Raw genomic sequence first — 57,671 nt, forward strand, 5'->3', positions numbered from 1 at the left:
GGTTTTTGGTGTTTACATCCGGGTAATGGGCGCGGCGGCCAAAGATGGTTTCGACGTAACCGTTTGCATGGACAAACTTTTTGGTTTCTTCCATGTACTCTTTGATGCCCGGGAAGCGCTCAAAATAGGTTTTGATGTAATCGCCTGCTTCACCACGACCAATGCCCAGTTGGTTTGCAAGGCCGAACGCGGAAATGCCGTAGATGATGCCGAAATTGATCGCTTTTGCACGGCGGCGAACGCTTGGGTCCATGCCCTCAATCGGCACACCAAACATCTCGCTTGCTGTCATGGCGTGAATGTCGAGCCCGTCCGCAAACGCCTGTTTGAGCTGCGGAATATCGGCCATATGGGCGAGCACACGCAGTTCAATCTGGCTGTAATCGGCAGAAATGAGCTTTTTGCCCTTCCCAGAGATAAACGCCTGACGGATTTTGCGGCCTTCAGAGGTTCTGATCGGGATGTTCTGGATGTTTGGCTCGGAGGAGGACAAACGGCCCGTGGAGGTGGACGCCAGCGAGAACGAGGTGTGGACGCGGCCCGTCTCCTGATTAATGAAGCTTGGCAGGGCGTCCGTGTAGGTGGATTTCAGCTTGCTGAGCTGGCGCCACTCTACAATTTTGCTTGGCAGCTCATGGCCTTGCGCAGCGAGATCATCCAACACGGAAGCTGAAGTGGACCAGGCGCCGGTTTTGGTTTTTTTGCCACCGGGCAGACCCATTTTGCCAAACAGGATTTCACCCAGCTGCTTTGGCGAGCCGACGTTGAAGATTTCGCCAGCCTTATCGTGGATTTCCGCTTCCAGCGCGGCTGCGCCCTGGGCAAACTCACCGGAGAGCAGGGAGAGCATCTGACGGTCGATGGAGATGCCGCGGCGCTCCATTTTGGCCAGCGTTGCCACCATCGGGCGTTCCAGACGCTCATAAACCACGGTCATTTCCTCAGCAGCGAGGCGTGGTTTGAGGATTTTCCAGAGGCGCAGGGTGACGTCTGCATCTTCCGCCGCATAGGAGGTGGCTTTGTCCAGCGGCACCTTGTCGAAGGAGATCTGCGATTTACCGGAGCCGCACACTTCCTTGAACGGAATTGGCGTGTGGTTGAGCCAGCGCTGGGACAGCTCATCCATGCCATTGCCGCCCATACCCGCGTCGAGCGCGTAGGAGAGCAGCATGGTGTCATCAAACGGTGCCATTTCCACGCCGTAACGCTTGAGCACGAGCCAGTCGTACTTCATGTTCTGCGCGATTTTGAGGACAGCTGGATCTTCCAGCATTGGCTTGAGCAGGGCAACAGCTTCTTTGAGCGGGATCTGACCTTCCAGCAGCGCACCACCGCTGAAGAGATCACCTTCGCCATCCACATGCGCCAGCGGGATGTAACAGGCTTTGCCCGGAGTGCAGGAGAGGGAAACGCCGACAAGGCCAGCTTCCATGGCGTTGAGGGCATCTGTCTCAGTGTCCACAGCCACGTAGCCCACTTCATAGGCCTGCGCTATCCACTCTTTGAGGCGCTCAGAGGTAGAAACTGTTTCGTATGCGGAATTATCTATAGGCAGCGCAGATATTTCAGCTGCAACTTTCTCTGCCAGAGGGGCGGCGGTCCATGCTTTACCCTCAAGTTCTCCCGCAGAATCCTCAGCTTGTTCTGCCGGTTTTGCAGTGCTTTCCCAGCCTTCAATCACAGGCTCAATTGGCTCGATGTTTTCCAGCACAGCGCCGGTTTTATCTGCCACTTTTTTGGTGAGGCTGGTGAAGCCCATGGCTTTGAGGAAGCCGACAGCCTGCGCGCCATCCACATCACACACCGTGAAATCTTCGACCGGAGTTTCCACCGGAACGGCCTCTTCCAGCTGCACGAGGCGCTTGGAAATGCGGGCCTGCTCAGCGAACTCGATGAGGTTCTCGCGGCGCTTCTTCTGCTTGATGGTGTCGGCTTGTGCCAGAAGGCTATCCAGATCGCCAAACTCGTTGATGAGCAGAGCGGCGGTTTTGAGGCCGATGCCAGGGACGCCGGGCACGTTATCAACGCTATCGCCAGCGAGCGACTGCACTTCGACGACCTTTTCCGGGCCAACGCCAAATTTTTCGAAGACCTCTGGCTTGCCGATCACCTTGTTCTTCATGGTGTCGACCATGCCGATCTTGTCGGTGACAAGTTGCATCAGGTCTTTATCACCGGAAACAATGGTGACGCGGGCGCCTTGTGCGGCTGCCTGACGGGCGTAGGTGGCGATCAGGTCATCCGCCTCATACCCCTGCTGCTCAATGGCAGGCACGCCAAACGCGCGCGTTGCCTGACGGATCAGGCCAAACTGTGGGCGCAGATCTTCTGGCGGCGGTGGGCGGTGAGCTTTGTATTCCGGGTAGAAATCGTTGCGGAACGTTTTGCCGGACTTATCGAAAATCACGGCGAAGTGGGTTGGCTCATCACCGGTTTCTTTGGTGGGGCCTTCCTGCATCATCTTCCAAAGCATGTTGCAGAAGCCGGAAACCGCGCCAACGGGCAGTCCGTCGGGCTTGCGAGTAAGCGGCGGCAGCGCATGATATGCGCGGAAAATGAAGGTAGAGCCATCGATCAGGATGAGGTGATCGTTCTCTGTGAGAGCTGGTGCAATGGATTGTGTCGACATGAGCGGGATCATGCCCGCCTTGGGCCGACAAAGAAAGAGGAATTAACCCTTTTTCAATGATGTTTTAGCGGAGGGTGAGTTTGGAACGGCCTCTGGCTACTTAGCTTTCAACTTCCACCTAACAAAAATGAAGTTACTCTGACTAATCCTGTTGTTCTAACAAATCTAATGCCTCCAGAATTGCTGATCTTGTATCCTTCGTGGATGTGCTTGGTAATCCACCTTCAATCGAGAGCATAGCCAGGCCGTGTACGGCCCCCCACGCAAGCAGGGACTTAGCTGGGATTTCAGTGTGTTTTTCATCTTCAACAGCATCGTTAAGCAATAGGCGCGTCATGCGTGCCTCTGCTTCGACTAAATCTACATCTGTCTCATCCAACAATGCCGTACGGAACATTGTTTTGAATTTGGCAGGCTCAGAAAGAGCAAAGTCCAGATAGGCCCGCCCCTTAGCGGAAAATGCCGAGAGCCCCGCACTGCGCGCTTCAGTGGCTGCCGTTTCCATATGCTCTGCCATTCCGCGATGTGCGCGGACAGCAACTGCTGTCATCACAGCCCGCTTGTCTTTAAAGTGCCTGAAAGCCGCAGCAGAAGAAACACCTGCATTTTTGGCAGCAGCCCGTAAGCTCACCCCCTCAGGCCCTTTTTCAGGCAACTGAGCTTCGACAGCATCCAGAAGCGCCTCACGCAATCGTCCATGATGATATTCTGATGTGCCCGGAGTTTGTTCTTCTTGTCTCGATGTTACCATTGATAACTTTCCATTTGACCAGATAGCCTCAACTAATGTTACCATCGATAACATATTTGAAATCTGGAGAATTACTCATGAATTCTGTTTTAATTTCCGGTGCCTCCAGAGGGCTGGGTGCCGCAATGTTAAAAGCTTTTACAACAAACGGATGGCAAGCGATTGGTACATCTCGCCAAGGAGGCACTTTAGAAGAACTTGATGTGTGCGACGAAGATTCTGTGATTGCACTTCGCAACCGCATTAACCTTGTCCCCGACTGTTTGATATTGAATGCGGGTTCTGGCATCGCTGGCCCTATTGAAATGACAGCTGCTTCCGAAGCCGTTCGACAGATCGATACCAACCTACTCGGCGTTGATAGAATGGTACGCGCCTTTCTTCCTGATATGCGAAAAAGGCGAGCAGGAACGATTGTAATTATTGGCTCTATTGCATCACGGCTCCCAATCCCTTTTCAAGCACTTTACAGTGCATCAAAAGCTGCGATTGCTAATTATGCAGCAGCCTTATCAATGGAGGTCGCCCCTTTTGGACTCCACGTTATACTGGTGGAACCGGGAGATCATCAAACTGACTTTGGTGCAGCGAGAAGGCGAAGTCCATCCGACAACGACCCTTACGAACCTTCCACAACACGTGCAATTAACAGTATGGCGAAAAGCGAAGAAAGCGGAAATGACCCGGAGCGATTTGCAAGTTTAGTTGTTCGGGCTTGCATGTCAGACAAGCCTCCACACCGCCTTACAGTTTCAACTTTTTCAGAGCGTATGCTTTTGATTTTATCAGCAATTTTGCCCCAACGAATGATGCTAAGGGCTACACGAAGAGCATTCTGTCGGGCGTAAAAGTCCAATGTAATTTAGGCGCTCCCAAAATGAACACCTGGCACGGAGTACACCGTGTGTTTACTAATGACCTTCCTACGGCTTCTCACCCTGCCTAATGGGTTCCACGGGCTCTAAATAAGGCATGAAACCGGATTGGTTGTTGCGGATGGTTGGTTTGTATTTGCCTTCCGGACAGATAAAAATCAGCTCATCCTGAATGCGTATTTGCTGGCATTCTTCGTTGAGCTCATAGACAAAGCCGTTGTTGTCACCGCTGAAGTAGTAATCGTTGGTAGCTGGCTCTTTTCCCGCCTTTGCTTTGTCAGCGCCATGTACGGATTTGTTGCAGAGATCGCGGATCTTATCGCGGTATTGAGAGCCGCCCAGATCAGCAATGCCCTCACGCTTCATGTGTTCTTCCTCGCACTCTGCAACTTCGGCGGATGTGGCCTGTTTGGGGGGAGGCAGGGTTTCCTGCGCCCGGGCTGTGAGTATGCCGGTGCCTGTGATGAAGGTCAGGATGGCCAGTGATCTGAGTGAGTTGCTGAGAAGCTGTGCTGTGGTGGAGTAACTCATCTTGAGCTCCCTCCGTTTTCTACTGCTGAAAGGGCGGGCAAGCTGAAGCGCTCAGCCCCCTCAGGAGGATTGAAGCGGAAGTCTTCTGAATTGAGCTGAGGTTCAAGGTTCCACCCTCGATAGGACAGGTGTGTTTGAGGCAAACCAACAAGGTCCTTATAAGTGATAATAAGATAACCGGGCAGGCCGCTGTCTTCGTAGACCCACAATTGCCAATCTACCTGATCGTTAAAAAAGGCAAGATGATGGGCAACCCCTTCTGGCAGAACCTCACGCCCGACGTAGACGGACTTCGTTATCAGGTCATCAAGCATTTGGCCCAGTTCCGGGTTGGCCAAATCAATGCCGGGCAATGTGAGCTGAAAATCACTGCGTAGCACCTCAATAAATTCCGAGGAAGTTCCAGTGAAATCCCCCTGAGTGTAGATGTTCCGCGTTTTGTCGAAGTAAGTGATGATGCCGTCATCCAGATAGATTTCACTCATCCCGTTGGGGCGTGGGAGATCAATTTTCAGATCACCATGTCCAAGAATGTTGACCGTGTATTCGAACACAAAGTTTAGCGGTACTCTGTCTTTAAAGATGCGCTCCTCGCTCGCATAGACGGTAAAGCTCATGGCTTTGATTTCGCTGAATTTCTCGATGGTCTTATTGAGGATTTGACGTGCTTTATCTTCTTTTTGCGCAACAGCGGGGTGGGGGCGTAGCTCCAGCCAGACGATGGCCACTAGAATGAAGAGAAGCGGCAGAACCCTGAGAGCCCCGAGTTTCATGGAGATACGTTCCTTGATCTTGTCACACCGTTTGCTTCCGCAAAGCCTAAGCAAAGACCGGAAAGACCTTCTGAACCCAACCACTAAAATTGGCACTTGCTGAACATACATGCAAAAAGCCCCCGAAAGCAGCAGCTTCGAGGGCTTAGGCCAATCAGCACTTCAGTACTGAAATCAGGTCGGAGACGGTTCCAGAGTTTTGGCGCGCGGCATCTCTGCGACGTAGGCCCAAGCTGGCCGCTTAAACAGGAACTGGCCGTAACCTATTTTGGTGATCAACCAGAACAGGATCATCGGCGCGATGGTTGCAGTACAGGTGACGATCAGCGAAATCACGCCGGCGTCCTGAATGATGCCCAGCTTGAGCAAGATTGTGCGGGATACTGCCATCGGGAAGAAGAAAGACAAGTAGATCACGATGGAGTTTTTGCCCATATAGCGCAACAGATCCAACGCCTTCACCTTGGAAAGCAGAGCAGAAACGGTGATCACCACCAATGCGCCCAAACCGCCCAGAGCAAGCGAGGCGAATGGCAGGTCGGCATAGCCGTAGCCAACGAAGAGGCCGTTGACGACGGCCCAGACAAACACAAAGGCCAAGCCTTTCAGCACATTCTCACGCACCCAGTCAGCAATGACGAAGATCTTTTGCGCAAAAATGTAGCCTGCGAAGAAGAACACAAAGCGAGCGGCTGTCTCGTCAATCAGCACAAAGCCGGTGTGCAACGCGCTGATTTGCAGGCCAGCAGCGACCAGCAAGGTCACTTGCCACGGCACTTTTAGCGAGTGCAGCAGTTTGGTGATGACGAAGAAAACGGGCAGGGCGTAGATGAACCAGAGGGTTCCGAATGGTTGTACGAAGGCGAGCGCGTAGTGCATCAACACGCCATCCCAGCCGAACTCTGCTGCGAAGGACGGTGCTTTCATTCCAAACTGGATCGTAAGCCAGAGAATGTAGAAGTAGAAGAAATGGACGACTTTACGATCCAGATACAGGCGCCAGTCCCGATCCAGCGTTAAGGCGAGGAACAAGCCGGAGATCATGAAAAAGTCCGGCATACGGAAGGGCTTTGCAAAGGCAACAATGTCGCCCATGAACCCCATTTCACCAATGGCGCTTCCAACCCCAAGGGTTGAATGCATCATCACCACGAGAAAGATGCAAAAGCCTTTCGCGTAGTCAACCCAATCCACACGACTGGAGGTTTGGTGCGCCGCCATGTAATACCGCCCATAAATTTACTAATTAATTCGTGCAATCATAAGTTTTAAGGGATGCGAATACTAGCGGCATCTCTTCAACTTTAATTGTTGGTTACCGCGCCTGATTGCCAAAGGGCTACCTGAGACTTTGCAACGCGGCCTGATGTTATGGCTTGTATCTTTATGACCTAAGGTAATGTTAGTTTTTATGCGCCTAGGATACATATAGTTCCACCGGATATTCTGGAGATGCAATTGCTTAGGTATTTTAAGGCGTTATGCGCTGTTGCAGTTTTAGTCATCGCTCCGCAGCCCTTAAGCGCTCAGGAGGCCACAAGCCCGCCAGAGTTGCTCAAGAAAATCTGGAATAGGCCGGACTTTGATGCCGATGACTTTGCGCCCGAAGTCTACAAGAAGATCCCGAAAGAACTTCTCGTCTCCATTCTTTCAGAACAACGTTCGATCTATGGTCCTGCGCTTCATGTTATCGCGACCAAGGAACCGCATAAGTTTCTTGTTGAGACGAAATCCTACAGGATTCCAACGTTTTTGAAGCAGAATAAGACTGGTCAGCTGACGGGACTGCTGTTTCGCTTTGCACTTGTGAAGGATGTGAAACACGAAGACCTGCTGGAACACATGAAGCAGCAGACCGCGACGCAGAGCTTTTTGCTGATGCAGAACGGGAAGGTGCATGCTGAAAATAACAGTAACGCTCAGCTGGCTGTCGGATCTGCCTTCAAGCTTTATGTGCTGGACCAGGTGGCGCAGCAGGTCAGGGACGGAGACCTGAGCTGGCAAGACAAAATCGCGCTGGAACAACGGCATATCTCGTATCCGGGTGGCACAATGCAAAATGAGCCGGTTGGCAAGAAGTTTGTTTTGCTGGATGTGGCGCGCAACATGATCGAGATCTCCGACAACACGGCCACGGACTTGCTGATGGATCTGGTGGGGCAGGAAAGTGTGATGCTGCCGGGAGAGAGTTCACCGGCTCTGACGACGCAGCAGCTGTTTCACCTGAAAGCGGATGAGCAAGCTGCAGAAGCTTATCGCCAAGCAGGGCCAGAGGAGCGGGCGCGGATTCTTACTGCCTTACCGGCTCAACTTCCACCGATTGACAAGGTTTCCGTGCCTTTGACGGAAGGTGTCGAGTGGTACATTTCGAACCGCGAACTGTGCAAGATTGTAACAAAAGTGAAGGACATCAAGGGAGTTTTCGTAAATCCGGGTGTGGCCGAACCGGATAACTGGGCGTCTTATGCTTATAAGGGCGGCAGTGAGATTGGTGTGCTCAACATGACCTATGCCTTGGAAGACCCTGACGGAAATGACTGGTGCTTCTCAACCACCTGGAATGCAGAGCAAGAGCTGGACGTCACTTATCTGATTGCTTTGGTCGCGACACTGTTGGAGAGTCCTGAGTCAGTTCAGGCAGCTCTCCGTTAAGCTTGGCGGGATTTAGCGACGCTCTCAATTAAGAAGCAATAATTTATTAATGGAAATTAATTTGGAAAATCAATATTTTACGCATATATACGAGCGAAAATTTTCAAAAAAGCTCTTGGAGTTTGGATTTACGCGATGCAAGGAATCTCAAACTCTACAGTTCATTGAAGAAGACCGTCACATCAGCTTAATTCGGCTGGGTGGACGATCCGCTCGCCCGGGTTGTATCCGTACAATTCTATGTTTTCGGCATACTTTTCTGAGGCCAGTTTCAAAGAGTATAACCCTAGAGGTGTTCGACTTCACAAGAAAACTGCATTTTTCAGATTTCCGAGCTTATCCGTTTTATTCTCCTGCATATACTCCCTTAAACTTGGACTTTTCAGGCAAGATAGATACTTGGAATTTCAAAGAAGCATCAGAAATTAAGATACTAAAAGATATAGATTATCGCCTCAGTATTTTACTGAAAAGAGTCGTCCCCTGGTCTCGTAAACGTACCCATCAAGCAGAATTAAAGTCTCTACAACGAAAAGGAGAAGGGGCTTGGTGTGAGGATAGATGGATCGAAGATTACAAAAATTCAATTGGCAATCAAAACCTGCCCGAAACCTCCGAGCAGGTGTGAGATCCCATATCATCTACGCTTGTCGTCGTCAGAGGACCATGGGCTGATCTGGTCCGGGTCATTGGAACGAGGATGGGAAGGGTCATCATCCTGCTCTGTATGACGGGAGGAGCTCCACTCATCTTCATTCAGGTCCACAGTGCCATCACGGCGACGGTAACCCGGATTGACGTTGAGGTTCTGCACCTTCACGTGGCGCGCCAGATAGTTGCCAATCACCTCACGCAGTGGCGGGATGAAGAGCAGAAGGCCAATTGCGTCTGTAAAGAAGCCTGGAATCAACAGCATGAGGCCTGCAAACACGATCATCGCGCCATGCATCATCTCATGACTTGGAACCCGTCCTGAGTCCATTTCAGAACGCATGCGCATGAGCAAAGACAGCCCCTGCTGGCGCAGCATATAGGTGCCGGCAGCTGCGGAAGCTACAGTCAACAGGATTGTTGGAATTGCCCCGATAACACTTCCAACCTCAATAAAGAGATAGATCTCAATGGTTGGTAGCAGAATGAAACAGGCAAGAATGATAAGTCCGAGTGGCATAGCGTCCGCGTAGGTTTAGGTTTATTTTGCTTTTTGATCACTTCTTTTTGAAGCGATCTTACTTATAGTGGGTGATCTTCACAGAATTGCAATGACTGATTTTAGCTTATACTTGCGTGGTAAGACTTTAAAAAGGCGTTGGGATGGACACGAAATAGCTGGATGTTGCTGATAGAAACCTTAAATTAGTGACAGAGCCTGTAAAAATGCGCTAGAGCACATTATCTAGATATCTAATGCATTTGATCATCGGCGCCTGGCAGCCCACGAGTAAAGGACCGGTCGGTACTCGGAATGAACGAAATATTCGACGTCTACAACATAATCTTCCTTATTGCGGCAGTTGTTATTTTCCTGCGGTTACGCTCCGTTTTGGGCAATCGCACCGGTAACGAGCGTCAACCATTTGACCCGTATTCTGCTCAGCAAAAACAAGACTCTCAAAAGACTCAGGCTCCTGAGAATGAGGACAATGTTATTCCTCTTCCAGGCAGTGAGCATGTTCAACATGACCCTGAGCGCGCAGAGCGTGAAGCTCGCGAACAGATTGAGGCCGAAATCGACAAGCTTGCCAAAAAAGGCAGTGAGTTGAATCACGGTCTGCGGGAAATCTGGAAAGCTGAGCCGTCTTTCAATCCAAAAGAGTTTGCGGAAGGTGCACGCGGCGCTTACGAAATCATTTTGATGTCGTTTGCGCAGGGTGATCGCCGCACGCTCAAAGAGCTTCTTTCTCCTGAAGTGTTCAGTGGTTTCTCTGCTGCGATTGATGACCGGGAAAGCCGCAATGAGCGTGTTGAGTCCACCTTTGTGGGCATCGACAAAGCTGACATTGTGGAAGCGGTCTTCAACGACAAAGACAAGCTCGCTGAAGTGACTGTTCGCTTCAAGGGTCAGCTGATCACCGCGACACGGGATTCTGAAAACCGCATTGTGGATGGTGACCCAACCGCAGTGAGTGACCTGACTGACATCTGGACCTTCGCTCGCGTAACTGGTGAGAACGATCCAAACTGGAAGCTGGTTGCAACTGAATCTGCATGACGTTTCCTTTCTTTCGCGGCGCTATGAGTTTCATTATGGCACTCAGCGTCGCGGCGGGGATAAGTTCTGCTGCTGTAGCTGGAAACACCCTTACAAAAGACCATAGGACCATGCGAAGCGCGAAGCTCTCCGGGCCACTTGATCCCAACGAAATCGACGGATGGGCTGCAGATGATCATTCTGCGGCCCTTTCCGCTTTTGTGGCTCACTGCGAGGCGAGCGAGGGCCGAACGCTGCCGACAAAGGCGTTTGGCATTAGCGACGCAAAATTACGCGCTATCTGCGCAAAATCGCGCAAAATCAACGTAAATAACGCAAGTGATGCAAAAACCTTTTTAGAACAGAACTTTACGCTTCAACGCGTGGAGGACGACGGGTTTGTGACCGGCTACTACATGCCAGAGCTGGAAGGCTCGCTTGTTCGCACTGACGAGTTTGTTGTTCCCCTTCATGCCTATCCCAAAGGCCTGAAGGTGATGCCGACACGCGGCGATGTGATGGACGGTGCACTGGATGGAATGGGCCTTGAAGTGCTGTGGGTGAAAGACCCGATAGATGCATTTTTTACAGCTGTTCAAGGGTCTGCCCGTGTTCGCCTACCCAATGGCGAGTTGCGGCGCCTGGCTTTTGCAGGCAAGTCTGGTCATGAGTACACCGCGATTGGCCGTGTGCTCATTGAGCAGGGCGAAATCTCCAGAGATAACATGGGCATGGATGCGCTTCGTGCCTGGTTATCCAAAAACCCATCCCAGCAAAAAGACGTGTTTCGGCACAATAAATCCTACATCTTCTTTGAGTTACAATCTGCGCAAGACACTGAGATTGCAGCCATTGGAGGGGCAGGAACAGCCCTGACGGACCTGAGATCACTGGCAATTGATGATGATCTGCACACTTATGGCAGTTTAATTTTTGTCTCTAGTGAGTTAAGGACCTACGACACATCAGGTGATCGCTTCGCCAAACTTATGGTTGCTCAGGATACCGGGTCAGCCATCAAAGGCCCCGCGCGTGGCGATGTCTATGTAGGAAGTGGTGCAGAGGCAGGTGCCGTTGCCGGGAATATCCGTCACCGTGCGGAATTCTATCTCCTTGTTCCAAAATAATAAATGATCGTGGACGGATCGGATAGATGACGAATGGTGATCGCGCAAAGCGAGCCAAGACAAAGCAGCTGAGCGAAGCAGACAAGCGCTTGTGGGACAGGGTGAAAGCCACTCTGACGCCTATTCATCAAGAGCGCCTTTCTGATATGCTGGAAGACACGACGCAGCTTTCCGAGCCGGATCAGTCCCTTATGCACGCTCAAAGCGCTGAGGCGTCTCAGCCTGAGCTTAAGCCGCAGCTGACCTCTCCACCGAAGCCTCAGGCCAAAAAGTCTCGTGGTTCCAAAGGGAAGACCGCACCAGATTACAGCCCACCCAAGCCTGTTGTTCCTGCGATGCCTCCGCTTTCGCCGCTCAATAAGAAAGAGCGCAAAAAAGTTGTCCGCGGGGGCAAGGGCTATATTGATGCGCGCATCGATCTTCATGGTTTGACGCAGTATCAAGCGCATCAACGCTTAACCTCGTTCATCTATCAAGCGCAGGCCATGGGCTACTCCCTCGTGCTTGTGATCACCGGCAAGGGGCTCGACTATTCAAGCAGCCCCTATGGCGATGATCGTGGTGTGTTGCGCAGAATGGTGCCGCAGTGGCTTTCTCTTCCTGATATGCGCAGCTGTGTGGTAGGCTTTGATCAAGCTCATGTTTCGCATGGGGGCAGCGGTGCGATTTACGTTCGCATTCGTAAGCGCAAAAAATAAGGCAGGAATTTCAGTAAGATGACGCCTTTTGGAGCCAAGGTTAGAGAGCTGCGGGCTAAGCAGAAGATTACTCTGAAGGAAATGGCGGAAGCGCTTTCGGTTTCCTCTGCCTACCTGAGTGCGCTCGAACATGGCAAGCGCGGTACTCCGACCTGGTACATGGTTCAGCGCATGATCACCTATTTCAATGTGATTTGGGATGAAGCTGAAGAACTTCAAAGACTTGCGGAACTTTCCAACCCGAAAATCACCATCGATACTGGTGGCCTGACACCCCGGGCGACTGAGCTGACGAACATGCTTGCCTCGAAGATCAATGGACTCTCAGAGGAATCCCTGGAGCACCTCATTCATCAACTAAGAGTGGTTAGCTCTCGCGACAATATCTAGTCTAAGCCGACAAAGCTCTGTAAAGTCAGTCTGCTGACTTTTGAAGTGGACTGCTGATATGACGCCTGAAGAACTCAAAGTAGATCAACTGGTTGATCCCCAATCCCTTCTCAACGAACTCAAAGAGATGGTTGAGAAGCATGATGGCGACGGCAACAGCTTTAAGCTGCGCAGCGATGTTTTGACAAAGCTGAAAGCCACGCACAAAGCAGCCTTTAAAGAGATTGAAAAGCTCCTGATGGAAGACGGGCAGGGCCGGCGATGTTCCGAGCGTTTGTCTTGCGTGCAGGATATGCTCATTCAGGTGATCTATGAGTTCGCGGTTACCTATGTTTATCCCGTTGAAAATCCAACAAAATCCGAGCGCATCAGCATCATAGCTGTTGGTGGTTATGGGCGCGGAACGATGGCGCCGCACTCTGACGTGGATTTGCTGTTTCTCTGGCCGTACAAGCAGACGCCCTGGGGTGATCAGGTTGTTGAGTTCATCCTCTACATGCTTTGGGACATGGGTCTGAAGGTCGGTCATTCCACGCGCAATCTTGATGAGACGATCAAGCAGTGCCGCGAAGATATGACCGTTCGCACAGCTGTTTTGGAAGCGCGTTATGTTTGGGGTGATCTTGATCTTTTCCAAGAGCTTGCTAAGCGCTTCGACAAGGAAATCGTTTCCGGCACTGGACCGGATTTCATTGCTGCTAAGCTCGCAGAACGAGATGATCGTCATGAACGCCACGGCGCGTCCCGCTACCTTGTTGAACCCAATGTCAAAGAAGGCAAAGGCGGCATGCGTGATCTGAACACACTGTTCTGGATCGCCAAGTATTTTTATCGCGTTCCCAGTGGCTTAGGGCTGGTTGAAAAGGGTGTCTTCTCGCGACGTGTATTGAATCGGTTCCGAAAGAGTCAGGATTTTCTCTGGGCAGTCCGCTGTCATCTGCATTTTTTGACGAACCGTCCTGAAGAACGCTTAAGCTTTGATGTTCAACGGGAAATTGCTGACCGTCTCGGATATATGGACCATCCCGGCATGCGGGCTGTTGAGCGGTTTATGAAGCACTACTTCCTTGTTGCGAAGGATGTTGGTGATCTGACACGCATTTTTGCGGCTGCGCTTGAAGAGCAGCATGTGAAGTCCGCCCCAAGCATTTCGCGGTTCCTTGGCAGTTTTGTTCCGGGAAGCAAGCATAAGCGGCGATCTATCAAAGGAACCAAGGACTTCCTTGTCGAGAACGGGCGCATTATTGCGGCGAAACCGGATGTCTTTGAGAAAGATCCGGTCAATGTGATCCGTGTGTTTTATCTGATCGACAAAACCAATTTGGATATGCATCCGGAATTGCTGAAACTGGTTCGTCGATCCAGGCGGCTGATCAATGCGGAATTCCGCAAGAATGAACAAGCGAATCGGCTGTTCCTGAAGGTCCTGACAAGCCGCAGTGATCCGGAAACCGTTTTGCGTGCGATGAACGAGTCGTCTATCCTTGGCCAGTTCCTGCCGGAATTCCGGAAGGTCGTCGCCATGATGCAGTTCAACATGTATCATCACTACACTGTCGACGAACATCTCATCCGATCTGTTGGCGTTCTTTCTGAAATTGAGCGCGGGATGGGTGGTGATAGCCATCCATTAGCAACGGATCTGATCAAATCGGTTCACAGCCGGAAAGTCCTTTATGTTGCAATGCTTTTGCATGATGTGGCGAAGGGACGGCCAGAGGATCATTCTATTGCAGGAGCCAAGATTGCGCGGAAGATTTGCCCACGTCTTGGCCTTTCTCCAGCAGAGACTGATACGGTCGCCTGGCTCATCGAGCAGCATCTGGAAATGAGTACGGTTGCACAGTCTCGCGACTTGAGTGATCCGAAAACCATCAAGGATTTCTGCCGTAAAGTGCAGAGTCTGGAGCGTTTGCAGCTCCTGTTGATTTTGACGGTTGCGGACATTCGGGCAGTGGGTCCCAATGTATTTAATGGCTGGAAAGGGCAATTGCTGCGCACGCTCTATTATGAGAGCGAGACGATCCTCAGTGGAGGTCATGGCCGTATGAGCCAGCAGCAGCGTGTTGACCATGCGAAGCAAGAGCTTGCCGAAGAGCTGGTAGGCTGGACTGATGAGGAGCTGGATAATTACCTCAATCGCCACTATCCGGCCTATTGGCTGCGCGTTGATCTGAAGAGCAAGATCAACCATGCGAACCTGATCCGCAAAACGGACAAGGAAGAAGAGCATCTGGCGACCTCTGTGGAGCCTCATGCTTTTGAGGGCGTTACAGAAATCACCGTTCTGGCACCGGATCATCCGCGGTTGCTTTCTACGATTGCGCGGGCTTGCTTTGCCGCAGGTGGGAACATTGTGGACGCACACATCGACACCACAAAAGACGGTCTCGCGCTGGATACGATTTACATCAGCCGTGAGCTGCCGGAGGACGATGATGAATATCGTCGCGGGGAGCGGATTTGCTGTTTGATTAAAGAAGCACTGCGCGGCACGGCACCTGTTCCTGAAGTGAAGGGTGCAGCGACAAAGCCGAATGCTCGTAACAAGGCGTTTACGCTGCAAACAACTGTTTTAGTTAGCAATTCATGGTCAGAAAACTATACGGTGCTTGAAGTGACCGGACTTGACCGACCGGGTTTGCTTTCTGATTTGACCACCGAGATCTCGGCTCTCAACCTGAATATTGCAAGTGCTCATGTTGGGACTTTTGGGGAGAAAGCGGTCGATGTATTTTACGTGACCGATCTGACTGGCCAGAAAGTTCACAATGTGGGGCGTCAGGAATCTATTCGCGATAGACTCAAAAATGCCTTTGACGGTAAAAAGCCACAAAAAGCGCCTACGAGCTCACGCCGTAAACCTCAAAAACATACAGGTAAGTAATTTTATATGAGCCTTTTCAAGAGCTTCGCCACGGTTGGTGGTGCAACAATGCTAAGCCGTCTCTGCGGGTTTGGGCGAGATGTGATGCTGGCTGCCTTTGTAGGCACTGGTCCTGTTGCAGATGCTTTTGTTGTGGCTTTCCGCTTACCAAACCTGTTCCGCAGATTGTTCGCAGAAGGTGCATTTAACTCAGCTTTCGTACCACTGTTTGCCCGCTCTGTTGAGGAAGACGGAGAGCAGGGCGCGCGGAAATTTGCTGGTGAGATTGCGGCAGCTTTGTTCTGGACGCTGGTGGTTATCCTCGCTTTGGCCGAGGTTTTCATGCCTTTGCTCGTGCATGTGCTGGCGCCGGGTTATTTCTCTGACCCAGCGAAATTCGACCTCACAGTCCTCATGTCACGCATAGCATTTCCGTATTTGCTGTTTATGTCTCTACTCGCGTTCTTGAGTGGAATTCTCAATACATTTCAAAGATTTCTAGCCGCGGCGATGGCTCCCGTCATGCTCAATGTAGTGATGATGGCCGTGCTCGCAGCCATTGGTTTTTATGGGATGGAGCCTGATCAGACGACCGGAGTGCTATTGGTTACTGGTGTTGCTGTAGCAGGTGTTGTTCAGCTCGCTGTCGTTGCCATTGGCATGAAGCGGCTCGGGTTTCGCGTCCCTATCATGCGCCCACGATGGACGCCGGGCGTAAAGCGCTTGCTGGTTTTGGGTGTTCCCGGTGTGATTGCCGGGGGGATTACGCAGATCAACATCACGGTTGGCACTATCATCGCATCTCTGGAAAGTAGTGCGAATTCATACCTTTACTATGCTGACAGGATATACCAGCTGCCACTGGGTGTGGTGGGAATTGCGATTGGTGTTGTGCTTTTGCCAAGCCTGACACGGCAGTTGCGCTCTGGTCAGGAAGAGCTGGTTCATCATACACAGAACCGTTCCATGGAGTTCGCTCTTGCACTTACTCTTCCTGCAGCAGTCGCGCTCGTTATCATTCCGGATACCGTGATTGCCGTGCTGTTCCAGCGCGGTCAGTTTACGGATGCTGCTGTTGAGCAGACTGCTTTGGCTTTGATGGCATTTGCCGTTGGTTTGCCTGCGTTTGTGTTGAATAAGGTGCTGTCCCCAGGCTTCTTTGCGCGGGAAGATACCAAGACCCCAATGTACTTTGCCGCTGTTGCTATGGTGGTGAACGTGGCGCTCTCAATCTTGTTGTTCCCTACCTTCAAGCACGTGGGCATCGCGATTGGGACAACTGCTGCGGGTTGGGTCAACTCGGCGCTGCTGGCCTTTGTGCTGTGGCGGCGTGGTCATTTTGTTGTCGACGCAGCATTACTGAAAAGAATTCCGCTATTGGGCTTTGCCAGTGCTTTGATGGGTGTTGTCGTCTATGGCGGGACGCTTGTTCTAGAGCCGCTTTCAACCTCCAATCTGTTTGTTGTGCGAGCCAGCGAGCTGGTCCTTCTTGTCACCATTGGCCTGATTTCCTTTGGGATTTTGGTTCAGCTTACCGGGACCGTGGATTTTCGCGCACAACTGCAGAAATTGCGGCGATAAAGGCTTTCTCACTCTGCAAATCACTTGCACATACGAAAAAGCGCAGTCATAACCACCGGGCTTAATCTGCGCGGGCTGTTCTAGTTTGTTTATCACCCATTCAAACTATGCTCGCGCAACCCACTGGCCCTTCCAACAGGCCCAAGCCTAGGGATACTTTACAATGACGGCGTTTCAGCCTCGCGTTTTCTCCGGTGTTCAACCAACCGGAAACCTCCACCTTGGTAACTACCTCGGTGCTATTGTCCGCTTTGTTCCGCTTCAGGACCAGATGCCGACCATCTTCTCCATCGTTGACATGCATGCGATCACAGTCTGGCAGGACCCTGCCGAGCTGACGCAGCAGACCCGTGAAGTAACAGCAGCTTACCTCGCAGCCGGTGTTGATCCGAAGAAGTCGATCATCTTCAACCAGAGCCAGGTGAAAGAACATGCTGAACTGGCATGGATTTTCAACTGTATCGCCCGCATGGGCTGGCTGAAGCGCATGACTCAGTTCAAGGACAAAGCAGGAAAGAACGCAGAAAACGCTTCTGTTGGTCTGTTTGCGTATCCGAACCTGATGGCAGCAGACATTCTGGCTTACCGCGCTACCCATGTTCCGGTTGGCGATGACCAGAAGCAGCACCTTGAGCTGACACGCGATATTGCGCAGAAGTTCAACAATGATTTTGCTGATCGCATCAAAGAGCTGTGTCTTGGTGTTCCAAACCCTGAGCCATCTCATGAAGCACCGGATGAGCTTTACTTCCCGGTCACCGAGCCAATGATCACTGGTCCTGCGACCCGTATCATGAGCCTGCGTGACGGCAACAAGAAGATGTCCAAGTCTGATCCTTCCGATCTTTCCCGCATTAACCTGACTGATGATCAGGACACGATTGCGAAGAAAATCAGAAAGGCAAAGACCGATCCTGAAGCGCTTCCAGGTGAAGTGGATGGACTGGAAGGTCGTGCGGAAGCTGACAACCTTGTTGGCATTTATGCTGCCCTTTCCGGACGGACCAAAGCGGAGGTTCTGGGCGAGTTTGGCGGACAGCAATTCTCTGCATTCAAACCGGCTCTTTCCGAGCTGGCTGTTGAGAAACTGGCACCAATGAACGGTGAAATGCGCCGGATCATGGATGATCCTGCAAGCGTTGATGCTGTTCTGCGTGATGGCGCTGAACGTGCTGCTGAGATTGCAGAACCAGTGCTGCATGATGTACGCCGCATTATTGGCTTTTTAGAAAGCCGTCGCGGCTAATTTGCTTTTAGTTTCAATATTAAAAAGCCGCGGTTCATCTGCGGTTTTTTCTATTTCTCAGCTTCCGCTACAGCTTCTTTCAGGCCGTTGACAAGATCAGAAAAGGCAATAGCTTGATTGACGTAATGGTTAATTGAGGGCTGTGCGAGTCTATATCGCTGGATATTCTCTGGAGCCCTTGTCTATTTCTCATAAAAATCGCCAGAAACGCATTCAATTTGCGCTGTGTTTATTGACAGAGGGCTAGTTGCACCCCTACATCCTTGCTGATTGATTGGTGGGGCTTGCCCCAATACATCAGATGGTCGGATGAATGATTGAAACTCGTATTGATCGACGCTTTGCTAAGCTAAAGGCTGAAGGACGTCCTGCGCTCGTAACTTTTATTACGGCCGGAGACCCAGACCTCGCCACTTCACAAGCTATTCTGGATGCACTTCCAGAAGCGGGTAGTGATGTTATTGAGCTTGGCATGCCGTTTTCTGACCCGATGGCTGAAGGTGTTCCAATCCAGCTGGCGACTCAGCGCTCTCTAGCGCATGGTCACACGATGGACAAAACGCTTCAGATGGTGCGTGAGTTCCGTAAAAAAGACAATGACACCCCAATCGTTCTGATGGGTTACTACAACCCAATCTTTGTTCGTGGCAGCGCTGCTTTTGTGAAAGAAGCACGTGAGGCTGGCGTTGATGGTCTGATTGTTGTTGATGTGCCTGCCGAAGCAGATGATGAACTCTGCATTCCGGCGATTGAGGGTGGTGTAAACTTTATCCGCCTGACCACACCAACAACTGATGACAAACGCCTTCCAACTGTTCTGGCGAATACATCAGGTTTTGTTTACTACGTATCCGTAACTGGTGTAACCGGATCTGCCGCTGCAGACACCACTGCTGTTGCTAAGGCAGTTACACGAATTAAATCCCACACTGACCTTCCTGTTGCTGTTGGCTTTGGCATTAAAACCGCTGAACAAGCAGAAGAAATTGGCAAGCATGCCGACGGTGTGGTGGTTGGCTCTATTCTTGTTGAGGCGATTAGAACAAGCCTTGACGACAATGGTAAAGCCACAAATCAGACACAAGCTGCTGTTACCGAAGTTGTGCGCTCACTACGTGTGGGTGTAGAAAAAGCTCGGAAATAAGTATTGCTTTACGTATGGCCCGTTTAATGGCCATTAAAAATTGAAAACGAAATTAAAGACAGGCGGCAGCCCGTGAACTGGATTAACAACGTCGTACGGCCGAAAATCCGCAGCTTTCTCGAAAAGCGCGAAATTCCGGAAAACCTTTGGATCAAGTGCCCTGAAACTGGCGAGATGGTCTTCCATCGCGATTTGGAGGCAAACCAGTGGGTTGTACCAAACTCCAACTTTCATATGCGCCTCTCCAGCAAGAAGCGTTTGGAGTATTTCTTTGACCAGGGTGAATACACCAGCATCGAGACTCCAGAAGTTGCTGTCGACCCACTGAAATTCCGCGACCAGCGCAAGTATGTTGATCGCCTGAAAGATGCCAAAGCCAAAACCGAGATGACCGACTCTGTCGTTGTTGCCAGCGGTAAGGTGAACGGTTACGACATGACCACTGCGGTTCAGGATTTCGCCTTCATGGGCGGTTCTCTTGGCATGGCAGCTGGCGAAGCGATCATTCGCGGTATGGAACATGCCGTTGAGCACAAAACACCTTTCGTCATGTTTGCTGCTTCCGGCGGTGCACGCATGCAGGAAGGCATCCTCTCGCTGATGCAGCTGCCACGGACTACTGTAACCGTGCAGATGCTGCGTGAAGCAGGCCTGCCTTACATTGTGGTGCTGACCAACCCGACGACCGGTGGTGTAACGGCCTCCTATGCGATGCTGGGCGATGTTCACATTGCTGAACCGAACGCTTTGATCGGTTTTGCTGGTCAGCGCGTGATTGAGCAGACTATTCGCGAGAAGCTTCCTGAAGGCTTCCAGCGTTCTGAGTATCTGCGTGATCACGGTATGGTCGACATGGTTGTGCATCGTCACGAGCTGAAAGAAACCATTTCCAACCTGTGTAACCTGCTGATGAAGCGTGAAGCTCAGCTGCCAGTGCTTGAAGAAAAGCCAGCAGAACCAGAGGCTAGCACTGAGGTTGTAGCAACCTCCTAAGTCTTTACGGCTCGCGGAGTTGCGATTTGCTTTTAAAAGTCCGGCATACCGTGCCGGGCTTTTTCTTTATTCAGATTTGAAGGTGGACCACCAATGAACAAGATCAAAGCCGCCCTTGATCGTTTGATGAAGCTTCATCCCGATGAGATTGATCTGTCTCTGGACCGTATGCATCGGGTAATGAAGGCGCTGGGAAGCCCTGAGACACGCATTCCACCTGTCTTCCATATCGCAGGAACCAATGGCAAAGGCTCTACTGGAGCCTCAGTCAGAGCCCTTCTGGAGGCACAGGGGAAAACCGTTCATGTGTATTCCTCACCGCATCTGGTTCGTTTCAACGAGCGCATTCGGCTGGGTGGTACAGGACGCTTTGTTGAAGATGATGCACTGCTTGAAGCGATTGAGCAGGTTGAGAGAGCCAATGGCGGTCAAGAGCTGACATTTTTTGAGGCAACAACTGCTGTTGCGTTCTACCTGTTTGCCGACAATCCTGCTGATTATCTTGTTCTGGAAGTCGGGCTTGGTGGTGTTCTGGATGCCACCAACGTTGTTGAGAAGCCGCTGGTGAGTGTGATTACGCCGATCTCAAAAGACCACGAGAATTTCCTGGGTGATAGCCTTGAAGGCATTGCGCTGGAGAAGGCTGGGATCATCAAGCCGGGTTGTCCTGTTGTTGTGGGTCCGCAAGCGGATGCTGTGTGGGATGTGATTGAGAACAAAGCCGGGCGGGAACGCGCGCCTATCTGGTTCCAGGGACAGGAGTTTTCTGCCTGGGAAGAGGGCGGTCGGCTTGTTTATCAGGATGAGTTTGGCTTGCTGGACCTTTCACCGCCAAAGCTTGCCGGGTTCCATCAGTTGTCCAACTCCGGCCTTGCGCTGGCTGCATTGCGGGCGGCCGGCTTGCTAGAGAGTGAAGAGGCTCGTGCTGCTTGCGATAAAGCACTGCGCTCCATCAACTGGCCTGCACGGATGCAGCCTCTTTATGAAGGCAAGCTGTTTGACGAGCTGCCAGAAAGCAGTGAGATCTGGGTGGATGGCGGACATAACCCCGGCGCAGCAAAGGTGATTTCCTCTTTCCTCGCAGATTTGACGGATAAGGCATCCCGTCCGACCTATCTGGTCATGGGCATGATGAGCACCAAAGATCCGGAAGGGTTCTTTGAGCAGTTTGAAGGGCTGGCGAAGCATGTCATCTGCGTGCCGTTGACCACCACAAGCGCAGGACGTTCTCCGATTGAACTTGCCGAGATTGCGCAGGCCGCAGGTCTTTCAACATCAGCTCATGGCACCATGGACAGAGCGATTGCGGAGATCAGACGGCGCGCGCAGGATGAAGACGAAGCACCACGAATTCTGTTTGGCGGCTCACTTTACTTAGCTGGCGAAATTCTTGACAGAAATGGCACACCGCCTGAGTAAACAAGGTTCGATTCAGACTCGAAATGATCGGTAGACACAAAAAAGGGAGGCAATTGCCTCCCTTAATTCGTTTCAGATCTCGCCGAGATCAGGCATCCAGACCTTCGAAAAGAGCTGTTGAGAGGTAACGCTCTGCGAAGCTTGGGATGATGATGACAATGTTTTTGCCTGCCATTTCATCACGCTTGCCAACTTCGATCGCAGCTTTCAGCGCCGCACCGGAAGAGATACCGACCGGAACGCCTTCTGTTTTCGCCACTTCACGAGACAGCGCAAACGAATCCTCATTGGAAACGGTGACCACTTCATCATAAACAGCGGTATCCAGAACGCCCGGTACGAAACCAGCGCCGATGCCCTGAATTTTGTGCGGACCCGGCTGACCGCCGGACAGAAGCGGGCTGTCAGCTGGCTCAACAGCGACCACGTGAAGGGCTGGATTGCGCTCTTTCAGCACCTGAGAAGTGCCCGTGATGGTGCCGCCGGTGCCGATGCCGGATACGAATACGTCAACGTTTCCGTCGGTGTCGTTCCAGATTTCTTCAGCAGTGGTTTTGCGGTGAATCTCAGGGTTGGCAGGGTTTTCGAACTGCTGCGGGATTACTGCGTCTGGAATCTCCGCCAGAAGTTCTTCCGCACGTGCAACAGCACCCTTCATGCCCTTTGGACCTTCAGTCAGGTCAATCTCAGCGCCCAGAAGCTTCAACATCTTACGGCGTTCGATGGACATGGTCTCTGGCATTACGAGGATCAGGCGGTAGCCTTTTGCAGCTGCGACGAAGGCCAGGGCGATGCCTGTGTTGCCGGAGGTAGGTTCGATCAGAGTGGTTTTGCCCGGAATGATCTTACCCGCTGCTTCCATTGCCTCAACCATTGCGACACCGATACGGTCTTTCACGCTGGAAAGCGGGTTGAAGAACTCGAGTTTGGCAAGCAGGTTGCCTTTTACGCCGTGAGCCTTTGCCAAACGGTCCAGACGTACGATTGGTGTGTTTCCGATAGTCTCAGTGATGGAAGAGTAAATTTTTCCACGACCCGGCTTGGAAGTGCTCATCAAAATCCCCTTTATGCAATTTGCTTGTGAGTTTGAGCCCTGTCTCGGCGGAAGAATCCCGAGCTGCAGCCTCATTAAATTTCTTAATGAAATGTAGGAAGTGTAACGAGGGTTTTCGAGGTTTCAAAAACCCCGAAAACTATAGGATATAGAAACGTGATGCAAAATACTGCAGAAACATAGAATTACATTCTAGCAGAACGATGATTTAGTATGGTCTTTTGCAAAAAAGACCATTTCCTCGAAAATAGATGAACTACGCGGTGGTTTGATCCAGCGCTTCAAGACCCAACAGGGCAGGCAGGTCTGACATGTGGCCGAAGGTGATAGCGCCCAGAGATTTGGCCTGCTCGATGTCTGCGTTTACATCGCCCGTGTAGTTGAAGACGGGCATTCCTGCGGCTTTTGCGGCTTTGATGCCTGCGATACTGTCTTCAATTACAACGCATTGCTCTGGCTTAAAGCCCATGCCTTTGGCTGCGTAGAGGAAGATATCTGGCGCTGGTTTACCCATTTTGCAATCCTGCGCAGAATAAAGCACGTCCTTGAAGGTTTCCCAAAGGCCGGAGGAGCCAAGTGTCATCTGCATCTTCTCATAGCGACCGGAGGAGCCAACGCAGAATGGAATGCCTTCTGCTTTCAGATGAGCAACAACATCCAAAATACCCGGAATTGGCTCAATACCTGCTTCAAACGCGACCAGATCAGCCTGGCGAACCTGTGCAGCCCAGTCATCAGGAAGCTTTTTGCCGCTGAGGCGCTCGGCTTCTTCCTTAATGGTGTCCATTGCGGTGCCGGTGAAGCGGTGGTGACATTCCAAAGGCGAGAAATCGAGGCCGATTTTCTTCATGAAGTCAGAAAGGACTTCATTCGCTATGGTTTCGGTGTCGACAAGAATGCCATCACAATCGAAAATCACCAATTCCGGCTTCATAGTTCTTCCTTGTATTCCTAGGTACTTCTCGCCTTCATGGGAGTTAACGCGAGACGCTCCAGTTTTCTTCCAGCGTATCCTTTGAAGATGCGCTTAAACGCCAGAGGAGCCAAACCCGCCTTCACCACGTTCGGTGGTTTCAAGCTCTTTGACTTCTTCGATCTGCACTTGCGTGACAGGGGCCACCACCATTTGAGCGATGCGCATTCCGCGTTCAATCACAAAGGAGTCTTCCCCCAGATTGATCAGGATGACTTTCACTTCGCCGCGATAATCAGCATCAACCGTACCTGGTGTGTTGAGGACCGTCACACCGTGTTTAGCGGCCAGACCTGAACGTGGACGAACCTGCCCCTCATGACCAGATGGCAGAGCAAGTGAAAGGCCCGTTGGCACCATCGCCCGCTGTCCGGGCTTCAACTCGATCGCATCTGTATTTGCTGCCTGCAAATCCAAACCAGCAGCCTCCGCACTTTGATAAGCAGGAAGCTCTAACCCTTCGCTGTGGGGAAGGCGCGTAATTTTTAGTTTCGGTGTCATGAAGAGGCCCATTGATAAGAGGCGTCTTTTCTAGCAGGAGTTTGCAATTTCTTCCAGTAGGCGCATGAAATTCGATCAAGGACCTTATCTCGGGATAAGGTCACTTTCAGTGAACAGTCCTATCAACTTTACTGAGATTGGTCGCAATTCACTAATGCAATACACTGTTGAGAATAAGAAATTCATCAACAAACCGAAACAAAAAAGCGTTTCACATGAAACAATCACCTCTCTTTTTGCCCCATGGAGCACCAGATCTCGCAATAAGACCTGAGCTGGAAGCTCATCAGCTCCTCAAAAACCTTTGTGTTTCAGAGGTTAAGCCCAATGCCATCGTGATCATTTCGCCTCACTGGCAAACAGAGCGGCTTGTCATCACGTCAGCAGGTCCGTTGAAGACCATCCATGATTTTCGCGGCTTCTCGCCGAAACTCTATGACATGCAATACGCTGCGGATGCCCCAAGCTGGCTGGTTACTCGCACACACGACGCCATTACGCGCTATGGTCTGACCGTTTGCGAAGATAATTCATGGGGTCTGGACCACGGTGCCTGGGTTCCTTTGTCACTGGCTTTTCCTGATGCGGATATTCCAGTGGTTCAGGTGTCTTTGCCCTATGCCTATGGAAGCGAAGAGAGCTTTAACCTAGGGCGTGCTTTAGCTCCGCTGGCGGAAGAGGGTATCCTTGTTATCGGCAGTGGTGCGTTGACGCATAATTTTTCTGAAGTCAGCGGCAATGGTGGCACGCCGGACTGGGCATTGGAGTTTGACCACTGGATTACCGAGCTTGTGGAACAAGGGGAGACCTGCGCACTGCTCTCTTCCGGCAATCACAAGTACTACAAAAAAGCACTACCAACTGATGAACACTTCCTTCCGCTTCTGGTCGCATATGGAGCTGCGGGTGAGCATGCCTATGGTGAAAAGCTGCATGAGAGCTTCACTTACCGCTCCATCAGCATGAGTGCATTTCGGTTTCGTAACAGGTAGTCACCGAGAGACTACATCAGTTAAACTCCCTTGGTGCCGTCCTAACTTTTGAGCTGGGATCCATAACCGATTGCTTTTTCACGAAGGCGTTCGGTCAATTTCTGACACTGGGGTTATAGATCCCGGCTCGGGGGCCGGGATGACACCGGTGGGTGGGGCAAAGGCTGTCTCAAAAAAAATTATTCCCCTTCTGAAATTCTCCCATATTCTGAACCTATGCCTACGTAGCGGGCTGCTGGCGGAGCGACCGTCAGTTTGTCGTAGGTTGGGCGGGGCTATTGGAAGACGTAACGCACCTTTCAGTGGTCCGGTGAACCGAACTTCAAACGTGACCGCATGGTTTGAGGGGAAGGGCCCAGGACTATAGGGTATCACGCGGCGACGGATACAAGAGCACCGGCAAGGAGACTTGCTTTTGCAAAGGTATCAGTCAAAGACGGAGGAACTGTTTGGGCATGGAAACGTGTCTGGATAAGCCATTGTCTTTTCAGGAAACTGACTATCGTGCCTTATAGGCAAAAGAGGCGACGTAGTTCATTATAAGAAAGCCCGGGCAAGGCGTGTAGCCAATGCCGAAGACTCATTACTAACAAGTAGCGCAGGTATTGCCTGCCGCCTTGCTCATCCCGACTATCGGGTTTCACATGAAAACACCGCCGGAAATCTCCAGCGGTGCTAAAACTGTTTGTGCTTCCAGTACTCAGCTCAGTTTGAGCTGAGCTCCTTATGCTTTTGCTTGAGAGCATAGAGCGCTTCCTGAGCCTGACGAGGCGTCATATCATCAGGATCAAGGGTCTCCAACAGTTCAACAAGCTCATTGGAAACAGAGGCTTCCTCTTGTTCTTCCGGCTCCGGAATGGTTTCCAGAGGCTGCGAGAAGGATGCAAAGAGCGGCAGATCATCCAAAAGTGTCTCAGCAGGCTTGTTGGTGTCTTGCTCTTCCAGCTGCGTCAGGATCTTTTGCGCGCGGCTGACAACAGTCTTCGGCAGACCAGCCAGTTTTGCGACCTGAATACCATAGGAACGATCAGCAGCGCCTTCGACGATTTCGTGAAGGAAGACAACATCGCCTTTCCACTCTTTCACACGCACGGTCGCGTTGTTGAGACGCTCCAAACGCTGCGAAAGCGCCGTGATTTCATGGTAGTGCGTCGCGAAGAGCGAACGAGAGCGGTTGGTTTCGTGCAGATGCTCAATGGCAGCCCATGCAATGGAAAGACCGTCAAAAGTCGCCGTTCCGCGTCCGATTTCATCCAGAATGACCAGTGAGCGGTCCGTGGCCTGATTGAGAATGGCAGCCGTTTCCACCATCTCAACCATGAAGGTTGAACGGCCTCTGGCGAGGTCATCAGCCGCGCCAACACGAGAGAACAAGCGATCTACAATGCCAATGTGGGCAGTCGTTGCAGGAACGAAACTACCCATTTGAGCCAGCACTGCGATCAATGCATTCTGGCGTAGGAAGGTTGATTTACCGGCCATGTTAGGACCAGTGATCAGCCAGACCTGGCCATTTTCATAACTTTCCTGCGGGCCGAGGTTGGCATTGTTTGCCACAAATGGTTCGCCAGATTTGCGAAGAGCTTGCTCCACCACCGGGTGGCGGCCACCTTCAATCGTGAAGGCAAGCGAGCCATCAACGATTGGGCGGATGTAGTTTTCCGCTTCCGCCAAAACCGCAAGAGAGGTTGATACGTCCAGTACTGCAAGAGCTTCAGCCGCAGCTTTAATCAGGCCGCCGGCCTCAACAACGGCCTTGGTCAGCTCGTTGAAGATTTCCAGCTCAATCGCAAGAGCACGTTCTCCTGCGCTTGCGATTTTGCTTTCCAGATCAGCAAGATCAGTGGTTGTGAAGCGCATGGCGCCAGCCATAGACTGACGGTGAATGAAGCGAGCAGGGTCATCCTTCATCGGATCACACTGCGCGGTCGGTGCTTCCATAAACCAGCCAAGCACGTTGTTGTGCTTGATCTTCAGTGAGCGGATGCCAAGCTCTTCAGCCAGATCCGCCTGCATCTGTGCGATGACTTTTCGGCTCTGATCGCGAAGAGCTTTGAGCTCATCAAGGTCTGGATGATAGTTATGCGCAATGAAACCGCCGTCTCGCTTGAGAAGTGGCGGTTCTTCCGCAATTGCGACGCTAAGCTTTTCACCCAACGCATGCGGTGCTTGCTCCAGCTTTTGCACGGCAAAGCCAACTTCCTGAGGGAAGGCGCCGCCAGAGGCCAGCAGGCCTGCGATTTCTCGCGCAGATTTCATTGCAGACGCGATGGACTGCAAATCACGCGGACCACCACGGTCCACTGCAAGACGGGACAGTGCACGAGACATATCCGGCGCGGACTTCAGCAGGCTACGGATATCCTCGCGCTGCATGGTGTCGGACGCAAAAAACGCAATGGTGTCCTGACGATGACGGATTTGTTCTGGATCCGTAAGGGGACCTGACAGACGACTGGCAAGCAGGCGAGAACCCGCTCCGGTCACGGTTTTATCGATTGCAGACAGCAAACTGCCTCGTCGCTCGCCGGACAGGGTTCGGGTCAGCTCAAGGTTGGCGCGGGTTGCCGGATCAATCAGCAACTGGCCTGCAGCGGCTTCTTTGACTGGTGGGTCGAGAGGAGGGCGCTCACCGAGCTGGGTTTTGTCGATGTAAGCCAGAATGCCACTGGCTGCGATCAGTTCAGCACGGGTGTAGTTGGCGAACCCGTCCAGCGTACCGACGGAGAAGTAAGTGGAGAGGCGATCCTGAGCGTTTGCGCCATCAAAGAACGTGCGAGGAACAGGAGAGAGGGCAGCGCCAAGTCCTTCGACTGTCGCTCGCAGCTCGGTTTCCTGAAGAAGTGCGTCAGCAAGCACTAATTCTGATGGATCAATGCGCGCCAGATCAGCAGCAAGGCGCACATCGTCACTTTCAGCCACGCGGAACATGCCCGTGGACATATCAATCCAGGCGAGACCATAGAGGTTTCCGTCAGCCGTGCTTCCGCCTTTGACCCGCGCTAACGAGGCAAGGAAGTTGTTTCGTCTGGCATCCAGAAGGCGATCTTCCGTGATCGTGCCCGGTGTCACCAAGCGCACCACATCGCGGCGAACAACAGATTTGGAGCCACGCTTTTTGGCTTCTGCCGGGTTTTCCGTCTGCTCACAGACAGAAACGCGGTGGCCAAGACCGATCAGTTTTTGCAGATAATCATCAGCGGCATGCACGGGAACGCCGCACATGGGAATATCATCACCATTATGCTTGCCGCGTTTGGTGAGCGTAATTCCTAGAGATTGGGATGCAACTTCTGCATCTTCAAAAAACAGCTCGTAGAAATCACCCATTCGGTAGAACAGGAGACTGTCCGGATTTGCCGTCTTAATCTCAATATATTGCGCCATCATGGGTGTGACGCGGCCTTTTGCTGGGGAAGGCTTTTCAATATCTGCTGTAGTCATGGCGCAGACACTAGCAAATGGTTCTATGTGTTTCACCCGTGTCAGTTTAGTTCACAGCTTGAGAACGAGATTTTACGGGGATAATGTCGTCCAGTGATATTTGAAAAGAACACTGCGCTTGAGGGTGAGGAATTTTTCGCATGCCAACCACTGATAAAACAGCAAGCTCGCAGGTCAGCTTTACTGACCAAGACGCGTTAGCCTTCCATAACGAAGGCAAACCGGGCAAGCTTGAAATCTCGCCAACCAAGCCAATGGCCACTCAGCGCGACCTGAGCCTGGCCTATTCTCCTGGCGTTGCTGTTCCTGTGCTGGCAATTGCAGAAGACGCAAGCAAGGCTTACGACTACACCACCAAAGGCAACATGGTTGCGGTTATCTCCAACGGTACCGCAATTCTTGGCCTCGGAAACCTTGGCGCATTGGCCTCCAAGCCGGTGATGGAAGGCAAATCAGTTCTCTTCAAGCGCTTTGCTGATGTGGATTCCATTGACCTTGAAGTGGACACCTCCGACGTTGAGGAGTTCATCGACTCTGTAAAGCACCTCGGCCCTTCCTTCGGTGGCATCAACCTTGAAGACATTAAAGCGCCGGATTGCTTTATCATCGAGCAGCGTCTTCGTGAGATCATGGACATTCCGGTGTTCCATGATGATCAGCACGGCACAGCTATTATCGCTGCTGCAGGCTTGATCAACGCGGTTCATATGACAGATCGCGACATCAAAGATGTGAAAGTGGTCTGTAATGGCGCGGGCGCGGCTGGCATTGCTTGTATCGAGCTTGTTAAAGCGATGGGTGTTCCGCATGAGAATGTGCTTCTCTGCGATACAAAAGGTGTGATTTATCAGGGCCGTGAAGCTGGAATGAACCAGTGGAAGAGTGCGCATGCTGTGAAGACTGACAAGCGCACCCTTGAAGACGCACTAGATGGTGCAGATGTGTTCTTCGGAGTTTCCGTGAAGGGCGCTTTGACACCTGACATGGTGAAGACCATGGCGCCGGACCCAATTATCTTTGCGATGGCGAATCCGGATCCTGAGATTACGCCGGAAGAAGCCAAGGAAGTTCGCCCAGATGCGATTGTTGCAACAGGTCGTTCTGACTACCCGAACCAGGTGAACAACGTTCTCGGGTTCCCGTATATCTTCCGCGGTGCGTTGGACGTTCATGCAACAACCATTAATGATGAGATGAAAGTTGCCTGCGCTCGAGCGCTTGCAGAACTGGCTCGTGAAGATGTTCCTGATGAAGTGGCAGCAGCTTATCGTGGCAGCCGTCCTCGTTTCGGTCCCGAATACATCATTCCGGTTCCGTTTGATCCTCGTCTGATTTCCCGTATTCCTCAAGCAGTTGCACAAGCTGCCATGGATAGCGGCGTGGCACGTCGCCCAATCGTGGACATGGATGCTTATGGTGCGCAGCTACAGGGTCGTCGTGACCCAATTGCCGGCACTTTGCAGCGGATCATCTCCAAAGTGCGTCAAAATCCGAAGCGCATTGTGTTTGCGGAAGGGGAAGAGCCAGCGGTTATTCGCGCAGCTTCTGCCTTTGTTGCACAAGGGTTGGGTGAGGCTATCCTTGTTGGCCGTGAAGATGAGATCCGCGCCAATGCGACATCTGCCGGTATTGATGTGAACCGCCCGGGCATTCGCCTTGAAAGTGCTCGATCCTCCACCCGCAACGCGGATTACGCAGAATATCTGTATTCTCGCCTACAACGTAAAGGCTATCTGCAACGTGATTGTCAGCGTCTCGTCAACAATGACCGTAACTACTGGGCGTCCATTATGGTTGCGCGTGGCGATGCTGATGGCGTTGTAACGGGAACAACACGAAACTATTCCGTTGCACTGGAAACCGTCAGCCGCTGTATCGATACCAAACCGGGGCACCGCGTGATTGGCGTTTCGCTTGTGGTGACACCGGGCAAAACCGTTCTTGTGGCTGATACGGCTGTTCATGACATGCCGACCTCAGAGGAACTGGCGGATATTGCGGAAGAAGCAGCGCATGTTGCCCGCCGTCTTGGGTCCGAGCCTCGCGTTGCTATGCTGGCATACTCCACATTTGGTCACCCAAAAGGTGAGCGAACAGAGCGTCTTCAGGAAGCCGTTAAGATCCTTGATCGTCGCCGTGTGGACTTTGAATATGATGGTGAGATGGGTGCAGATATTGCACTTAACATGGAGAAGATGGCGGCTTATCCGTTCTGCCGTCTGAATGGACCTGCAAACGTGCTCATTATGCCTGCGTTCCACTCCGCTTCCATCGCGACGAAATTGTTGGAAGAGCTTGGCGGATCAACACTTATTGGCCCACTGCTGGTTGGTATGGATAAGCCGGTTCAGATTGTACCGATGGGTGCCAAGGATAGCGAGATCTTCAATATGGCAGCGATTGCGGCCTACAACATCACTTAGGTCTGACGGAATTGTGAGATCAGGAAAAGCGTCGCTTCTGCGGCGCTTTTTTATTCCCTAAGCCTCTGATGGAACTACACTTCTATCTAAAAGAAATTATATTAATTACAGATCTCTCAAAAATGGCCAAACAGTCTCAAACCTCTCTTCACCTTGCTATCTAAATGCATGCGAATTGGGTCCGTGTTTATAGATATTGTTGGCCTCAACATTGATAGCCTTAAGGGCCTGGGAAAGTTGGGAGTCGATCTATGGTTAAGGGTACGCTCGAAGTTACTGAGTACCAATGGGCGCAGAAGGTTTACAAGCAAAACTCATGGCCGTTCGATGCATATGACGGCGACCCCACTCCTGCTTCGATCGAGGCTCACTGCAAAAGTCGTTCTGCTCAATACAAAGCAGAACTTAAGAGCTACAAGGCGCTAAAACCCACTCTCCAAACAGACGCTCAAATGCAAACGTTTGATAGTCTTTGCGAGCAAACTCAAAGTCGCATGAAGAATGTAGACTATCTATTGCAAACTGGCGATTTTCTTGATGCGGATAGCACACTGGATGACATCGCAGCACTCGTTGATGGTGTCGGAATTTTAGTAGGGAAGAGTCGGGCTTCCGAGCCGCAGAAAAATGGCATCGATGGCAAGCAAACCGCTGAAAGCGCAGCACCGCACGTTGATCCACTTAAAGCTCTGCAACAACGTGCAACAGAATTTTCAGCAAAGTTGAAAGGATACAAGGCGGAGCGGAAAATACTCGTTTCAAAAGATCAAAAAACCTTGTTCGATCAACTCTTCAAGCAAGCAGCTTCAACAATGACATACGTCACCAACCTAGTGAAAAGCGGAGATACGGCGGGCGCTGATCAGAGGCTTTTTGATGCGGAAGCGCAATTACAAGGCGCCCAGCAAGTACTTGAAATGCAGAAGCAGATTGTTCGCGAAACTGAAAATATTAAAACGGCTATTAAAGACACTAATACCCGTCTTTCGGAAGCCAAGGGGCTGCGCAAAACCATTAAATCACCACAGGAGCAAAAAGCGTTCTCGGATTCTTCAAAGCAAGCAAAAGAGCAGATTAAGCAGATTGAGGGCTTGCTTAAACGACATGAACTTCATTCCTGTCAGGCAGATTTGAAAGTCCTCAGTAATCTGGTTGAGAAAGCAGAGAGCTACGTTAAATTTGTTCCCGTTGATCCAAGCTTTAGCATTCAACTGAAGTCGATACGTTTTCAAATTCAAGCCTACTACCAGCAGGCAAATGAAGTTCCTGACAAAGCACTTAAACGGGATTTTGAAAAGAACTATCAAGTCGCGATCAACTTACTTGCAGAGACAGAGGATCTGATTGAAGGGCATGGACGTTCCTCTGAGGAAGATATTGCAGCCAACTTAGCTACACTTAAGACCTTAACTGATGCATTGATAGATTGCGTGGTCAGCACAAAAGAAGCTGCAAAAAAACAAGCAAACGACCAGACACAAGGTGGACGGTCTAGACCAAATTCTTCCACAAAAAATGCAGCTCAAAACGCACTGAATAAAGCCCTTTCCAATTGCATGGGCGCCCTGGATGATGCGCAGGCGAACCTGAATGAAATTCAGAAAGCAGGTGCTGATATCAATGATACCGCGCTGGCGACTACCTTTGCGCAGTATGCAAGTGCTGCACAAAGTTACATCACTGAGGGATTGCAATATGTGGCAAACAGAAAACTACAGGAGGCCAGAGGCAAGTTAACAACATGTGAAGATGCCATCAACTCGATGATCGGATTTTTAGAATCCGCACAATCTATGCCAGAAGAGGCGTCTGAGATGGCTGATACTGTTCAGGACGAACCCAAAACGCAGGTGTCAGAGCAAACAGTGCCTGCGGAGGACCAACAGAGCTCCGCCCTCGCTGACTGTAAACAGCATCTGGATCGACTTGCAGCCCGCCGCGCGAGTGCTGTCGCACAGAACCCAAATTTTCAGCAGGAATTTCAGCAGGATGAGTTTCTCACCTACAAGGTGATCTCCGATGAGTTTGAGAGTCAGATTGAATCTTTGATCTCTAACCGCAACGCAGGGGATGCAACGACAAGGCTTCAAGACTTTGAGAACGTAGTACGGAACCTTGAAGAGTGCGTTCAGAAGGCGTTGTCCTCTACATCTCAACCTGAAGGCGCACAAGCCGCGCTTGATCCCGACCTCACTCAGTCTTTGAACCATTGCCAAACTCAACTTCAGAAATTCATCAATCGCTTCAACAAAGCCATGTTAGGCAACCCGCAACTCCCTGATCAGTCGTTACAAAATGAATTTCTGACCTATCAGATGTTATGGGAGCAGCTGAGCAGCCAAACGGAGCACTTGATTCAGGAAAGCAAACTCAAGGATGCGCAAAGCAGACTGATCGAGCTTGAAAGCATTATTCAGAATATTGAATCCTGTGCCCAAAAATCAACGCCCTCAACTGGCCAACCGGGGCCAATCGAACCGCCGCATGCACCTAAAACACCCGAAGAATACATTCAGGAAATTGAAGCCCTCGATGCCAGCAAAAGCGCATTCTTAAAGCAGCAACTCTTGATCACGGACCCTGCCTTAAAAGAAGAGTTCGACACGATTAAACTGCTGTTTGAGTTGGCTGTTCCATACGCAAGAAAGTGCGTCACAGATAATCAGTTGGATGGATTGTCCGCGGTCATGGCCTCGCTTAGGGAGCACCGGGACCAAATGAATGCCATTCTTAATCGCGCCAGAGCGCAGAATGCTGAAGAACTTGCAAAGCGCAAACAGGAACAAGAAGCGGCAAAGCAGGCCCGACTTGATTCCGCTCCCGCAGTTTCTTTAGGAGACGCACAAAAGCTGGTTTCCAACCTAAAGGGAATGCGCAAGTATGTGAAAGATCCAACCAAACTGAAGATCTTTGATGAGCAAGCAAGTTTTGTACGCCTTGCCATTGCACAACTGAAAGAAATGGCTCAGATGGGCCAGAGCAGCCAAACCGGCGAGATTTTGAAAGCCTTGGGTCGCGCGAAAGCAGAACTGCAGATGCTGGCCGATGAAAACAGGCAGATACAGGTTCCTTACACCAAAAGCGCACCTGGCATTCGAAACAATGTTGATGCGCGCAAGAAGCCAAGTGGGGACAATCCGCAGTTCTTCTGCGAAGTGCAGCAGGGCCAGTTCTGCCTGAAGCACGCCATTAACGCTTGTCTTGGATTTGAAGCAACGAACAAAGATGACTTGCTGGATGCAAGCCTAGCCAACCACCTGAAAGCATATGACAGCAAATCAGAGGAAGAGTTCCTTCGGTATGCCTCTGGAATATTGAAGCGCGATGTGAAAAGCTTGCGTAAGGCACACCGGAAAGATCCGAAGAAGCTTGCTCGTGAGGTGGCAACGGAAGAGTATAAAAAGCTCTACAAAAAGGACCCACTTCAAGACATTAGCAACAATGGCAGTATAGCTGATGTAGGACTTGAGCTTCTGAAGGCGCAACAGCAAAAACTTGGTCTACCTGATCCCAAAATCACCTATTTGGAGCACACAAAAAATCCTGATGAGGAAAGCATCGCTCGAGAGCTCCTGAACCATGTTGTCAACTCTGGTGAAGATCGCTTCGTGATTAATATTGGGGGGCACTATGTCGCCTTCCGACAAGTGGAAGAAGGCGATTGGTATCTGGTGAACAGCACCAGCTCCGCAGCGACAAAGATGGACCCCGTTGAGTACTGCCTCAATCATATCAAATCTTCAGGAACAGGCCTGCCGGTGATCCACTTTGAAAAGCAAGTATCATCCTAAATCATATTCCATAAAAGGAGTGAACAGCTAAGTTCTATCGTTTCTGCTGTTCACTCAACAAGCAATTTAGACGCGCCGCATGTAGCCTTTGTAGACCCAGCCGATTTGTTCGGAGGTTTGGGCGTCGCGGATGCCGAGCCAGTTGCCTTTGCAGTCGGCGATGTTGATTGCTTGATTTGGGATGAGGCGGCCAATGACGTTGTAATTGGTTCCGGGGCCGGTACGAAGGTTAAGCACGCCTGACTTCAATGGCTTAACTGCATACGTGCCTGCACATGCCTGATCAAACCCGATGGGCACTTTTGGTTGGTGCTGGTAGACTGTCTGTGCTGGGGAGCTGCTTGCAAAAGCAACGAGTGCTCCACATATACCAAGGGTCATCAGATGACCGCGATAAACTCCAGATTTTCTCATTGGTCCCGTCCAGTTCAGGTTCCATAAATGACCAGAACAGGGTGACAAACCCCGATATTTTTGGTCTAACGGTCATTCTGGTATTGCTTGAACACGGTGCAAATATGGTCTCTTCCGCTATGATAAAAATCTGCGGCATCTCTACGAAGGAAACTGCGGACGCGGTTACGAAAGAACAAGTCGATATGATCGGATTTGTCTTTTTTCCGAAAAGTCCGCGCTATGTTTCCATGGCTAAAGCCAAAGAGCTGGCAGACCACGTGCGCGGTAAGACGCAAATTGTTGCACTTACTGTAAACATGGATGATGCAGGCCTGAAGGAAATTGTCGACACTATCTCACCAGATGTTTTGCAGCTGCACGGGAGTGAAACCCCTGAGCGCTGCTCTGAAATTCGCGAGAGTTTTGGCGTTCCTGTAATGAAAGCCTGCGGGATTTCCTCTGCAGAAGACGTGGAGGCACTTACGCCCTATATTCCGCACGTAGACAGATTTCTTCTAGATGCAAAACCACCAAAAAATTCCGATATTCCGGGAGGAAATGGTGTCAGCTTTGACTGGAAACTGCTACAAGGCCTAGAACTTGGAAAGCCTATCATGCTTTCTGGCGGCTTAAGCCCTGATAACGTCCGCGAAGCTTTGGCAATCTCCGGAGTGAGTGATGTCGATGTTTCATCCGGCGTCGAACGCGAGAAGGGCGTTAAAGACATCGAGTTGATTGAGGCTTTTGTGCGTGAAGCGCGCAGCGTTGCCGAGTGAATTTGGGAAGAATTAATGAACCAGCAAGCCAACACATTGCGTTCCGGTCCGGATGATCGCGGCCACTTTGGTGATTTTGGAGGTCGTTTCGTAGCTGAAACGCTCATGCCTTTGATCCTGGATCTGGAAAAGGCTTACAGTGACGCAAAGGCTGACCCAGCATATGCGGCAGAGCTGGAAAACCTGAACACCCACTATACTGGTCGCCCATCTGCGCTTTATTTCGCTGAACGCCTGACAGAAGAGCTGGGCGGCGCGAAGATTTACTTTAAGCGCGATGAGCTGAACCACACAGGATCCCACAAGATCAACAACTGTATTGGTCAGATCCTGCTGGCTAAACGTATGGGCAAAACCCGCATCATCGCAGAAACCGGCGCTGGTCAACACGGTGTTGCGACCGCAACAGTTTGTGCGCGCTTTGGTTTGCCATGCGTTGTTTACATGGGTGCTACCGACGTTGAGCGTCAGAAACCAAACGTGTTCCGCATGAAGCTTCTGGGGGCTGAAATTGTTCCCGTTACTGCGGGTGCTGGTACACTTAAGGACGCGATGAATGAAGCGCTACGTGACTGGGTAACCAACGTGGATGACACGTATTACCTGATCGGCACAGCTGCTGGCCCGCATCCTTATCCAGAGATGGTTCGTGATTTCCAGTCTGTGATTGGGGAAGAGACCAAAGAACAGCTGATGAAAGCAGAAGGCAAATTGCCAGATGCTCTCGTTGCTGCAGTTGGTGGTGGCTCTAATGCGATTGGTCTATTCCACCCGTTCCTTGACGATCCATCCGTTGAGATTTACGGCGTTGAAGCTGGTGGTAAAGGCCTTCAGGGTGAAGAACACTGTGCCTCGCTGAACGCAGGTAAGCCGGGTGTACTGCATGGTAACCGCACCTATTTGCTGCAGGATGATGACGGACAGATCCTTGAAGGACATTCCGTTTCTGCAGGTCTGGATTATCCTGGTATCGGCCCAGAGCACTCCTGGCTGAAAGATACAGGCCGTGTGAACTACGTGCCTGCGACCGATGAGGAAGCTCTGGATGCATTCCAGATGCTGACCCGCGTTGAAGGTATCATTCCAGCTCTGGAGCCAAGCCATGCGCTTGCTCAGGTGATCAAGATGGCGCCGAAGATGGACAAAGACAAAGTGATCGTCATGAACCTTTGTGGTCGTGGTGACAAGGATGTCTTCACTGTTGGCAAGATCCTTGGATTTGACCTGTAAGTCATTTGATTTTCAAATGAAAAAGGCGGGCCTTGTGCTCGCCTTTTTTGTTGCCTGAGATTGAATCGGACGTGAAACGATTAGCCCGTGGCAGCAATACCATCCAGAACGCCGGAAACGCCAGCTTCCCAGCCCAAAATGGCGCGCTTACGAGTGATACCCCAATGGTAACCACACATATTGCCCTTTGCCCCGAGGACGCGGTGACATGGAACGACGAAGGACAGCGGGTTCTTTCCAACGGCTGTTCCAACAGCACGAGAGGCTTTGGGATTGCCGAGGTTATTCGCGATCTCCGAATATGTGGTAGCCTTGCCTAAAGGAATTTTCAGAAGTGTTTGCCAAACACGGATTTCAAAGTCCGTTCCGATGAAGACAACACGAAGCGGCTGATCTTCCTTCCACTTATTTGGTTCGAAGATGCGGGAGACGTAAGGAGCGGTGAGTTGCTGGTTCTCTTCAAACTCAGCAGCTGGCCAGCGTTCGCTCATGTCAGTAAGTGCTTTTGCCCCTTCGCCGGCATCGGCAAAAGCAAGACCTGCCAGACCACGCTCTGTTACCATCAGCAGGACGATCCCAAACGGGCAGGGATGAAAGCCCCAACTGATTTTTACGCCTGCACCACGCCGTTTGTAGTCGCCAGGCGTCATCGCCTCATGGGTTACAAACAAGTCGTGCAAACGGGCAGGGCCTGAGAGGCCAACTTCGAGCGAGGCTTCCAGAATGCTAGCGGAATCTTGTAAAAGAGCGCGTGCGTGATCGATGGTGATGGCTTGCAGGAACTGTTTAGGAGTAATGCCTGCCCATCTTGAAAACACCCGTTGAAGCTGAATTGGCTGAAGGCCAACGCTGTAGGCAAGCTCTTCAAGGGAGGGTTGTTCCCTCCAATTCTCGGAGATGCCTTGAAGGGTTTTCTGGACGACACGATAGTCCTCAAGAGCAGAACTGTCTTCTACAAACGTGCCATTTGCGAGATTGGCTGCATTAAACATCTTGATTCACGGCTCTTAGATTTCGTTTCTCATTGAGTGGAATCTAAATGATCCTCAGCCTGAGAGCCACCCGAAACGCGAGTACATGGGAACAGAGTATTTCAGGCTCAGGCATGATCAAACCCACGATTGCGTGCGGAGTGGATTGCCTGAGAAAACGCAGAGGCGAAACTTGTCCGGTCATCCGGGTTCAAAAACGCACCAACAATGAGGAAAAGTTGATCAGAACGCACCAAAATGCGCGTAACTCCAACATCATCATCCCGTTCGATATGGAGTTTCATGTGAAACGGATTGAGCACATACTCCTGCACGTCGCCTTTGTACGTGACGTGTTTCAATCTAACCTCAAGCGGGGAAACGCTGATTTCCTCATAGGTTTCGGCCGTCGCAAAGTTGTGCCTGAACGCGAGCCAGAGAAAGAGAACAGGTAATGATAGCAGGATAGGCGCGGGCCATAATCCCATCAAAACAAGCACGAGCGAATAAAAGCCAGCAATCAAGCCAGCGCACCAAAGAACGATGTTCACGCCCCGGCGGGACAGTGAGCGGTGCGGGGTTAGAACAGCCTGAAAGAAAGGGGGATAAGGCTCCCGCTTTTGAAGATCATGGGGCATTGGTGCTATTTCGCACTCTGTTTCATTGCTACTCTTTATCGCTTAAGAGTATAGAGCTTTCAAAGCCTACGCAAAGTCACTTATTTCCTTCGAGAGTCCTATGGTTGACGCTACCAAAACAAAGAAGGTTGCATCTTCTTCCAGTACACGCAAAAAGCCGGTTTCCAGATCAAGGTATTCTAAAGCCGAGATCTACGAAATCTTTGCGGCATTTGAAAAAGACAATCCAGAACCGGAAGGGGAACTTAATCATTCCAACGAGTTCACACTGCTGGTTGCTGTTGTGCTTTCCGCTCAAGCAACAGATGCCGGGGTGAACAAAGCAACGAAACATCTCTTCCAGATTGCAGATACGCCAGAGAAGATGGTTGCTCTTGGAGAAGATAAGATCCGGGAAGAGATCCGCACAATCGGGCTCTACAAGAACAAAGCAAAAAACACGTTTTTGCTTTCACAAATGCTGATTGAGCATCATGGAGGGCAGGTTCCGCAAACCCGCGAGGAGCTGGAAGCTTTGCCGGGCGTTGGACGGAAAACCGCAAATGTTGTGCTAAATATTGCTTTTGGACAGCCAACGATTGCCGTTGATACGCATCTTTTCCGAATTGCGAACAGACTAGGTCTTGCTCCTGGCAAAACACCGCTGGATGTAGAGCTAAAGCTGGAAAAGATAATTCCGCAAGACTTCATGCAGCATGCGCACCACTGGCTTATCCTGCACGGCCGTTACATCTGTAAGGCGCGCAAGCCAGCATGCGATCGCTGCATTATCTATGATCTTTGCAAAAGCAAAGAGAAAATCTTGAAGGATGCTGCCTGAATAAAGCAGATGTTCTTAGTGCATCTGCTTTTTACGGAGACGAACAACCACTTCAACGCGGGAGATCTCCATTCCTTCAGGTGGGACTGGCAAGTTGTCCAATGTCAGGCCACTGTCTGGAATATCGATTACACGGTTCTCATCTTCCAAGAAGAAATGGTGATGCTCGGAGGTGTTGGTGTCGAAGTAAGTCTTTGTTCCTTCAACCGCAACTTCACGCAGCAAACCAACTTCAGTGAACTGATGAAGTGTGTTGTAAACTGTCGCCAGAGAGACGGGCACATTCGCAAGGATAGCTTCTTCGTGAAGGACTTCCGCCGAGATGTGGCGATTACCCTGAGAATAAAGAAGCTCAGCCAGTGCCACGCGCTGACGTGTAGGGCGCAGACCTGCGTCTCTTAGCATCCCTGTTACATCTTGATGTTCGTTAGCAATCTGCGAGCTCATTTTTTCCTACTTTAGTTCTTTAGGGTGCTGATGTTTTAACACCTACGCACCAATTCTACCAGCATTAGATTAAAAGCAACCTATTGACCTGCACCCAAGCACTCTCAATATAAGGGAGCATAACCCTTGATACATCAAGCTAAAACCAAGCAGGATTAACCGGACTGCTTATAACAATAATAAGAATAGTATAAGTTTAACACAACTGCGTACATTGAGCACACGCAAACTCACATACATCGCTCTTTCGATATTCGGGCTCGTGTGCTAGGAAGGCCCGAACAGTTAATACTTAGAACCATCGTTACGTTTAGGTAAGGTGAACCCTACGTTTTTCTGGCCTCAAACAAACGACAAATTATGCGGGAATAGAATGCACGAGAAGCGTTCAAGCTACGATAAAGAAGCTCTGCTGGCCTGTGGTCGCGGTGAGCTGTTTGGCCAAGGCAATGCACAGCTGCCACTTCCTCCTATGCTGATGTTTGATCGCGTCACCGAAATTTCTGAGGAAGGCGGCGAGTACGGCAAAGGCGTAATTCGTTCTGAATTCGACATTAATCCAGATCTCTGGTTCTTCGAATGTCACTTCCAGGGCGATCCTGTTATGCCTGGCTGTCTTGGTTTGGACGCTCTGTGGCAGATGACTGGCTTCTATCTTGGCTGGCTCGGCGAGCCTGGTCGTGGTCGTGCACTTTCTACCGGTGAAGTTAAATTCACAGGTCAGGTTACTCCTGACGTAAAAATGCTGGAATTCGGTGTTGATATGAAGCGCGTTATGCGCTCCCGCCTGAAACTGGCAATTGCTGATGGCTGGGTAAAAGCTGACGGCGAGACTATTTTTGTTGCGAAAGACCTGCGCGTTGGTCTGTTTCAAGACGAAGCAAAATAAGTAATCAAATTATGCGAGGGTTTGTCATGTGGAATGACGAACCCTTTTTTGGAATTGGGTCCGATTGGACCGCTTAACCCACGGGAGACCTTAGATGAGGCGTGTGGTTGTTACTGGTATGGGTATTGTTTCTCCTCTTGGCAACAATGCTGAAGAAGTGAAAGCAAGCCTTTACGAAGGTAAGTCCGGTATTGTTGCAGCTGAAGACTACGAGAAGCTCGGCTTCCGTTGTCAGGTTCATGGCGCACCTACCTTGGATCCATTGGAAAAACTTGGCCGTCGTACCTCTCGCTTTATGGGTGAAGGCGCTGCATGGAACTACATTGCCATGGAGCAGGCCATTGAAGATGCTGGTCTTTCCGAAGATCTGGTTACCAATGACCGCACTGGCCTGATCATGGGTTCTGGTGGACCATCCACTAAAGCGATCGTTGAAGCTGCGGATATCACCCGTGAAAAAGGCCCACGCCGTATCGGGCCGACCGCTGTTCCAAAAGCTATGAGCTCTACGAACTCTGCTACGCTTGCAACGCCATTTAAAATTCACGGCGTCAACTACTCCATTTCCGCAGCTTGTGCGACAACCAATATCTGTATTGGTAATGCCTATGAGCTGATCCAATGGGGTAAACAGGACGTGGTATTTGCGGGCGGTGGCGAAGAACTGAACTGGACACTCTCCAACCTGTTTGATGCTATGGGCGCAATGTCATCCAAGTACAACGACACTCCGTCTACGGCTTCTCGTCCATATGACAAGAACCGTGATGGCTTTGTTATTGCTGGTGGCGGCGGTGTGCTGGTTCTTGAAGAACTTGAGCATGCAAAAGCACGCGGTGCAAAAATCTACGCGGAAATCGTGGGTTACGGTCAGACTTCTGATGGTCACGACATGGTTGCACCAAGTGGTGAAGGCGCTGCTCGCTGCATGAAGATTGCGCTTAAAGACGTTGATTGTGACATTGACTACATCAATCCACATGCAACCTCTACACCTGTTGGTGACATCAAAGAGATTGAAGCGATCCGCGCTGTGTTCGGCGACAAGGTTCCGCCAATTTCTGCGACTAAAGCGCTTTCTGGTCACTCTTTGGGTGCTGCCGGCGTTCATGAAGCGATCTACTCTTTGCTTATGATGGAAGGCAACTTCATTGCGGCTTCTGCTCATATTGAAGAATTGGATCCGGATTTTGAGGATATGCCAATCGTAAGAGAACGCGTAGATAATGCAGAATTGAATTGCGTTCTTTCAAACGGCTTTGGATTTGGCGGCACCAACGCGACCGTCGTGTTTAAGCGATACAAAGACTGAGTTTGAGGTTCTGAGCTTGCTCAGCTCCTTTAACTTTTGATTAAAGGAGTTTTCTATGAGCAAGCTTATGCAAGGCAAGCGTGGTCTGATTATGGGCGTTGCCAATGACCACAGCATTGCCTGGAGCATAGCCAAAACTCTTGCAGAACAGGGTGCAGAAATGGCGTTTACCTATCAAGGTGACGCCTTCGCCCGACGCGTAAAACCACTGGCAGACAGTGTTGGATGCGATATGCTTCTTCCATGTGATGTGGAAGACATTGATAGCGTGGACAAGGTTTTCGCTCAGCTCCAAGAAAAATGGGGGAGCATTGATTTCCTCGTGCACGCGATCGCGTTTTCAGACAAGTCTGAACTGCGTGGCCGTTATGCAGACACTTCCCGTGATAATTTTGCCCGCACCATGCAGATCTCCTGTTTCTCCTTCACAGAGATTGCAAAGCGAGCGGCTGACTTGATGCCGAACGGCGGTTCCATTCTGACTCTGACGTATGGGGGCGCGACCAGCGTGATGCCAAACTATAACGTCATGGGCGTTGCCAAGGCTGCACTGGAAGCATCTGTGCGCTATCTGGCTATGGACTTTGGAGAGCAGGGCATTCGCGTGAATGCTATATCTGCAGGACCGGTTCGCACGCTGGCTGGCGCAGGTATCTCTGACGCTCGTTTGATGTTCAACTTCCAGCAGGCAAACTCTCCGCTGAAGCAGACTGTTACAACCGAACAGCTTGGTGGTTCTGGTCTTTATCTTCTCTCAGAGTTATCTGGCGGAGTGACTGGTGAGGTTCACTTTGTGGATTCTGGTTACAACATCGTTTCCATGCCACGCATGAAAGAGTTGAAGACCGCCGACAAGCTGATGCGAGAAAAGGAAACTGTCTAGATTCCTTTTGATTGTTCAGGTGAATTGTTCAGGTGAATAGCAAAAAGCCTCCAAGTTTCCTCAGAGGCTTTTCGTTAAACTGTTGTTGGAACTGAGATCAATTATTGATTGTCTCGTTTTTATAAACACCAAACAATCTGCTCTGATCAATCCAACCTTCAAAATCTTTGCCGGAAACGCGGCAGTAACCATCCGTGCATTCGACAACACCAGCAAGAACCAAAGGCTCAAGAAACGCGATGATTTCTTCATTCGGGCCAGGCCGCTTACGAAGAGGGGTGGTTTCAACGGTATTTTCCAGCCAAGGCGTCACCAGTGCAGAGCGGTAGCCAGTCAGCAAGGTTTTGAAAACCCAACCGTCTTTGCCTTCCCAATCGCGAATGCGGCGCCAGTCGTCATATTCCTGAATGACTTCAACCGGCAGCCTGCTGCGAACGAAAGTCCAACCAATGTCGTGGTTTCTGCTTGGACCTTTGCGAACGTTCACTCTATCAGATTTAAGACTGACAAAACGCGGAACTGGAAGACCAGATACACCAGAACCTGCAGACTGGGCCTGAGCGGTGATTACGAATGGGGAAACAAAAAGGAATAATAGAAAAGTAGCTGCAAGGGCACTAAGAGTACGAAAGCTTTTATTTCTCATAGTGATACCAAAACTTCCCGTAGGCTAATCCGTAATTTTCACTAAAATCGAGACACAAGTATCATACCTTAGATCTCGCGATTTCCGATAGTGGCTGCTATTAGATGTAGACGTGTTTGACAAGTCTTGTTTTCACCGGAACATTTGGTAATGAAACTTTGACAGCCTGTAAGACCTTTGAGTCATTGACTCATATGGTGATTAGGGCAGGGTTAAAAAACTTCGAATTTTTGACAGAAGGCGGGGACGATGCCAAAAAAGAAGCCTATTGTGGTTGTGACGCGGAAACTGCCGGATGTTGTTGAAACACGCATGCGCGAGCTTTTCGACACACGGCTGAATGAGCAAGATAAGCCGTTCACACAGGCAGAGCTTGTGGAAGCCGTCAAAATTGCTGATGTTCTTGTCCCCACTGTTACAGACCGCATTGACGCTTCGGTTTTAGCTCAGGCTGGCCCTAATCTGAAAATGATTGCCAACTTTGGTAACGGCGTCGACAATATCGACGTTATCTCTGCCAACAATCGCGGTATTGCAGTTACCAATACTGCTGGTGTGATGACCGAAGACACCGCAGACATGACCATGGCGCTTATTCTTGCCGTTCCGCGTCGTCTTTCTGAAGGCATGAAGAAGATTGAGAACAAGGAATGGGACGGCTGGTCTCCAACCTGGATGCTTGGTCGCCGTATCTGGGGCAAACGTCTCGGTATCATCGGCATGGGCAGGATCGGTCAGGCGGTCGCCAGACGCGCAAAAGCGTTTGGTATGTCTATCCATTACCACAATCGAATTCGCGAGCCTCTGGAGCTTGAAGAGCAGCTGGAGGCTACTTTCTGGGAGAGCCTGGATCAGATGCTTGCGCGCATGGATGTCGTCTCCATCCATTGTCCGCATACACCGGGTACCTACCACTTGCTTTCCGCACGCCGTTTGAAGTTGATGAAGCCTGATGCGTACATCGTGAACACCGCTCGCGGTGAGATCGTGGATGAAAACGCGCTGATCCGTCAGATTGAGTCAGGTGAACTTGCAGGGGCGGCGCTGGACGTGTTTGAGCACGAGCCTGCGATCAACCCGAAGCTGGTGGCATCCGACAAGGTGGTTGTGTTGCCTCACATGGGCTCGGCAACAATCGAAGGGCGTATTGATATGGGTGAGAAGGTCATCATCAATATCAAAGCCTTTATGGACGGACATCGTCCACCGGATCGCGTTTTGCCATCTATGCTCTGATAACAGTTTGAAGCGCTTCAGAAATCTGGAGCGCTTTTTATTTGGAACCTACTTCAGATACTTGTTCCAGGCAGGGTCAGATTTCATTCCAGCAAGGAACTTGGCGTGTGCCTCAATTTCTTCCTCTGACAGGGAAGGGGAGAGAGGGTTTGGGCGTTGTTTGGCTGCGACGCGCTTTTTGGGCTCATCATTGAGTTTATCCAGATCGATCGCTTCATCGTCTGGCATCAGACCAAGATTTTTCTGCTTACCGCCGTTCATCTCCAGATAAACTTCAGCCAGCAGTTCCGCATCGAGCAACGCGCCGTGGTATACGCGCTTTGTGTTATCCACGCCGTAGCGCGAACACAAAGCATCCAGAGACACCGATCCGGTCGGGAACTTTCTGCGGGCGAGCTTTAGAGTATCCAGCACCTGCGTATTTGGGATTTTCGGTTTATTACAACGTCCAAGCTCCATATTGATGAAGCCCATATCGAATGGAGCGTTGTGAATAACCAGGCGTGAATCTCCAACAAAATCAAGAAATTCGTCAGCTACATCGACAAACAGCGGTTTATCGGAGAGGAACTCAGCAGAGAGGCCGTGAATGCGGAACGCTTCTTCTGGCATATCTCGTTGCGGGTTGACGTAAAGATGGCAGGTGCGGCCCGTTGGAATGAAATTTATGAGTTCCACTCCGCCGATTTCAACCAGCCTATCCCCATCAAGCGGATTCAGGCCTGTGGTTTCAGTATCGAAGGAGATTTCGCGCATAATTACACCGTTCTAGAAGCGATAGAAGACACAGCGCGCATAATGGCACCCACTGCACGACGGGCCGGCTCTACGCCTCGGCCAGTGTCGACAATAAAATGCGCTTTTTTGCGTTTTTCTGCGTCGTTTAACTGTTTTGCGTAGATAGCCTCAAATTTCTCTTCTGTCATGCCTGGTCTTTCAAGAACACGCTGACGCTGCACATCATATGGTGCAGAAACCACGACGACTGCATCAACGGCCTTGTGTTTGCCGACCTCGAAGAGGAGAGGGACGTCGAGAACAACGACCTTACGACGATCTAGTTTTGCTTGATGTAGAAACTCAGTTTCAACTTCCTGAACGAGCGGGTGGATGAGGCTTTCCAGAAGCATCATCTTTGCTTTGTCGTGGAGGACGATTTTACCGAGGGCTTCGCGGTCAATCCGACCATCTTTAGCAGTGCCGGGAAAGGCGCTGCCAACAGGTTCAACAGCTTTGCCAGTGTAAAGTGCATGGACCGCAGCATCTGCATCATAAACAGCGGCTCCAGCCTCTGCAAAGAGCTTTGAGGTGGTTGATTTCCCCATTCCAATCGAGCCAGTCAGACCGAGAATAACCATTCAGGTAAGTCCCATTTCTCTCAGGATCATCTCACGAAGCTCGTCGGTGACTTCCGGACGAACTCCAAACCATTTTTCAAAACCCGGTACAGCTTGGTGAAGTAGCATTCCCAGACCATCAATCGTCGAATTGCCACGCTGAGCAGCATCACGAAGCAGTTTGGTTTGTAACGGAGAGTAAACTATATCCGTCACAACTGCTGATTTCGACAGGTTATCAAGATCAATGTTTAATTCTGGTTGTCCAGACATACCAAGAGAGGTCGTGTTGACCAGAAAATCCGCTTCTCCAAGCTTTTCCCCCAGACTATCCCATTCAATTGCGATGGTATTTGGGCCAAAATGATCTGCAAGTTTCTGCGCTTTTTCTAGTGTTCTGTTGGCGATATACACTTCTGTGTATCCTCTGGACAGCAACGCCCAAATAATCGCCCGGGAGGCGCCGCCAGCCCCCAGAACAACGGCTTTATTCCCGTTGTTATCCCAGTTTGACAGCATCTGGTCGAGATTTCCCAGAAAGCCAAGGCCGTCGGTGTTTGAGCCATTCAAGACACCTTCATCATCCAACCAAAGCGTATTCACAGCTCCAATCAATTTGGCTGCATCATCCAACTTCTCAGCAGATTTATACGCGTGCTCTTTGTTGGGTATTGTCACGTTACAACCAACAAATCCATGCAAGGCCAGTGTGCTGTAAAAGCTTTCGGCAGTCTCAGGAGGCACATCCTGTGCAATGTAGCTGCCTTCTATGCCGTGCTGTTTGAGCCAATAGCCATGTATCAGAGGGGATTTTGAATGGCCAATCGGATGTCCTGTGACAGCTGCGTTCCTCATTTTTTCAAAACCTCAATCTCGCGCAAGAAAGAGAGGAGGCTCAGGAGAGGCAGGCCCAACACTGTAAAGTAATCACCCTCAATCTTATCAAAGAGCTGCACGCCTTCAGCTTCCAGTTGATATGCACCGACGCTGGAGAGAATTTCGGATCCGGTTCGCTCAATGTACCAATCCAGAAAATCCTCTGATAGTTCACGTACATTCAGAATTGCCGTCGAAATACCTTCCCAGACAACTTCACCGTCTTTAACAACACATGCCGCAGAATGAAGCGCGTGGCTTTTGCCGGAAAAGCTCATGAGTTGCTTGCGGGCTGCGTTCAGATCTTCTGGCTTAACGAGACGCTTTCCTTCGAATGCCAGGATCTGATCAGCGCCAACGACGTAAGCACCATGATTTCGGGCGGAAACTTCTTTCGCTTTCGCAACGGATAATTTAGCTGCAATCACTTCTGGGTCCACACCAGTGGAAAGCAATGGCTCTTCTATCTGTCGTTCATCAACGTTTGCTGGAATACGATCAAAAATTAAGCCTGCGTTTTCTAAGAGAGTCGCGCGAATTTTACTTCCGCTCGCTAAAATCAGTCGAGTCATACTCTGCTTTCTCAATCTGAGGATTTCTTGTGCTGTTTATTGGGATAAAGCGCGATGCTTCTCAATATTCTTCTGTCTCTTTTTGCTCATTTTTATGTTTTCGGAGCAAATCCATGATCTCAGCTGCCGTTTCTTCGATTGAACGGCGCGTTACATCGATGAGCGGCCAGCCATTTTCAGCACACAACCGTTTCGACATCGCAATCTCCTGAGCAATTGATTTGCGATCAACGTAGGTGTCGTTGTCTGTTTTGGCATCCAGCGACAATATGCGGTTCTGGCGGATATCCCGAATACGTTCGGCCGTGGCCATCAGACCAACCACGAGAGGTCTTTTGGCTTTCAGGAGCTGACGGGGAGGGCGCATATTGGGAATGAGTGGGATGTTAGCCGCCTTAATACCTCTATTTGCCAGATAGATAGAGGTTGGTGTCTTAGAGGTTCGGCTAATGCCGACGAGAATAACGTCTGCTTCGTCCAAAGCCCCTGCGATTTGGCCGTCATCATGCAACATGGTGTAGTTCATCGCTTCCATGCGCTGGAAGTATTCCTCATCCATCACGTGCTGTCCGCCCACACGCCACGTTTCTGTGACGTTCAGATAGCTATGGAAGACCTGATAGACGGGCTTGAGAACATTAACGCATGGCAGCCCTAAATCCTGACATTTACGCTCCAGACGGCGGGCATAGGATTGTTCCACAAGGGTGTAGAGAACAATTCCTGGTGCAGATTCAATCTCTTCCAGGACTCTACTCAACTGCTTGTCATGCCGGATCAGCGGGTAAACATGCTCGATGGGCTGAATATTCTCATATTGCGCGGTCGCAGCACGCACAATTGTCATCAAAGTTTCGCCCGTTGAGTCCGAAACCATGTGTAAATGGAAGTAGTTAGAGTGGTTACCCAAGGTATCATCCTCAACATTCCTAAGAGACTTGGAAAAACTAGCCAAATCTCACTGTGCTTTCAAATTAATGCCCGCTGACCCTAATCCGTCAACAATTCCATATTTTGAGAATACTGATTTCGAAACGACTTGGATAAACGGGATTGCACATTGCCCACGCAAAAGATTCACAGCACAGCATACGGGATAAACTGTGATCTGTGGTTATTTTCCAGATTGTAACCTATTGAATCTTTAGAAAAAACAATTTGTTTTCGACTCCTGTTGAGAGTCTTGCTTGTTTTTGATCTGTGACTTTTCCTATTAGGGTTTTCTCAGTTAGGAATTGTGGAATTAAATTGATCCCTGCTATTCACTCACTAATAGAAATAGAAACTTCCAAATAAGAAGATTCTTTTTAAGCAGGCTTGGGAAAAAGAGGCGATTTATGGAATCTCATGAAAGAGCGGTAATGCGCGTTTTGGCAGGCGAGAAACTAGAGCGCCCACCAATCTGGATGATGCGCCAGGCAGGACGGTATTTGCCTGAGTACAGAGCTGTACGAGCTCAAGCACCGAATTTTCTCGACTTCTGCTACAATACCGATCTTGCAACAGAAGTTACTCTCCAACCCATTCGCCGGTATGGCTTTGATGCTGCCATCCTATTTTCTGACATCTTCGTTGTTCCAGATGCGCTTGGCTACCCTGTAAATTTTGAGGAGGGTCGAGGACCAGTTCTCGAACCACTTTCGACAGAACTCGTTGATAAGCTTGATCAAGCTAGGACGATGGAGCATTTGGCTCCTGTTATTGCCACAGTCGAGCGTTTGAGAGCGGAGTTGCCGACTGAAACCACCCTTCTGGGCTTCTGCGGAGCCCCGTGGACGGTTGCTTGCTATTCTGTGGCTGGTCATACCACCCAGGACCAGTTTGCCGCTCGTATCGGCTCCTATCAGGATCCTGAGCTTCTGACTGCTTTCATTGACCAGTTGGTTGAAGCTTCCATCACGTACCTTGTGGCTCAGTTTGATGGTGGCGCAGATGCGCTGCAGATCTTTGACACATGGGCAGGTGTTCTGGATGACATCGGTTTTGAGCAGTGGTCCGTTGGCCCAACACGTAAGATCGTTGATGGCGTCAAAGCACAGCGACCTAATGCAAAGATCATTGGCTTCCCGAAAGCATCAGCTGCTCGCTTGAAGCGCTATGTTGAAGCCACTGGTGTCGATGCAGTCGGGTTGGATTGGACCGTTCCGGCAGAAGTTGCGCAGGAAATTCAGAAAATTGTTCCTGTACAGGGCAATATGGATCCAATGCGCCTTGTTGCTGGTGGACGTGCGCTGGAAACTGGAATAGATCACGCTCTCGAAGTTTTGGGTAATGGTCCGCACATCTTTAACCTTGGTCATGGCGTTGTTCCGCAAACTCCGCCAGAACATGTTGCTGAGATGGTGAAGCGGGTTAAAGGCCTGTAAGCAGACACTGCGAATTAGATAAGGCGCGGATCATGGATGATGCATATTCCTGGGCGAAGTCCCTCCACATAATCTCTGTGATTGCCTGGATGGCGGGATTGTTCTACTTGCCGCGCCTTTTCGTTTATCACACGAACGCTGAAATCGGTTCTGATAAGAGCGAGACCTTCAAGATCATGGAGCGCCGATTGCTTAAGGCGATTATGGCTCCATCCATGATGGCCACCTGGATTTTTGGCTTGTGGTTGGTTTATCTGCTTGATGCTTATTTTGATCTTTGGTTTATGCTGAAGTTTTCACTGGTTATACTGATGACGATATATCACGTGATGCTTTCACGTCATGTCACCAAGTTTGCGCAGGATCAAAATAAGAATAGTGAGCGCTACTTTAGAATTATTAATGAACTACCGACACTATTAATGGTTGCAATTGTGTTCCTGGTGATCTTTAAACCCTAGGTGATCCGAACATTCGAATTTTAATATTGGAAAATTAGGAGAATTAGTGGGCAATAAGCACTTGCCGAATTCAATTCGATTAGTTATTGTCCCCGCAACTTCACGATGTAGCTTATGTGATCGCTGATCTCCTAGCGATTTTCGAAGGTCGATAAATATCGTATCTAGATGAGCTGCTATTCCCCCCTAACGTTTTGTGTTCGAAAGTTCTTGATCCTTCTAAAGCTAAATCAAGTCCAGAACCCATAGTAAAGACGATCCCTATTGATGCGGGAAATGAAACTCAGAGACCTGAAAACTAAGAGCGCAACTGAACTCCTTGCTTTTGCTGAGGAACATGACGTTGAAAATGCAAGCACCATGCGCAAACAGGAACTTATGTTTGCGATTTTGAAGAGACTTGCAGAGCAAGATATTGAGATCATCGGCGAAGGTGTCGTAGAGGTCCTCCAAGATGGATTTGGATTCCTCCGCTCTCCTGATGCGAACTACTTGCCAGGCCCAGACGATATTTACGTTTCACCTTCACAGATCCGTCGCTTTTCTCTGCGCACCGGTGATACTGTTGAAGGCCAGATCCGTAGTCCTAAAGAAGGTGAGCGCTATTTCGCCCTTCTAAAAGTCAACAAAATCAACTTTGAAGACCCTGAAAAAGCGAGACATAAGGTTCACTTTGATAACCTGACACCGCTTTATCCAGATGAGCGCTTCAATCTTGAAATCGAGAATTCAACCTCCAAGGATATTTCTTCTCGCATTATTGATCTTGTAGCTCCGCTCGGCAAAGGCCAGCGTGCTTTGATCACTGCGCCTCCTCGGACAGGTAAAACAGTATTCCTTCAGAATATTGCGAAATCTATTACCACCAATCATCCTGAATGTTACCTCATCGTTCTGTTGATCGATGAACGTCCGGAAGAAGTAACGGACATGCAACGTACAGTTGATGGTGAAGTTGTATCTTCAACCTTTGATGAGCCAGCTACTCGTCACGTTCAGGTTGCTGAGATGGTTATTGAGAAGGCAAAGCGTTTGACCGAACATGGTCGTGACGTTGTTATCCTTCTGGATTCCATTACTCGCCTTGGCCGTGCTTACAACACCGTTGTTCCTTCCTCCGGTAAGGTTCTGACCGGTGGTGTTGATGCGAACGCCCTGCAGCGCCCTAAGCGCTTCTTCGGTGCTGCGCGTAACATTGAAGAGGGTGGTTCTTTGACCATCATCGCAACGGCGCTGATTGATACTGGCAGCCGTATGGATGAAGTTATCTTCGAAGAATTCAAGGGTACTGGTAACTCCGAAATCATCCTTGATCGTAAGATCTCTGATAAGCGCGTCTTCCCAGCAGTTGATATTCAACGCTCTGGTACTCGTAAGGAAGAACTTCTTGTTCCTGCTGATAAGCTCAAGAAGACTTTCGTTCTGCGCCGTATTCTCAGCCAGATGGGTACTGTTGATGCTGTTGAGTTCCTGCTCGACAAGCTGCGTCAGACCAAGTCCAATGATGACTTCTTCGACTCTATGAATACCTAGGTTTACTGCCTACCGAATTTTTCGGCCCCGCTCGCCAATTCGGTGAGCGGGGCTTTTTTATTTTTTAAGCCAATTTTTGACGCTTTTGATAGTTGGATTCGATTACGAAATGAGGGGAGGGGAATATGGAAGAGGTGCTGCTGGATAAATGCCCGCGTGTTGAAACCGAAAGGCTTGTTCTTCGTCGGTGGGAAGAGCGTGATCTGGATGGTGTCATTCGCATGAATGGTGACCCGAGAGTGATGGAGTTTTTCCGATCTCTGAATACGCCAGATGAAGCGCGGCAGTTTCTTGATATTATGATGAGGCAGGAAGAAAAGCATGGTTTCTGTTTTCCTGTGGTGGAAGACAAAGAGACTGGTGCCTTTCTCGGTTTTTGTGGGCTCAACGTTCCTGCGTACAGTGGGCCTTTGCCATGTGAGCCCTGTATTGAGATTGGTTGGCGGCTTACCCCTGAGACATGGGGAAAGGGCATTGCTGTTGAAGCGGCCAGGTTCTGGCTTGGATTCGGATTCAAAACGCTTCAGCTTGATGAAATTGTTGCCATCACAGTTGTCCAAAATCACAAGTCCCGGAGGGTGATGGAGAAGCTTGGCATGACACATGATCCTGCTGAGGACTTTGATTTTCCGAATGTTTTGGTTGACCATCCTTTGTGCCGGCATGTTTTGTACAGGCTCTCTGCAGCTCAGTTCGTTGAGCAAGCTAATGGTTGATATCGCGATTGATCGGTGTTCGCGTATTGAGACTGAGCGATTGGTGCTGCGGAAGTGGGAGCTTGCTGATCTGGATGGTCTTGCGGAAATGAATGCTGATCCGCGGGTGATGGAGTTCTATCCATCGGTCCTGTCTCGTGCTGAGAGTGAGAAGATGTTGGTGCGTTACATGGAGGCGCAGCAGCGGGAAGGTTTTTGCTATTCGGTTATCGCTAAAAAACGGAGTGGGCGGTTTCTTGGATATTGTGGGCTGAAGGTTCCGGGATATCAGGATCATCTTTCATTTGGTCCCTGCGTTGAGATAGGCTGGCGGCTCTTACACAGTGAGTGGGGAAAGGGCTTTGCTACTGAATCCGCACAAATGTGGCTTGGATTCGGACTCGAAACTCTTAAGCTCAATGAGATTGTCAGCTTTACACCCGTGCAAAACTCTCGCTCCGAGAAGGTAATGCAGCGTCTTGGTATGGTTCGTGTTGAAGAGTTTGCGCATCCCATGCTTGAGGATGGGCACAGGCTTAAACGCCAAGTGCTCTATAAAATGACGCGACAACGGTAATTGGGGCAGGGCTATGATTGAAGACGTCATCGACAAATGTCCGCGTATTGAGACTGAGCGGCTCGTGTTGCGGAGATGGGAAGAGCGGGATTTGGAGGGGCTTGTTCAGATGAATGCAGACCCACAGGTGATGGAATTCTTTCCGGCGGTGATGTCCCGGCAGGACAGTGAGCGGATGTTTGAGCGGCTCATGGCGAAGCAGGTAAAGTATGGGTTTGGTACTCCAGTTGTTGAGGAACGGGCGTCAGGGAGGTTCTTAGGGTTTTGTGGGCTCGGTGTACCGACCTACCCAGAACCGCTGCCCTTCGACCCGTGTGTGGAGATCGGATGGCGTTTTATACCCGGTGCATGGGGGAGGGGGATTGCTCAGGAAGCCTCGCGGATCTGGCTTAGATTCGGATTCGAAACTCTTCGTTTGGACGAGATTGTAAGTTTCACTTCTGCTATCAATCAGCGTTCTGAGAAAGTTATGCAGAGGCTGGGAATGGTGAGGGATGCTTCGGCAGACTTTGATCACCCTTTGATTGAAGAGGGGCATCCATTGAGGCGGCATGTTTTGTACCGCCTTTCTAAAGAGAAATATTTGGAACGGAAAAATGGTTGAGACATTAATTGATAAGTGCCCACGTATTGAGACCGAGCGTCTCGTGTTGCGGAAGTGGGAAGAGCGGGATCTGGACGGTATGGATGAGATGAACTCAGATCCGCGCGTCATGGAGTTTTTCCCAGATGTGATGTCTCGCGATGAGAGTGCCCATATGCTTGAGCGTATGATGGCTAAGCAGGCTGATCTGGGTTTTGCGTGTCCGGTTGTTGAGGATCGGGCTTCTGGAAGGTTTCTTGGTTTTTGTGGTTTGAACATTCCGACCTATCCAAAACCACTTCCGTTTGATCCGTGTGTGGAGATTGGCTGGCGGCTTATCCCAGATGCATGGGGGAAGGGGATAGCGCAGGAAGCAGCTCGTATCTGGCTTGGATTCGGTTTCGAAACTCTTGAGGTTGATGAGATCGTCAGCTTCACGACGGAGACAAACTTGCGTTCACAAAAGCTGATGCAACGGCTGGGTATGACGAGGAACCCAGCTGATGATTTTAATCATCAAATGTTGGAGGATGACCACCCGTTGGTGCGTCATGTGCTTTACCGATTGACGAAGGATCGTTTTGAAAGCGTATCTAAGAGCTGAACGTAATTGAATGCTCGTGTATGGGTGATCTGTGAATTCTGTGATGTTTCACGTGAATCACCCATGTTTTCAAAAGTATATTTATGAGCGCTGACTCACGTGAAACTGTGAGTCAGCGTTTAATTTATTTGCGGATCAGATCTGCTCTTTCACCTGTTCAAGTGTTGTCGCTGGCAGAGAGCATCCTTTTTCGGAGCAGATGAAGACAGTGGTTTCGTCCGTGTTCCAGGATGAGTTTTCCAACTCCATCGGCTTAGCTTCACCAGCAGGAATAACATCAACATAGAGGGTAGGATCAGCTTGAGAATGTAGAGCCTGCATTATTGGATTCGCGTCCGAACCAGTTCCCAGAACCACAAGCGCTTTCTTGAATCGGGTACGTGCATCAAGTGCTGTAAGCAGTGATGCTGTGCCGAAGATGTTGTTTGGAACATCCGCTGCAAATGCATTCAAGGTTCCATCGGCGACATCACGAGAAGATGCGTCACCTGTCAGGATCCAATGTTCTGAGAAGGCAAAAGCTGCCACGGCGTTGTAGTTTGGTGTTGCTTCATCATAGGCGTGGTAGGGGCGGAGGATGAGATCGTCGGCGTCCTTATCTGTCATGTAGAACGCACCGTTGGAATGGGTAAAGCGCTCTTTCAGAATATTCAGGAACTCTTCTGCCTGTTGCAGGTAGCTCTGCTTTTCGGATGGATTCGGTTCCGATCTGTACAAGGCAAGAGCTGCTCTAGCGGCCCATGCATAGTCAGCGGCAAAACCAACTTCCAGTCGTTGGCCCTGACGCCAGGAGTGGCTGAGCTTTCCATCAATAAACATATGCTCTGTGATGAAGGCGAAAGCGGCCTTAGCGGAAATGCGCATAGTTTCATGTGAGGTAAGAGCACTTGCTTTCACCAGCGCACAGATGAGCATGCTGTTCCAGTCGGCCAGCACTTTGTCGTCTTTGTGAGGCGGAATGCGTTTGCTTCTGTGATCCAGCAGGATTGCTTTGCAGGTTGCCAGAGCTTCTTCTTCAGCAGCTTCCAGAAGAGCAGGGGAGTGACGTCGGTTGAGGATGATGTTGCCTTCCCAGTTTCCATCCGGGGTGACGTCGTAGACATTAGAGAACAGCTCGAAGTGTTTTGCTGGGATGAGGCTCTTCAACTCATCATAGGTCCAGACATAAAACTTGCCTTCGACACCTTCACTGTCTGCATCCATGGAAGATGCAAAGCCACCTTCAGGAAGTTTCATGTCGCGCTCAACCCAATCGACGACTTCCTGGATTCGGATGTGAAACAGTTCATCACCCGTTTCCTGATAAGCCCAGCACAGGTGTTCGATAAACTGCGCGTTGTCGTAGAGCATCTTTTCGAAATGAGGGACTAGCCAAATAGAGTCGACTGCGTAACGAGCCAGGCCACCTCCCACATGATCGTAGATACCACCTTGTGAAATTGCTCGTGTGGTTTTCAAAAACTGCTCACGCATGAAGGTGTTTTTTTGCGCCTTGGCAGTTCTGAAAATGAGCTCCTGAACGGAGGCCTGAGGGAATTTTGGTGCACCCTTCATGCCGCCTTCCTCTTCATCTTGCATGTTGAAGAGTTGCTTGCCGGCAGCAGTGATCAGGAAGCCAGAAAGAGGGGAGGCCTCTGATGGCGGCTTGTTGAGAGCCTGGCTGATGGCTTGTCGGTTCTCTTCGATAGTGTCGCGGTCAGCAATGAAACTTTGTGAAATTGCGGTCAGAATATCCTTGAAGGCAGGAGAGCCGTGTCGTGCTTCATTCGGGAAATAAGTACCACCCCAGAATGGATCACCCTCTGGCGTGAGGAACATGGTCAGCGGCCAGCCACCCTGTTGACCAAGCATATGGAGTGCCTGCATATAGATCTGGTCAATGTCAGGACGCTCTTCGCGGTCTACCTTGATGTTGACGAAATGCTCATTCATGAGAGCGGCTGTTGCTTCATCCTCAAAACTTTCATGGGCCATGACGTGGCACCAATGGCAGGCGGAGTAGCCAACAGACAGCAGAATTGGCTTGTTTGTTTTTTGCGCTTCTTCCAGTGCTTCCTTGCTCCATTCCCACCAGTGGACAGGGTTATTTTGGTGTTGAAGAAGGTAAGGGCTTGAAGCGTTCGTTAAGCGATTTCTGCTCATAAAGAGATGATCCTGAGTTCAAGGTATTGCTTGGCGTAAAGGCTAGGTTTAACGCAGTTCATACGAGATCATACAGTTAAAGAACCGGACGTGGAATGAATACACAACAGGAAACCATCTACGCAGTTTCTAGCGGCGCACTTCCTTCAGGCGTTGCTGTTATCCGTTTATCAGGTCCACAGTCCGGGCCAATCCTGAGAAAGCTGATTAAGGGTAAATTCCCCGTTTCACGTGAATCATGCCTTAAGAAATTATGGGACCCTGTAGATGGTTCTGTTTTGGATCATGCGCTGATTTTGTGGTTCGAAGGCCCGGGAAGCTTTACTGGCGAGGACACTGTTGAGCTGCATTGTCATGGTGGCCGTGCTGTTGTTGCAGCGGTGCTGCGTGCGCTTTCCACCTTTGAAAAGACACGACCGGCTGAGCAGGGTGAGTTCACACGTCGGGCATTTCACAACAACAAACTCGACCTGACTGAGGTTGAGGGTCTTGCTGATCTCATTGATGCAGAGACCGATGCGCAGCGTCGGCAGGCTCAGCGTCAGATGGATGGGGCGCTTGGTGACCTCTATTCGCAGTGGCGCGAAACACTGATCCGCAGCCGTGCGATGATTGAGGCTGAGCTCGACTTCTCCGA

At 50.5% G+C, this 57,671-nt stretch carries 52 protein-coding genes (1 of these 52 only partly in view); 31 read left to right on the forward strand and 21 right to left on the reverse strand.

The annotated features are described in order from the left end of the window. Both polA and PPL9_RS13555 read right to left on the reverse strand, forming a co-directional pair. A partial coding sequence (gene polA, locus PPL9_RS13550; protein ID WP_057463173.1) for a DNA polymerase I occupies window positions 1–2,641 on the reverse strand: 2,641 nt, incomplete at its 3' end. A 130-nt stretch (window positions 2,642–2,771) separates the two neighbouring features. Then, window positions 2,772–3,380, reverse strand: a complete 609-nt coding sequence (locus PPL9_RS13555) for a TetR/AcrR family transcriptional regulator (RefSeq protein WP_208989356.1) — start codon at window positions 3,378–3,380, stop codon at window positions 2,772–2,774. A 77-nt stretch (window positions 3,381–3,457) separates the two neighbouring features. On the opposite strand from PPL9_RS13555, the gene PPL9_RS13560 reads away from it, so the two are divergent. Continuing rightward, on the forward strand, window positions 3,458–4,228 hold the full coding sequence (locus PPL9_RS13560) for an SDR family NAD(P)-dependent oxidoreductase (RefSeq protein ID WP_208989357.1): 771 nt from the start codon (window positions 3,458–3,460) through the stop codon (window positions 4,226–4,228). Between the two features lie 75 nt (window positions 4,229–4,303). On the opposite strand, the gene PPL9_RS13565 is transcribed toward PPL9_RS13560, so the two are convergent. The 3 genes from PPL9_RS13565 to PPL9_RS13575 all read right to left on the reverse strand — a co-directional run bounded on the left by PPL9_RS13565 (window position 4,304) and on the right by PPL9_RS13575 (window position 6,780). Continuing rightward, window positions 4,304–4,786 carry a hypothetical protein gene (locus PPL9_RS13565; protein ID WP_057463175.1) on the reverse strand — a complete coding sequence of 161 codons (483 nt, stop codon included), beginning with the start codon at window positions 4,784–4,786 and terminating at the stop codon, window positions 4,304–4,306. After that, entirely contained in the window at window positions 4,783–5,559 is a 777-nt protein-coding gene (locus PPL9_RS13570) for a DUF2092 domain-containing protein (protein ID WP_057463176.1), read from the reverse strand. The genes PPL9_RS13565 and PPL9_RS13570 overlap by 4 nt, the downstream gene beginning before the upstream one ends. A gap of 174 nt (window positions 5,560–5,733) precedes the next feature. Beyond that, a complete protein-coding gene (locus PPL9_RS13575; RefSeq protein ID WP_057463177.1) occupies window positions 5,734–6,780 on the reverse strand; it encodes an acyltransferase family protein in 1,047 nt (348 codons plus the stop codon). Between the two features lie 237 nt (window positions 6,781–7,017). Between PPL9_RS13575 and PPL9_RS13580 the strand changes: the two genes are divergently transcribed. Together PPL9_RS13580 and PPL9_RS13585 are read left to right on the forward strand one after the other, a co-directional pair. Next, window positions 7,018–8,211, forward strand: coding sequence for a serine hydrolase (locus tag PPL9_RS13580; protein WP_208989358.1), 1,194 nt, complete (start codon window positions 7,018–7,020; stop codon window positions 8,209–8,211). Between the two features lie 61 nt (window positions 8,212–8,272). Beyond that, window positions 8,273–8,839: a hypothetical protein gene (locus PPL9_RS13585; RefSeq protein WP_152986686.1), complete on the forward strand. Its 567-nt coding sequence runs from the start codon at window positions 8,273–8,275 to the stop codon at window positions 8,837–8,839. A 9-nt stretch (window positions 8,840–8,848) separates the two neighbouring features. Here PPL9_RS13585 and PPL9_RS13590 read toward each other — a convergent pair whose 3' ends face one another. Next, entirely contained in the window at window positions 8,849–9,382 is a 534-nt protein-coding gene (locus PPL9_RS13590; RefSeq protein WP_057463179.1) for an FxsA family protein, read from the reverse strand. Window positions 9,383–9,676: 294 nt separating this feature from the next. Between PPL9_RS13590 and PPL9_RS13595 the strand changes: the two genes are divergently transcribed. The 10 genes from PPL9_RS13595 to PPL9_RS13640 all read left to right on the forward strand — a co-directional run bounded on the left by PPL9_RS13595 (window position 9,677) and on the right by PPL9_RS13640 (window position 21,866). Continuing rightward, complete coding sequence (locus tag PPL9_RS13595; protein WP_057463180.1) at window positions 9,677–10,423, forward strand: Tim44/TimA family putative adaptor protein; 747 nt, start codon at window positions 9,677–9,679, stop codon at window positions 10,421–10,423. 35 nt (window positions 10,424–10,458) lie between these two features. Continuing rightward, window positions 10,459–11,529, forward strand: a complete 1,071-nt coding sequence (locus PPL9_RS13600; protein WP_208989359.1) for an MltA domain-containing protein — start codon at window positions 10,459–10,461, stop codon at window positions 11,527–11,529. Between the two features lie 26 nt (window positions 11,530–11,555). Next, the gene (locus PPL9_RS13605; RefSeq protein WP_057463181.1) at window positions 11,556–12,227 is read left to right on the forward strand and encodes a Smr/MutS family protein; all 672 of its coding nucleotides are present in this window, start codon (window positions 11,556–11,558) and stop codon (window positions 12,225–12,227) included. Between the two features lie 18 nt (window positions 12,228–12,245). After that, window positions 12,246–12,617 (forward strand): helix-turn-helix domain-containing protein, encoded by a 372-nt coding sequence (locus tag PPL9_RS13610; protein ID WP_057463182.1) that lies wholly within the window; start codon window positions 12,246–12,248, stop codon window positions 12,615–12,617. Between the two features lie 58 nt (window positions 12,618–12,675). Next, complete coding sequence (locus PPL9_RS13615; protein WP_057463183.1) at window positions 12,676–15,504, forward strand: [protein-PII] uridylyltransferase; 2,829 nt, start codon at window positions 12,676–12,678, stop codon at window positions 15,502–15,504. A 6-nt stretch (window positions 15,505–15,510) separates the two neighbouring features. Continuing rightward, window positions 15,511–17,064, forward strand: coding sequence for a murein biosynthesis integral membrane protein MurJ (gene murJ / locus PPL9_RS13620; RefSeq protein WP_057463184.1), 1,554 nt, complete (start codon window positions 15,511–15,513; stop codon window positions 17,062–17,064). Window positions 17,065–17,227: 163 nt separating this feature from the next. Further along, entirely contained in the window at window positions 17,228–18,310 is a 1,083-nt protein-coding gene (trpS, locus tag PPL9_RS13625) for a tryptophan--tRNA ligase (RefSeq protein WP_057463185.1), read from the forward strand. A gap of 313 nt (window positions 18,311–18,623) precedes the next feature. Further along, the gene (gene trpA / locus PPL9_RS13630) at window positions 18,624–19,454 is read left to right on the forward strand and encodes a tryptophan synthase subunit alpha (protein ID WP_057463186.1); all 831 of its coding nucleotides are present in this window, start codon (window positions 18,624–18,626) and stop codon (window positions 19,452–19,454) included. A gap of 72 nt (window positions 19,455–19,526) precedes the next feature. After that, window positions 19,527–20,447, forward strand: a complete 921-nt coding sequence (gene accD / locus PPL9_RS13635) for an acetyl-CoA carboxylase, carboxyltransferase subunit beta (protein WP_057463187.1) — start codon at window positions 19,527–19,529, stop codon at window positions 20,445–20,447. A gap of 93 nt (window positions 20,448–20,540) precedes the next feature. Further along, complete coding sequence (locus PPL9_RS13640) at window positions 20,541–21,866, forward strand: folylpolyglutamate synthase/dihydrofolate synthase family protein (RefSeq protein ID WP_057463188.1); 1,326 nt, start codon at window positions 20,541–20,543, stop codon at window positions 21,864–21,866. Window positions 21,867–21,954: 88 nt separating this feature from the next. Here PPL9_RS13640 and cysK read toward each other — a convergent pair whose 3' ends face one another. The 3 genes from cysK to dut all read right to left on the reverse strand — a co-directional run bounded on the left by cysK (window position 21,955) and on the right by dut (window position 24,406). Continuing rightward, window positions 21,955–22,920: a cysteine synthase A gene (gene cysK, locus PPL9_RS13645; RefSeq protein WP_057463189.1), complete on the reverse strand. Its 966-nt coding sequence runs from the start codon at window positions 22,918–22,920 to the stop codon at window positions 21,955–21,957. Window positions 22,921–23,176: 256 nt separating this feature from the next. Beyond that, the gene (locus PPL9_RS13650) at window positions 23,177–23,854 is read right to left on the reverse strand and encodes an HAD family phosphatase (RefSeq protein WP_057463190.1); all 678 of its coding nucleotides are present in this window, start codon (window positions 23,852–23,854) and stop codon (window positions 23,177–23,179) included. A 93-nt stretch (window positions 23,855–23,947) separates the two neighbouring features. Then, window positions 23,948–24,406, reverse strand: coding sequence for a dUTP diphosphatase (gene dut, locus PPL9_RS13655; RefSeq protein ID WP_057463191.1), 459 nt, complete (start codon window positions 24,404–24,406; stop codon window positions 23,948–23,950). Between the two features lie 203 nt (window positions 24,407–24,609). Between dut and PPL9_RS13660 the strand changes: the two genes are divergently transcribed. Beyond that, window positions 24,610–25,386, forward strand: coding sequence for a class III extradiol ring-cleavage dioxygenase (locus tag PPL9_RS13660; RefSeq protein WP_057463192.1), 777 nt, complete (start codon window positions 24,610–24,612; stop codon window positions 25,384–25,386). A gap of 705 nt (window positions 25,387–26,091) precedes the next feature. On the opposite strand, the gene mutS is transcribed toward PPL9_RS13660, so the two are convergent. Beyond that, window positions 26,092–28,830, reverse strand: coding sequence for a DNA mismatch repair protein MutS (gene mutS / locus PPL9_RS13665; RefSeq protein ID WP_057463193.1), 2,739 nt, complete (start codon window positions 28,828–28,830; stop codon window positions 26,092–26,094). A 140-nt stretch (window positions 28,831–28,970) separates the two neighbouring features. Between mutS and PPL9_RS13670 the strand changes: the two genes are divergently transcribed. Beyond that, complete coding sequence (locus PPL9_RS13670; RefSeq protein WP_057463194.1) at window positions 28,971–31,253, forward strand: NADP-dependent malic enzyme; 2,283 nt, start codon at window positions 28,971–28,973, stop codon at window positions 31,251–31,253. A 251-nt stretch (window positions 31,254–31,504) separates the two neighbouring features. Continuing rightward, window positions 31,505–35,044, forward strand: a complete 3,540-nt coding sequence (locus tag PPL9_RS13675; protein ID WP_057463195.1) for a hypothetical protein — start codon at window positions 31,505–31,507, stop codon at window positions 35,042–35,044. A 66-nt stretch (window positions 35,045–35,110) separates the two neighbouring features. Here the strand turns inward: PPL9_RS13675 and PPL9_RS33310 are convergent, their stop codons facing one another. Next, window positions 35,111–35,458, reverse strand: a complete 348-nt coding sequence (locus PPL9_RS33310) for an SH3 domain-containing protein (protein ID WP_208981615.1) — start codon at window positions 35,456–35,458, stop codon at window positions 35,111–35,113. A gap of 41 nt (window positions 35,459–35,499) precedes the next feature. Between PPL9_RS33310 and PPL9_RS13685 the strand changes: the two genes are divergently transcribed. Then, entirely contained in the window at window positions 35,500–36,216 is a 717-nt protein-coding gene (locus PPL9_RS13685) for a phosphoribosylanthranilate isomerase (RefSeq protein WP_057463197.1), read from the forward strand. Window positions 36,217–36,231: 15 nt separating this feature from the next. Then, window positions 36,232–37,446 carry a tryptophan synthase subunit beta gene (gene trpB, locus PPL9_RS13690; RefSeq protein ID WP_057463198.1) on the forward strand — a complete coding sequence of 405 codons (1,215 nt, stop codon included), beginning with the start codon at window positions 36,232–36,234 and terminating at the stop codon, window positions 37,444–37,446. 80 nt (window positions 37,447–37,526) lie between these two features. On the opposite strand, the gene PPL9_RS13695 is transcribed toward trpB, so the two are convergent. Both PPL9_RS13695 and PPL9_RS13700 read right to left on the reverse strand, forming a co-directional pair. Continuing rightward, window positions 37,527–38,438 carry a bifunctional helix-turn-helix domain-containing protein/methylated-DNA--[protein]-cysteine S-methyltransferase gene (locus PPL9_RS13695; protein WP_057463199.1) on the reverse strand — a complete coding sequence of 304 codons (912 nt, stop codon included), beginning with the start codon at window positions 38,436–38,438 and terminating at the stop codon, window positions 37,527–37,529. Window positions 38,439–38,545: 107 nt separating this feature from the next. Next, entirely contained in the window at window positions 38,546–39,055 is a 510-nt protein-coding gene (locus PPL9_RS13700; protein ID WP_208980764.1) for a DUF2244 domain-containing protein, read from the reverse strand. Between the two features lie 100 nt (window positions 39,056–39,155). Between PPL9_RS13700 and nth the strand changes: the two genes are divergently transcribed. Beyond that, entirely contained in the window at window positions 39,156–39,875 is a 720-nt protein-coding gene (nth, locus tag PPL9_RS13705) for an endonuclease III (RefSeq protein ID WP_057463200.1), read from the forward strand. Between the two features lie 15 nt (window positions 39,876–39,890). Here nth and irrA read toward each other — a convergent pair whose 3' ends face one another. After that, window positions 39,891–40,322 (reverse strand): iron response transcriptional regulator IrrA, encoded by a 432-nt coding sequence (gene irrA / locus PPL9_RS13710; protein ID WP_057463201.1) that lies wholly within the window; start codon window positions 40,320–40,322, stop codon window positions 39,891–39,893. 373 nt (window positions 40,323–40,695) lie between these two features. Between irrA and fabA the strand changes: the two genes are divergently transcribed. The 3 genes from fabA (at window position 40,696) to fabI (ending at window position 43,406) form a co-directional block, all read left to right on the forward strand. Continuing rightward, a complete protein-coding gene (gene fabA / locus PPL9_RS13715) occupies window positions 40,696–41,211 on the forward strand; it encodes a 3-hydroxyacyl-[acyl-carrier-protein] dehydratase FabA (RefSeq protein WP_057463202.1) in 516 nt (171 codons plus the stop codon). 94 nt (window positions 41,212–41,305) lie between these two features. Beyond that, window positions 41,306–42,523: a beta-ketoacyl-ACP synthase I gene (gene fabB, locus PPL9_RS13720; protein ID WP_057463203.1), complete on the forward strand. Its 1,218-nt coding sequence runs from the start codon at window positions 41,306–41,308 to the stop codon at window positions 42,521–42,523. A gap of 55 nt (window positions 42,524–42,578) precedes the next feature. After that, complete coding sequence (fabI, locus tag PPL9_RS13725) at window positions 42,579–43,406, forward strand: enoyl-ACP reductase FabI (RefSeq protein WP_057463204.1); 828 nt, start codon at window positions 42,579–42,581, stop codon at window positions 43,404–43,406. Between the two features lie 97 nt (window positions 43,407–43,503). On the opposite strand, the gene PPL9_RS13730 is transcribed toward fabI, so the two are convergent. Next, on the reverse strand, window positions 43,504–44,052 hold the full coding sequence (locus PPL9_RS13730; protein WP_057463205.1) for an SH3 domain-containing protein: 549 nt from the start codon (window positions 44,050–44,052) through the stop codon (window positions 43,504–43,506). A gap of 249 nt (window positions 44,053–44,301) precedes the next feature. Between PPL9_RS13730 and PPL9_RS13735 the strand changes: the two genes are divergently transcribed. Next, complete coding sequence (locus PPL9_RS13735; protein WP_057463206.1) at window positions 44,302–45,288, forward strand: D-glycerate dehydrogenase; 987 nt, start codon at window positions 44,302–44,304, stop codon at window positions 45,286–45,288. Between the two features lie 48 nt (window positions 45,289–45,336). Here the strand turns inward: PPL9_RS13735 and dnaQ are convergent, their stop codons facing one another. The 5 genes from dnaQ to PPL9_RS13760 form a co-directional block, all read right to left on the reverse strand. Next, window positions 45,337–46,044 (reverse strand): DNA polymerase III subunit epsilon, encoded by a 708-nt coding sequence (gene dnaQ, locus PPL9_RS13740; RefSeq protein ID WP_057463207.1) that lies wholly within the window; start codon window positions 46,042–46,044, stop codon window positions 45,337–45,339. Between the two features lie 2 nt (window positions 46,045–46,046). Beyond that, a complete protein-coding gene (coaE, locus tag PPL9_RS13745) occupies window positions 46,047–46,646 on the reverse strand; it encodes a dephospho-CoA kinase (RefSeq protein WP_057463208.1) in 600 nt (199 codons plus the stop codon). Then, window positions 46,647–47,480, reverse strand: coding sequence for a shikimate dehydrogenase (locus PPL9_RS13750; RefSeq protein ID WP_057463209.1), 834 nt, complete (start codon window positions 47,478–47,480; stop codon window positions 46,647–46,649). Next, window positions 47,477–48,073, reverse strand: a complete 597-nt coding sequence (locus tag PPL9_RS13755) for a Maf family protein (protein ID WP_057463210.1) — start codon at window positions 48,071–48,073, stop codon at window positions 47,477–47,479. The genes PPL9_RS13750 and PPL9_RS13755 overlap by 4 nt, the downstream gene beginning before the upstream one ends. A gap of 61 nt (window positions 48,074–48,134) precedes the next feature. Then, complete coding sequence (locus PPL9_RS13760; protein ID WP_082596851.1) at window positions 48,135–48,983, reverse strand: pyruvate, water dikinase regulatory protein; 849 nt, start codon at window positions 48,981–48,983, stop codon at window positions 48,135–48,137. Window positions 48,984–49,410: 427 nt separating this feature from the next. On the opposite strand from PPL9_RS13760, the gene hemE reads away from it, so the two are divergent. The 7 genes from hemE to PPL9_RS13795 all read left to right on the forward strand — a co-directional run bounded on the left by hemE (window position 49,411) and on the right by PPL9_RS13795 (window position 54,892). Beyond that, complete coding sequence (gene hemE, locus PPL9_RS13765; protein ID WP_057463211.1) at window positions 49,411–50,439, forward strand: uroporphyrinogen decarboxylase; 1,029 nt, start codon at window positions 49,411–49,413, stop codon at window positions 50,437–50,439. 32 nt (window positions 50,440–50,471) lie between these two features. Then, window positions 50,472–50,900, forward strand: coding sequence for a protoporphyrinogen oxidase HemJ (gene hemJ / locus PPL9_RS13770; protein ID WP_057463212.1), 429 nt, complete (start codon window positions 50,472–50,474; stop codon window positions 50,898–50,900). 267 nt (window positions 50,901–51,167) lie between these two features. Further along, entirely contained in the window at window positions 51,168–52,433 is a 1,266-nt protein-coding gene (gene rho / locus PPL9_RS13775) for a transcription termination factor Rho (RefSeq protein ID WP_057463213.1), read from the forward strand. Window positions 52,434–52,558: 125 nt separating this feature from the next. Beyond that, complete coding sequence (locus PPL9_RS13780) at window positions 52,559–53,149, forward strand: GNAT family N-acetyltransferase (RefSeq protein WP_057463214.1); 591 nt, start codon at window positions 52,559–52,561, stop codon at window positions 53,147–53,149. Continuing rightward, complete coding sequence (locus PPL9_RS13785; RefSeq protein WP_208989360.1) at window positions 53,142–53,705, forward strand: GNAT family N-acetyltransferase; 564 nt, start codon at window positions 53,142–53,144, stop codon at window positions 53,703–53,705. The genes PPL9_RS13780 and PPL9_RS13785 overlap by 8 nt, the downstream gene beginning before the upstream one ends. Window positions 53,706–53,718: 13 nt before the next feature. Beyond that, the gene (locus PPL9_RS13790) at window positions 53,719–54,309 is read left to right on the forward strand and encodes a GNAT family N-acetyltransferase (protein ID WP_057463215.1); all 591 of its coding nucleotides are present in this window, start codon (window positions 53,719–53,721) and stop codon (window positions 54,307–54,309) included. Continuing rightward, window positions 54,302–54,892 (forward strand): GNAT family N-acetyltransferase, encoded by a 591-nt coding sequence (locus PPL9_RS13795; RefSeq protein ID WP_057463216.1) that lies wholly within the window; start codon window positions 54,302–54,304, stop codon window positions 54,890–54,892. The genes PPL9_RS13790 and PPL9_RS13795 overlap by 8 nt, the downstream gene beginning before the upstream one ends. A 135-nt stretch (window positions 54,893–55,027) precedes the next feature. Here the strand turns inward: PPL9_RS13795 and PPL9_RS13800 are convergent, their stop codons facing one another. Further along, entirely contained in the window at window positions 55,028–57,034 is a 2,007-nt protein-coding gene (locus PPL9_RS13800) for a thioredoxin domain-containing protein (RefSeq protein WP_057463217.1), read from the reverse strand. A 95-nt stretch (window positions 57,035–57,129) separates the two neighbouring features. On the opposite strand from PPL9_RS13800, the gene mnmE reads away from it, so the two are divergent. Then, on the forward strand, window positions 57,130–57,671 hold the start of the coding sequence (gene mnmE / locus PPL9_RS13805) for a tRNA uridine-5-carboxymethylaminomethyl(34) synthesis GTPase MnmE (RefSeq protein WP_057463218.1). It continues 808 nt past the right edge of the window; the window shows 542 of its 1,350 coding nt (coding positions 1–542); the start codon lies at window positions 57,130–57,132; its stop codon lies off the right edge, out of view.

It is taken from the genome of Pseudovibrio sp. POLY-S9, from assembly GCF_001431305.1.
In the GTDB taxonomy this organism is placed as follows: Bacteria; Pseudomonadota; Alphaproteobacteria; order Rhizobiales; family Stappiaceae; genus Pseudovibrio.

Coding starts and splice junctions, on each gene's coding strand:
- trpS (WP_057463185.1), top strand. CDS start 17,228: ATGACGGCGTTTCAGCCTCGCGTTTTCTCCGGTGTTCAACCAACCGGA.
- dnaQ (WP_057463207.1), bottom strand. CDS start 46,044: ATGCGCGAAATCTCCTTCGATACTGAAACCACAGGCCTGAATCCGCTT.
- PPL9_RS13570 (WP_057463176.1), bottom strand. CDS start 5,559: ATGAAACTCGGGGCTCTCAGGGTTCTGCCGCTTCTCTTCATTCTAGTG.
- PPL9_RS13610 (WP_057463182.1), top strand. CDS start 12,246: ATGACGCCTTTTGGAGCCAAGGTTAGAGAGCTGCGGGCTAAGCAGAAG.
- PPL9_RS13695 (WP_057463199.1), bottom strand. CDS start 38,438: ATGTTTAATGCAGCCAATCTCGCAAATGGCACGTTTGTAGAAGACAGT.
- coaE (WP_057463208.1), bottom strand. CDS start 46,646: ATGGTTATTCTCGGTCTGACTGGCTCGATTGGAATGGGGAAATCAACC.
- PPL9_RS13565 (WP_057463175.1), bottom strand. CDS start 4,786: ATGAGTTACTCCACCACAGCACAGCTTCTCAGCAACTCACTCAGATCA.
- PPL9_RS13800 (WP_057463217.1), bottom strand. CDS start 57,034: ATGAGCAGAAATCGCTTAACGAACGCTTCAAGCCCTTACCTTCTTCAA.
- fabA (WP_057463202.1), top strand. CDS start 40,696: ATGCACGAGAAGCGTTCAAGCTACGATAAAGAAGCTCTGCTGGCCTGT.
- PPL9_RS13575 (WP_057463177.1), bottom strand. CDS start 6,780: ATGGCGGCGCACCAAACCTCCAGTCGTGTGGATTGGGTTGACTACGCG.
- PPL9_RS13640 (WP_057463188.1), top strand. CDS start 20,541: ATGAACAAGATCAAAGCCGCCCTTGATCGTTTGATGAAGCTTCATCCC.
- dut (WP_057463191.1), bottom strand. CDS start 24,406: ATGGGCCTCTTCATGACACCGAAACTAAAAATTACGCGCCTTCCCCAC.
- PPL9_RS13675 (WP_057463195.1), top strand. CDS start 31,505: ATGGTTAAGGGTACGCTCGAAGTTACTGAGTACCAATGGGCGCAGAAG.
- PPL9_RS13670 (WP_057463194.1), top strand. CDS start 28,971: ATGCCAACCACTGATAAAACAGCAAGCTCGCAGGTCAGCTTTACTGAC.
- PPL9_RS13590 (WP_057463179.1), bottom strand. CDS start 9,382: ATGCCACTCGGACTTATCATTCTTGCCTGTTTCATTCTGCTACCAACC.
- PPL9_RS13795 (WP_057463216.1), top strand. CDS start 54,302: ATGGTTGAGACATTAATTGATAAGTGCCCACGTATTGAGACCGAGCGT.
- trpB (WP_057463198.1), top strand. CDS start 36,232: ATGAACCAGCAAGCCAACACATTGCGTTCCGGTCCGGATGATCGCGGC.
- PPL9_RS13730 (WP_057463205.1), bottom strand. CDS start 44,052: ATGAGAAATAAAAGCTTTCGTACTCTTAGTGCCCTTGCAGCTACTTTT.
- PPL9_RS13600 (WP_208989359.1), top strand. CDS start 10,459: ATGGCACTCAGCGTCGCGGCGGGGATAAGTTCTGCTGCTGTAGCTGGA.
- mutS (WP_057463193.1), bottom strand. CDS start 28,830: ATGACTACAGCAGATATTGAAAAGCCTTCCCCAGCAAAAGGCCGCGTC.
- hemE (WP_057463211.1), top strand. CDS start 49,411: ATGGAATCTCATGAAAGAGCGGTAATGCGCGTTTTGGCAGGCGAGAAA.
- PPL9_RS13785 (WP_208989360.1), top strand. CDS start 53,142: ATGGTTGATATCGCGATTGATCGGTGTTCGCGTATTGAGACTGAGCGA.
- fabI (WP_057463204.1), top strand. CDS start 42,579: ATGAGCAAGCTTATGCAAGGCAAGCGTGGTCTGATTATGGGCGTTGCC.
- PPL9_RS13735 (WP_057463206.1), top strand. CDS start 44,302: ATGCCAAAAAAGAAGCCTATTGTGGTTGTGACGCGGAAACTGCCGGAT.
- PPL9_RS13755 (WP_057463210.1), bottom strand. CDS start 48,073: ATGACTCGACTGATTTTAGCGAGCGGAAGTAAAATTCGCGCGACTCTC.
- PPL9_RS13615 (WP_057463183.1), top strand. CDS start 12,676: ATGACGCCTGAAGAACTCAAAGTAGATCAACTGGTTGATCCCCAATCC.
- PPL9_RS13660 (WP_057463192.1), top strand. CDS start 24,610: ATGAAACAATCACCTCTCTTTTTGCCCCATGGAGCACCAGATCTCGCA.
- rho (WP_057463213.1), top strand. CDS start 51,168: ATGCGGGAAATGAAACTCAGAGACCTGAAAACTAAGAGCGCAACTGAA.
- cysK (WP_057463189.1), bottom strand. CDS start 22,920: ATGAGCACTTCCAAGCCGGGTCGTGGAAAAATTTACTCTTCCATCACT.
- PPL9_RS13595 (WP_057463180.1), top strand. CDS start 9,677: ATGAACGAAATATTCGACGTCTACAACATAATCTTCCTTATTGCGGCA.
- murJ (WP_057463184.1), top strand. CDS start 15,511: ATGAGCCTTTTCAAGAGCTTCGCCACGGTTGGTGGTGCAACAATGCTA.
- PPL9_RS13750 (WP_057463209.1), bottom strand. CDS start 47,480: ATGAGGAACGCAGCTGTCACAGGACATCCGATTGGCCATTCAAAATCC.
- fabB (WP_057463203.1), top strand. CDS start 41,306: ATGAGGCGTGTGGTTGTTACTGGTATGGGTATTGTTTCTCCTCTTGGC.
- PPL9_RS13700 (WP_208980764.1), bottom strand. CDS start 39,055: ATGCCCCATGATCTTCAAAAGCGGGAGCCTTATCCCCCTTTCTTTCAG.
- hemJ (WP_057463212.1), top strand. CDS start 50,472: ATGGATGATGCATATTCCTGGGCGAAGTCCCTCCACATAATCTCTGTG.
- PPL9_RS13605 (WP_057463181.1), top strand. CDS start 11,556: ATGACGAATGGTGATCGCGCAAAGCGAGCCAAGACAAAGCAGCTGAGC.
- PPL9_RS33310 (WP_208981615.1), bottom strand. CDS start 35,458: ATGAGAAAATCTGGAGTTTATCGCGGTCATCTGATGACCCTTGGTATA.
- nth (WP_057463200.1), top strand. CDS start 39,156: ATGGTTGACGCTACCAAAACAAAGAAGGTTGCATCTTCTTCCAGTACA.
- PPL9_RS13560 (WP_208989357.1), top strand. CDS start 3,458: ATGAATTCTGTTTTAATTTCCGGTGCCTCCAGAGGGCTGGGTGCCGCA.
- PPL9_RS13555 (WP_208989356.1), bottom strand. CDS start 3,380: ATGGTAACATCGAGACAAGAAGAACAAACTCCGGGCACATCAGAATAT.
- irrA (WP_057463201.1), bottom strand. CDS start 40,322: ATGAGCTCGCAGATTGCTAACGAACATCAAGATGTAACAGGGATGCTA.
- PPL9_RS13650 (WP_057463190.1), bottom strand. CDS start 23,854: ATGAAGCCGGAATTGGTGATTTTCGATTGTGATGGCATTCTTGTCGAC.
- trpA (WP_057463186.1), top strand. CDS start 18,624: ATGATTGAAACTCGTATTGATCGACGCTTTGCTAAGCTAAAGGCTGAA.
- PPL9_RS13780 (WP_057463214.1), top strand. CDS start 52,559: ATGGAAGAGGTGCTGCTGGATAAATGCCCGCGTGTTGAAACCGAAAGG.
- PPL9_RS13790 (WP_057463215.1), top strand. CDS start 53,719: ATGATTGAAGACGTCATCGACAAATGTCCGCGTATTGAGACTGAGCGG.